Here is a 56,200-nt window from a genome sequence, read left to right on the forward strand (position 1 = left end):
ATCAGCCCGGGGTGAGCGTCGCGACGCGTCCCGACGGCTCCAGCGGCTCGACCACCGCGCCTAGCGCCGCTTACCAACTGCGCTAAAACCGGCCGCCCGGCGCGAGAGGCCGGGCGCGGAGGTCGCGGAGAAGCGGCGTCAGCGTGCGGCAGGTCGGCAGGTCGGCAGCCGTGCGGCGCACCTCGTTGGGCGCCTCGCGCGGCGGCTACCAGCCCATCACCATGTTCGACTCGATCACTTTGCGCGACTGATCGAGGTCGCAGCCGGTTTCTTGCATGTACAACCGGATCGCGTGGACCTTGTCCCCCTCGGCGCGAGACAGGCAATCGCGCGCGGTGGTGCAGGGGTCCATTTCCGACGTGATCCCGAGCGCCGCTTTAGAGATGACCCAGCTGTCGCGGGGCCGCTTGATCAGGCGAAGGATCTCTTCGCTCGGGTAGCTCTGGCTGACGGTCTGTCGGGCAGAGTCCTGATCGTCGGCCCAGAGGATCATGATGTGGCCTGGCGTCTCGACCTCATAGAGCGGCATGCGATTCGGAGCTCCGTACGCGTGTCTCGGGGAGAGGAATAGCGGGCGCCGACGCCGCCCCGGCTTGCTGGCAGCATACACTCGCCAAGCCGATCCTAAGAAAGCGCACGAGCCGGCGTCAACGCGCCGGGGCGCGCTGGCCGGGGCAGGGCGTTGACACATCTGGTTGTAGGGCCGTACTTTATGGGGCTCGCGGCGGTCGACCCGCGGCGATCGGCGCCGCGGCGGAAGCAGCCGCAGCCGGTGTGTATCGTGTCTCCCCCGCCCGAAGCGGGGTCTCTCCCCGCCTACCAGGCAGACCCGCTCCCGCCCAGCGAGCGACGATCATGGCCGTACCCAAAAGAAAGCACTCAAACCACCGCAGCGGAAAACGCCGCGCGAACGACGGCCTCAAGGCGCCCGAGCTGCAGGCGTGCCCGCGTTGCGGCACGATGAAGCGGTCGCACGTGGTCTGCTCGACCTGCGGCCACTACATGGGACGCACGGTCGTCGAGACCGAGTGATGAGCCGTTCCGCCTTCCTGTTCCCGGGCCAGGGCGCGCAGAGCGTCGGGATGGCGGCCGAGACCGCCTCGGAGGTTCCCGCGGCGAAGGCCCTCTTCGACCGCGCGAGCGAGCAGCTCGGCTACGACTTGCTGCGCCTGTGTGTCGAAGGGCCGGACGACCAGCTCGACGCGACCGTCAACAGCCAGCCCGCCCTGTACGTGGCGAGCCTAGCCGCCCTCGAGCGCCTGAAACGCGACGACCCCAACGCGGTCGACTCGTGCGTGGCGACCGCCGGGCTGAGCCTGGGCGAGTACACCGCGCTGGCGTTCGCCGGCGCGTTGTCTTTCGAGGATGGCCTGCGGGTCGTCGCCGAGCGGGGAGCGGCCATGCAGCAGGCGGCCGAGGCGTCGCCCAGCGGCATGGTCAGCGTGCTCGGCCTGGAAGTCGCCCAAGTCGAAGCCCTTTGCGAGGAGTGCCGCGGCGACGACACCCTGCGAGTGGCCAACCTGCTCTGCCCGGGCAACACGGTGGTCTCCGGCTCGACGGCCGCGTGCGAGCGGATCGCCGAGCGGGCCGAAGCGGCCGGCGCGATTAAGGTGGTCCCCCTCGCGGTGGCCGGCGCGTTCCACACGCCGCTGATGCAAGAGGCGGTCGAGCGGCTCGCCGCGGTGCTCGGCCAGGTCGAGCTCCGCGAACCGAGAGTCCCCGTCGTGTCGAACGTCGACTCGGCCCCCCACACCGACCCCGGCGTGCTCCGCGAGCTACTCGTGAAACAGGTCGTCAGCCCGGTGCGGTGGGAGGACAGCGTCCGCCTGCTGATGCGCAAAGAAGCGGAGGGCGGCCTCGGCGTGGAGAAGTTCTACGAGATCGGCCCGGGGCGAGTGCTCCGCGGTTTGCTGAAGCGGATCGACCGAAAATCGCCGTGCGAAGGAGTCGAATAGGCGCTCGTTGCGAGGCGTTAGCCCTTGCTGGACGCCTGGCCCGTTCCGACTTTCTTCCACCAACCAAGCTCCCCAGGCAATCATGGCCGACGCGCGCATCTCCGCCGACCTCACCGATCAAGTCGCCATCGTGACCGGCGCCTCGCGGGGCATCGGCAAGGCGATCGCGTTGCGCCTCGCGGAGAGCGGCGCGAAGGTCGCTTGCGTTGCCCGCAGCGCCGACAAGCTGGCGGAGACCGTGTCCGAAGTTGAGTCGGCCGGCGGGGTTGCGGCCGCGTACCCCTGCGACGTGGCCGACACCGACGCGGCGACGAAGCTCGTCGAGCAAGTCGCCGAGGAGTGGGGCCGCGTCGACGTCATGGTCAACAACGCCGGCATCACCCGCGACACGCTACTGCCGCGGATGTCCGACGAAGACTGGGACACGGTGATCGCCACCAACCTGCGGAGCGTGTTCGCTTTCAGCCGCGCGGCGGCCGGCGTGATGATGCGGGCCAAACGAGGGCGGATCATCAACATCAGCAGCACCTCCGGTCTCCGGGGAAACGAGGCCCAAGCCAACTACTCGGCCTCGAAGGCAGGCGTCATCGGGTTCACCCGGACCGTCGCCCGCGAGCTTGCCAGCAAACGGCGCGCGATCACCGTCAACGCCATCTGCCCCGGCTTCATCGCGACCGACATGACCGACGCCCTGAAGAAGGCGGCCGGTGAGGAGGCGGTGACCGAGCGGATCAAGGCCGTCGTGCCGCTGCAACGAGAGGGGCAGCCCCAAGAAATCGCCGACGCGGTGGTGTTCCTCGCCAGCGACTCGGCCGCCTACATCACGGGCCAGGTCCTCACGATCGACGGGGGGATGACTTGTTGAGGCCTCCGGTCCCAAAAGCCGGGAACAGAGCCCCCGAGGCCTGAAGCCCGAAACGCCGAGCCAACCGCGAAGCGGCCCCAACCACCTTGACCCGGTTTGCGAAACCCTTCTATTTTGTGACGCTTCTCGCCGCCGGGCGATGGCGGCGCCGGCGCCGCCAGGAACCCGCGAGTCGCGTCCCGACGGCGGAAAGCACAGCATCAACGAACCATTCGTATAGCGGTACCAAGCGGCGGCGGTGTGCCGCCAACCCGCACCAAGCGAAAACAGGCGTCTATTAAGGAGTACGGCCGTGGCCAGCACGCTGGAACGCGTTACCGAGATCGTTTCCGAACAGCTCGGCGTCGAGAAGGAAAAGATCACCCCCGAAACCTCGTTCGTGACCGACCTGGGCGCGGATTCGCTCGACACGGTCGAGCTGGTGATGGAGCTCGAGGAAGAGTTCGACATCAACATCCCGGACGACGCCGCAGAGAAGATCCAAACGGTCGGCCAGGCGGTCGAATTCATCGAGAAAGAGCAGGCGGGAGAGTAGCCGCCCTAGCCGGCGCCGCCCTGGCGTGAGGCCCCTCTAAACGCTCCGCCCGGCGTCACGCCGGTCTCTGCGAGGGGGTCGCTTCACGGAGCCTGCCGGCGCGCCCCATCCGCGACGCGGGAGAGGAGTCGCCCGAAGATGAGCCGTCGAGTCGTAGTGACCGGACTGGGAGCCGTGACGTCGCTGTCCTGCGATGTCGAGGACCTTTGGAAGCGGGTGTTGGCCGGCGAGAGCGGCGTGCACCTGTTGCGGTCGATCGACACGAGCGACCAGAAGGTGCGGATCGGGGGCGACGTCTACGACTGGACGACCGACGGCTACCTGCCCAAGAAGGAAGCCAACCGGCTGGACCGCTACGCGCAGCTCGGCGTGGTCGCCGCTGTGAACGCGGTCCGCGACAGCGGCATCGAGTTCGAGAAGGAAGACCCCTTCGCATGCGGCGTGGTCATCGGGTCGGGCGTCGGCGGCCTGTCGGAGATGGAGGCCCAGGTCGAGCGGCTGCTGCACAAGGGCCCGGACAAGGTCTCGGCGTTCACGATCCCCAAGCTGATGCTCAACGCGGCCAGCGGCCACGTGTCGATCCTGTACCGCTTGAAGGGGCCGAACTACTCGATCGCAACCGCGTGCGCCAGCGCTAGCAACTCGATCGGCAGCGCGTTCAAGCTGATCCAGCGCGGCGCGGCGGACGTGGTGATCAGCGGCGGCTGCGAGGCCGCGTGCAGCCGGATGGGCCTGTCGGCCTTCGCCAACATGAGGGCCCTCTCGGAGCGGAACGACGACCCGCCCCGCGCCAGCCGCCCGTTCGACAAAGACCGCGACGGCTTCGTGCTCTCCGAAGGGGCGGGCATCGTCGTCCTGGAAGAGTACGAGCGCGCGAAGGCCCGCGGGGCGAAGATCTACGGCGAGATGCTCGGCTACGGCGCCTCGGGCGATGGCGGCCACATCACCCAGCCCGACCCGGCCGGCAGCGGCGCGGCCCGCGCCATGAGCGAGGCCCTCAAAGACGCCGGCGCCGCCCCCGAAGACGTCGATTACATCAACGCCCACGGCACCAGCACGCCGCTTGGCGACCGCGCCGAGACCGTGGCGATCAAGTCCGTGTTCGGCCCCCACGCGTACGACCTCTGTGTGTCGAGCACCAAGAGCCACCTGGGGCACCTGCTCGGAGCCAGCGGCGGCGTCGAGGCCGTTGTCACCCTGAAGGCCCTGGGCGAGGGCGTCTGCCCCCCCACGATCAACCTCGACACGCCCGACCCCGACTGCGACCTCAACTACGCGCCGAACGAGCCGCAAGAACGCCCCGTGCGGGTGGCCCTCAGCAACAGCTTCGGCTTCGGGGGCCACAACGCCTCGCTGCTGTTCGGCCGCGTCAAGTGACGCCCACCGAAGCCGCTCGCCGGCGCGTCTGCGCGTAGGCAATCCGTACCAGGCGACCCGGGAAATCCTTTGTAACCGCCCGAGCTGGGAGGCTAGAGTGCCGCGGTCGCGGCGCCTTCGTCCCCGGTATTTGGCAGGTTCCGATGCAATTCTCCCCCCGCGTTCGTGGCCTGTTAGCGTGGCTCGCCGTGGGCTATTTGGGCCTGCCGGCCTTGGCTCAAACCCGCTCGTGGGTCGCGTCGTCCGACGGCCAATGGGACGACCCATCGCGCTGGTCCGCGGCCGATCCCCCTGACACGCTCGCCGAGTCGGCTCGGTTCGACGTGTTTGGCGCCTACGGGGTGTATTTTCCACCCGGCGCCGAGCGGCAGATCGACGACCTGACCGTGGTCCGCGGCGATCCATCGTTCCGGGCGCTCAGCCCCGGCGAAGCAACCCTACGAGTCGCGGGCGACGCCGTCCTCGGCGTCGGGCAGGGAACACCCCAGGTGAGACTCGTGCGGACGCGGTTGGAGGTGGCCGGCGAGTTGTCGCTCGCGCCGGGCTCGCGCCTGGAGGTCGATCAGAGCGGATTGGCGGCCGGCGCCACGCGGGTCGGCGGCGGCGTGCTGGCCAGCTCCACGACGCTGCGGCTGCTGGCCGCGTCGGGGGTCGCGTTGGGCGACTTGACGATCGCCGAGTCGGGCAACAACGACCGCGCGGGCGTCGTGAACCTTGAGCTCGGCACGAGCGCCGAAGTCGCCGCCCTCCGCATCGCGAGCGATGCGCCCGAGGCCGTTGGCGAGTTGTCAATCGCGGGCTCGACGCTCCGGCAGCTTGATGGCGGCGTTGCCCACATCGGCCGCGAGGGCGGCCTCGGCGTGACCGGCAACGGGTCGGTCGCGGTTTTCTCCGGCGGCGAGCTCTCGCTGTACGACGCGACGGTCTCGGCGACCGGTTCCCTGGTGAACTCGGGCGGCTCGGTCGAGGTCCGCTATCGCTTGGCGATCGTCGGCGGGCGATACGCCGAGCCGACCGCCGCCACGCTCACGCTCGGGCCCAATGCGGAGCTGGCCATCGAGGCAGGCGGCGAAGCGTCATTCGCCCAAAGCGGTCTGACGATCTCAGACAGCAGGCTCCTCACCGTGAGCGACGCCCGGTTGGCCGTCAATGGCGGGCTGGTCGGGCTGGTGGTCTCCGGCGGGGCCGTGTCGATCGCCGGCGACTCCACTCTCTCTGGGCCGGTCCATGTCCGGGGCGGGGGGCTCACGATCGCGGAATCGTCTGTCGCGCGCTTTACTGGCGACTACTCGGGCAGGCCGGCCATGGGGCCGGGCCTCGCCTTATTCGAGGCAGGCCTGACTCCCGCCGGCGTCGGCTTTGCCTTCGGGGGCGACGTCGAGCTCGCCGACGCCGCGCGGCTGGCGGTTTCCCTCCACCCCGACGGGTGGACCAACACGCTCTTGGCCGACGGCACGGTGGCGCTCGGCGGCGCCTTGGCGATCGAGCCGCTCGGCGGCGAGCACACGCCGGCCGCCGGCGACGCCTTCGAGCTGGTCCGGGCGTCGAATATCAACGGCGCTTTCGCCAGTGTCGATGCGCCTGCGCTGGCCGACGGCTTGGAGTGGCGGATCGAGCAGCGGCCCGGCTCGCTGGTGTTGCGTGTGGCCGAGGACGGCCCGCCGGGCGACTTCAACGGCGACGGCCTCGTCGACGCGGCCGACTACACGGTGTGGCGCGACACGCTCGGCAGCTCGGGGCCGCTCACGGCGGCCGACGCCGACGACGATGCGTTTGTCGGCCCCGGCGACTATTCCGCGTGGGCGGCCGCCTACGGCCAATCGCCGGTCGCCGTGCCCGAGAGCGGCGCCGGCTCACTCGCGATCGCCGCGCTCGTGCTGGCGCCCCTGGCCCGCGGTTTGCCGTTATTTGTTGCCGGCTTCCCGCTCCGCTCTTAGGCTAGGTGGCATTGAACGGCCTGGTGAGGCGCCGCCGCCGGCGGGCCGCGTTCGATCGCAGGGACAGCGAAGAAGGCAAGCGATGAAGCGATTCTTGCTCCGGGCCGCCGCGCTCGCGGTGACGGCCTCGCCCGCGGCGGCGGTGAACGTCGTTATCGACTACACGTACGACACAGGCGGCTTTTTCAGCCCGCAGTCGGCCGACGGCGCCGCGGCCCGCTCGACCGTCGAGGCGGCCGCGTCGTTCTTCTCGGAGGTGCTCGAGGACAGCCTCTCGCCCATCGAGACGCCCCCGCCGTTCCAAAGCGCTATTTTCGACGGCCAGGCCGAGTGGCGGTGGTCGGCGAGCGTCAACCATCCCAGCACCGGCGCCCTGCTCGAGCTGCCGGACCTAACGATCGCGGCCGACGAGTTTCGCATCTTTGTGGGGGCTCGTGGCATCAGCGGTTCGACGATCGGCCTCGGAGGGCCCGGCGGGTTCGGCTGGAGCTTCACGCCCAGTGGCGGCTTCACCTCCGACGAGATCGCCCTGTTGAACGCGACGAACGACGCGTTCGGCGCCGCGGTCGAGCTCCGCGGCCAACCCGTGGGCGAGTTCGCCGCTTGGGGCGGAGCGCTCACGTTCGACAACAACCCGGGCACGCCCTGGCACTTCGACCACACGACCGACCCGGGCCCGGGCAAGAACGACTTGTTCTCGGTCGCCCTGCACGAGCTGGCTCACGCGCTGGGGATAGGGCTAACCACTCCGGCGGCGCTGGTCGGGACCGAGCCCCCGACCGTCTGGGAGACGCTCACCAGCGGCTCGGCCTTCATCGGCGCCAGCGCGATAGCCGCCAACGGCGGCACGCCGCCGATGCTCAACGCGGATCGCGACCACTGGGCAGCCGGGACCGTGAGCACGGTGTACGGCGGGTTCGCTTCGCAAGAAGCGGCGCTCGATCCCGACCTGCTGGAAGGAGGCCGCAAGTTCTTCACCACGCTCGACGCGGCCGCGCTGGCGGACCTGGGCTGGGAGGTCGCCGACGGCTCGCCGTTGCCGGGCGATTACAACCTCGACCAGGTCGTCGACGCGGCCGACTACACGGTCTGGCGCGACGCACTCGGCACGCCAGCTCCGATCGGCTCCTACAGCGGCTGGGCCGCCAACTACGGCGCCAGCCGGTCCCCCGCAGCGACCACGCCCGAACCGGGATCGATCGTGTTCGGCCTTCTGGCGGCCGTCCTGCTAGGCGTGTTCCGAGGCCGCCCTGGGGTATTTTGCTGAGCCGGTCACGAAATCAAGCGGAACGCCTGCCGAGGCGGAGCCTCCGGCTCACTTGCCGCAGTAGTCGATGATCCGCGCGATCTCGCTCTTGAGGTCGGCGCGGCGGACGATGCGGTCGATGTAGCCGTGCTCGAGCAAGAACTCGCTCGTCTGGAAGCCGTCGGGCAGCTCGGTGCGGAGGGTCGCTTTGATGGTGCGTGGGCCGGCGAAGCCGATCAGGGCCTTCGGCTCGGCCAGGATCAGGTCGCCCAGCGACGCGAAGCTCGCCGCCACGCCGCCCATCGTGGGGTTCGTGAGCACCGAGATGAACAGGCCGCCGGCGTCGTCGTAGCGGGCCAGCGCGGCCGAGACCTTCGCCATCTGCATCAGCGAGAGGATCCCCTCGTGCATCCGGGCGCCGCCGCCCGACCCGCTGATGATCACCAGCGGCAGCCCCTGCTCGGTCGCACGCTCGATCAGGCGCGTGAGCTTCTCGCCTACGACCGAGCCCATCGAGCCCATGATGAACGCGGAGTCCGTCACGCCGAACGCCACGCGGCGGCCGCGGATCATCCCCGCCCCGGTCAGCGCCGCGTCGCGCAGGCCGGTCCGCTTCTGCTCCGCGACGACACGCTCCGCGTAAGGCTTCTTGTCTGCAAACCCCAGCGGGTCCGCCGGCGAGAGGTCGGCGTCCCACTCGTCGAACGTGCCGTCGTCGAGAACGTAACGCACCCGGTCGCGGGCGCTGAGGTACATGTGCCGTCCGCAGACGTTGCACACGTTCATCAGCCGCTCGACTTCCTTGCGGAAGAGCGTCTCGCCGCAGTCGTCGCAGCGCAGCCACAGGCCGCTCGGCACGCCCCGCTTCAGCCGGGGGCGGCCGGTGGGCGCAGGCGGCTCGTCGGCCCGGTCGCCGTGCGGCGTGGGGCCTGGAGTTGTGGGGCCGGTGGCTGCGGAATATTCGCCGATCGACATGTCCGGGGACGTCGGGCGGTTGGGTTAGGAGAGGGGGGGCGCGGGAACGGGCGCGTCTTGCCGCTATGGTAGCAATCCGCCGGCGTGAGAGCCATGCCGGGGTTGAAGCGAAGGGACGAGCGGTGCGGAACAAGGGGACGAGCGATGGCGAACGCCCTAGGCGGCTCGGACGGCGCCCGCGGGGGCCGCGACACGGTCTTGAAAGTCGCCGTGCCGCGTGATTTCTGGTTCCCGCGGGTGGTCTGCTCGTACGGCTACTTCCTGCTGGCGCCGAACCGGTGGTCGCCGAGCGACCAGGCGCTTTTTCGGACGTTTGACGCGGCCGAATTCGGCTTCGCAAGCGAGCCGCTCGGCGCCGTCGTCGACCAGCCCGGCGGCCGTGGCGCCCCGCTACGGGTGCGCTGCGATCGGCCGCTGTCGGCCGACGCGAAGCGGGCCGTGCGCACCGGCGTGCGACGCATGCTGCGTGTCGACAAGGACCTCGCCTCGTGGCGGCGGGCCCACCCGGCCGCTTACCGTCGGGGCTTCGGCAGGCTGTTCCGCTCGCCGACGTTGCTGGAGGACATGGTCAAGACCATCACCAGCTGCAACGTCGGCTGGCCGAGCACCGTGCGGATGAACGAGCGGCTCGTGGCGCGCGTCGGCCGCGGCGCGTTCCCGACCCCCGGCCAACTCGCCCGCCAGACGCCCGCCCGGCTGAAGCGGGACTGCCGCGTGGGCTACCGCGCCGCGCGGATCATCAAGCTCGCGCGGCGGTTCGATTCGGGCGAGCTCGACCCGGCTTGGTTCGAGTCCCCCCAACGCGCCACCGAGGAGCTCCGTGAAGCGCTGCTTTCGATCGAGGGGTTCGGCCCCTACGCGACCGCCAACGTGCTGCAGTTGTTGGGGCACGACGACGAATTGCCGATCGACACCGAGACCTACCGGCTCTATTGCCACACGCACGGCGCCCAGCGGCCCGCCAACAGCAAGCAGCTCGACGCGGCGATCCACGAGCACTACGAGCCGTACCGGCCACACCGCTTCCTCGCCTACTGGCACGAGCTGTGGCGCGACTACGAACGCCGCCGGGGCAAGGCCTGGACCTGGAACCCAGAGCGGGTTGCGACCAGCTTCACCGCGGCCCGGCTCCGCTAGCATCGGCACGGACGCTCGTGCGGACGCCCGAGACCAGAGCGGGCTATGCTTAAGGCACACGCCCGGGCCCGCCGAACCGCTAGTGACGATTATGCCGATGACGCCTCCCGCCGTGGCCGCCTGCCGCCTGAGCAGCTTTAGCGACGACCTCGCGCTGGCGACCGGCGCGTTGCTTTCGGCCGTGTGGCCGCGGCCCGACCGCGGGCCGGTCGAGCGCGCCGAGCAGCTCAAGCGGCTGGGCCGCCAGTACGACGGCCCCGACTCCACGGCGCCAATCGCTTACGTCGTTCGGCAAGACGACCGGGTGGTCGCTCACGCGCTGACCTTCCTCCGGGAGATTGAGGCCGATGGCAGAACGTGGCCGGTGATGGCCCTCGCCATGGTGGCCTCCGACCCGGCGTGCCGCGGGCGGGGCTACGGGGCGGCGGTCGTCGAGGCGGCGCTCGGGCGGGTCGTCGCCGGCGCGTTCCCGGCCAGCCTCTTCCAGACGAGCTTCGCCGTCGAGCCGTTCTACGAGCGTCTCGGCGCGGTGCGGGCCGCGAACCGGATCATCAACTCCAAGAGCGAAGAACCCGACCGCTGCCCGTTCTGGGACGACGTCGTGCTCCGCTACCCGGCCGACGCCGACTGGCCCGAGGGCGTGATCGACTTGCGCGGGAAGGGGTACTGAGGAGGGGCGGGCTGTGAGGGACGGGGGCCTCGCGAAGCGGATGGGGTGTCGCTGCGTGATTCCTCTGGTGGACGCTGTCCGAACTAGGCCTGTTAGAGGGATTGGCTGGGCGCGCCCGACGCCGTCGGCGCGATCAGCCGGCCGTTTCGAACTCGAGCCGGAAGACCTCTTGCTCGGGGTCGATCAGTGAGCGGTCCTCGCGGACGGTCACCTGCGACTCGTCGGGCAGGCCGATGACCTCGGCGTCCTTCAGCACCGCGTCGCGCTCCAGCACGTAGTGGGCGATGTTGTAAGCGGCGGCGATCAGCTGCTGAGGGTCGCCGTGGTAGGCGGGCGCCTCGAGCTCGCGGCGGCCGAGCGCCTCCATGCCGGTGGTGAAGAAGCCGAAGCTCTGCTGGTCGTCGCGTTGGTACACGCGGAAATCGACCCACAGGTGCAGCGGCAGGTCCGACCTGCTCGAGCGGAGGGCGAGGTCGGCGAACGCGGCCGGTTCGTGCACGGCGCCGGAGGCGCCCCACACGACGCCCGCGGCGGGGCTCGCCGCGGCCGCGGCGATCGCCAGCTGTGTGAGACGGAAGCTCTTGTCGAGCGCGGGGCTGTGCTCGTCGATCAGCGTGAGGAACAGGTGGTCGGTGTGCGGCTTGAGCGCGTCGGCCGCCTCCGGCCAGTACCACGCCGTGGCGCAGGGGCCTTCGAGCCGCGACCACGGGATCGGTTTGTCGACCAGTGTGACGTTGGCTGTCGCCTCGTCCGGCCAAGCGATCGTGAACGCGTTCGCTGTGCGGCTCACCAGCCTCGGCGAGGGATCCCCGGGGGCGACACGCGCCAGCTCGGCCAGAACGCTCTCCGTATCGGGCAGCACACGATCCGTCAGGGCTACCAGGGCGATCGACGGACTAGAGGGCATACGCGGCGCTCGCTCGGCGAGGGGTGGCACAGCCGGCAGCGGAAGCCGGCGGGCCCGGCAGTATGGCCCCTGCCAGCGAGCGTTTAAACCACCGGCGGGCCCACGCAGCGTGGCCCAGAGCAACCGTCAGCCCCGGCGAACAACCCCGGTGGCGCCTACGCGGCCCGCGGCGCGCGCGGCGGCTTCTTGCCCTTGAGCTGGTACACGTAGGCGAGCACCTCGGCCACCGCGGCGTAGCTCTCCGACGGCACGGGGTGGTTGATGGCGACCTCTTTGTACAGCAGCCGCGCGAGCGGCTTCCGCTCGATGATCGGCACGTGGTTCTCCAACGCCAAGCGGCGGATCCGCTGCGCGAGCACGCCCGCCCCCTTCGCGACGACGACCGGTGCGGCCATCTTGTCGGCGTCGTAACGCAGCGCGACGGCCAGCTCCGTCGGGTTGGTGACCACCACGTCGGCCTTCGGCACGGCCTGGCTCACTCGGGCGGCGGCCATCTGCCGCTGCACCTGGCGCCGTCGCGCGGCGATCTCGGGGTCGCCCTGCAGGTTCTTCATTTCCTCCTTGACCTCTTGGGCGGTCATCTTGAGGTCTTGCTCGTGTTTCCAGCGTTGGAACGCCAGGTCCGCCAGCGCGAGCACCAGCAGCGCGAGGCCCACGAAGAACACCGTGGCGAAGACCGTGTCGGTCAGCAGCACGACGAACTGCGCGGTGTCGAGGCCCGCCGCCTCGAGGACCGCGGGCACGCGCGTGGAGAGCGCCGCGCAGCTGACCGCCGCCACGACCGCCACCTTGATAAGCCCGAACCCCAGCCGCGCGGCGCCCTGCGCCGAAAAGATCCGGCCGATCCCCTTGATCGGGTTGATCCGCGCCAGGTCGGGCTGCAAGCGGCTGGGGACGAACAAGAAGCCGACCTGGCCGACGCTGCTCAGCACCGCGGCCAGTGCGAGCAGCCCGAAGATCGGCGCGAAGGCGACGCCCACTTCCGCCGACAGGCCGAGCAGCGCCGCGGTCGCGGTCGACGAGTCGGCGACCGGCTCGATCGCCTCGCCGAGCAGCCGGCGAGTCACACGGATCATCGCCTCCGAAACCCGGGCACCAAACACCCACAACAGCCCCGCGCCCACCAGCAGCAGCACGGCCGAACCGAGGTCTTGGCTGTAGGGGGTCTGGCCCTTCTCACGCGCCTGTTGCCGGCGGTGGGGTGTCGGGTCGAACGATTTTTCGCCGGACGTTTCGGCCACGCCGCGCGGATTCGGTTAGGTGGGGCGCCCCGTAGGGCGCGAGGTCACGGGACCGGCGAAAGCGAGACAATCACCTCGTCGACCCAGCCCGCCAGCGGCGCCTGGAACGCCCAAGCGGCGGCGCCGATCGACGCGGTCATCACCGCCAGCGTGAGCATCGCGTTGAGGCCAAAGCCGACGACGATCGTGTTGATTTGCGGCAGCGTGCGGCTGACGAGGCCCAACACGATCGTGGCCAGCAACAACGCCAGCAGCAGCGGCGCCGACGCACGCACGCCGACCTCGAAGCCGACGCTAACCAGGCACGCGAACGACTCCATCAGCCCCGCGAGCGGCGCCCCGCCGCCGGGCGGGGCGACCACGAACGTGTCCATCAGGCCGCCCAACACGACCTGCATCCCCCCCGCTGCGAGGAACACCGCGCTGGCGACCAGGTAGTAGACCTCGCCGAAGATGCTGGCCGTGTCGCCGAACAGCGGGTTGGCGCCCTCGGTCAAAGCCATGCCGCTCATCTGGCCGACGATCTGCCCGGTCAGCTGCACGCCCGACAGGATGACCATCAGCCCCAGGCCCAGCGCCAAGCCGATCAGCAGTTCGCCCCCGCAGGCGACTCCCAGCTCCAGCAAGTTGTCGATGTAGCGGGGCTGCTCCGGCTCGCCGGCGATCACGGTCGGCGTGACAAGCGCGGCGAGCGTGACCGCGAACAACGCCCGCACACGCAGCGGCATCGCCGGGTCGCTGAGTATCGGCGCCGTGGTGACCGCCGCGCCGACCCGCGCGAACACCAGCGCGAACACCACGCCGAGTTCCGTCAATTCGGCTTCCAGTCCGTCGATCACGCGTCCCTCCCGGCCCTAGCACGGCGTCAGAGCGTCGCCGGGATGCCTGTCCACAGCGCCTGGCAGTAGTCGATGAGCTGCCCCAGGATCCAGGGGAGCGTGACCGCCAGCGCCAGCCCCGTTGCGAACAGCTTCGGCACAAACGCCACGGTCTGTTCTTGGATCTGAGTCAGCGCCTGCACGAGCCCGATCACGAGGCCAACCACCACCCCCGCGATCAGCACCGGCGCAGAGATGATCGACGTGATGAACAGGGCGTCGCGCGACACGTCGACCGCGGTTTCGGGGCTCATGGGGAGGGGTGAGGCTTGAGGGGTGAGGGGTGAGGAGTGAGGAGTGAGGGAGTGGGGGCGTTCGGCCGGGTCGCTCGTGCTCGCGGCTCAGGCCTCGATCCTCGCGCCACTTTCACGCGAAGCTCTCTAGCAGCATGCCGATCACCAGGCGCCAGCCGTCGACTAGCACGAACAGCAGCAGCTTGAACGGGAGCGACACCAGCACCGGCGGCAGCATCAGCATGCCCATCGAGATCGTGACGCTCGCCACGACGATGTCGAGGATCACGAACGGCAGGTAGATCTGGAAGCCGATCAGGAAGGCCGTCTTGAGCTCGCTGAGCATGTACGCGGGCAGCACGGCGGCGAGCGGCACGTACTGCTCGTCGGGATTCGGCTCGTACAACGCGTAGTTGTCATGGATCGCGCCGGTGTCGGGGTCGATCGCGTCCGGGAGCCGCTCGAGGAACAGGACCACGTCCCCCTCGCTGTCGGTCCGCTTGATCTGCCGGCCCATGAAGTCGCGGAGCGGCGCGGCGGCGCGCTGGAACGCTTCCTCCAGCGTGAGCTCGCCATCGGTGTACGGCTTCACGCCCTCGGTGTAGCTCTCGTTCCAGACGGGCGTCATGATCAGGAGCGTGACGAACAGCGCGATCGAGGTCAGCACCTGGCCCGGGGGCGCCTGCTGAGTGCCGAGCGCCTGACGCAGCAGGCCGAGCACGACGATGATCCGCACGAAGCTGGTGGTCATCAGCAGCGCCGCGGGGGCGAGGCTGATCACGGTCAGCAAGAGCATGACCTGCAGCGACGAGCTCAGCCGCTCGGGCTTGGTCCACTCGTCGGGGCCGCCGAGGCCCAGCAGGGCGACCGGCTCGTTGTCTGCTTTCTGATCGACCCGCGCGACCCCGGGCGTGTCGATGAACTCCGCTTCCGGGTCGAGCACCACCGGCGGCTGCGCCGCGACCGGCGCGGCGATGAGGGTCGCCAGCAGCACAGCGAGAAGCAGCCTAACCATCGCCCCGGCCCCCCGGCGTGTTGGCGTACGCGGCCGCGAGCGACCGCGGGTCGAACGCGCCGTCGGCGAACCCGCGGGGCCCGTCGCGGTGGTCGTGGGGGTCGTGGTCCGCGTAGCCGCCGAGGAAGCCGTCGTCGGCTCTGGTGAGCGACATCTGCTGCAACAGGCTGTCGAACTCCGCTTCGGCGCCGGCGCCGCGGCTGTGCTCGCACGCGGCCACGAGCCGGGCCACCTCGGCCGGGTCGGTGATCTCAGTGAGCGTTTCTACCCCCTCCGGCGTGATAGCGACGAGAACCAACTTCGGCCCCACACGCACCAGCTGGGTCATCTGCTTGCCGCCAAGCGGCGCGCGGCCGAGGACTTCGACCACGTCGCGCGGCAGCACGCGCGCCGACTGCGGCGTGCAGCAGCGGATCAGCCACACGACCGAGATCAGCATGCCGACCGCGACCAGCCCGGCGCCCACCGTGGCGGCGAGCTGCTGGCTGGATGGCCGCCATTGGAGCAACGATTCCAGCGGGTTCGGGAAGCTGGGCGCGGGCTCGCGGCGGCGGGCGAGCAGCCGCTGGGCTGCGCTGGGCGAGACCAAACGGTTGTCGGGCTCACCGGCTGACGGCCCTGCGGCGGATCGCCCGTCGACGCCCTCGGCGGCCGCTTCGGGCCGCCCTGCGGGCGGCTCCGCGTCGAGCGACGGTGGCTGGGCCGGCGGTTCGCTTTGCTCGGCGATCTCTTCTACGGTCAGCGGGGTGAGCGGCTTCGCGGCGTGCGCGTGGAACGTCGCCGGCGCCACCTCGTGATCGACCCGTCGCGCGAGGCCGACGGGGCCGGCGGACGTCATGCCCGGCCGGCTCTGGCTGAAACGCTCCGGCGTGAGGTCGTCGCCCGCCGCCGCCGACAACGGCAGCAGCCAGAGGGCGAGCGTCGCTAGCACGGGCGTCGGGCGGTGCGTCGGCATAAGGCGGGGCGCTGCTTGAACCATTCCGCCGAGAATCGGGCGGAAGGTCGGCTTATAGGCGCCGCCGCGGGAGGGAGGAAGAGCAATGGCGGACGGACGGGGGGCGAGCGACGCTACGAAAGAAGCGTTCCCAGTCGCCCGTCACCAGAGTGAAGCCATCCGCCGCCCGCCACACCCTCAAGCGACCGCCGAGTCGCCCACGATCAGCTCGGTGACTCGCACGCAGAAGTTGTCGCTCAAGACGAGCACCTCGCCGCGGGCGATCAGCCGGCCGTTGACGTACACGTCGACCGGGTCGCCCGCCAGCTTGTCGAGCGTGACGACGGCCTCCTTGCGGAGGCGCAACACGTCTTCGATCGGCATGCGGGTGCGGCCGAGCTCGATCTTCAGATCGAGCTGCACGTCGCGCACCAGCTCGAGGGTAGCCGAGTCGGTGTTGGCCGGCGTGCCGCCGAACGACTCGAGGCGAAACGGCTGCACGCCTTCGGGCAGGTCGTCGTGCGGCTCGTCGAGCGACGCGATCGCCTGCTGGGCGCGGCTGAGCAGCAGCTCGACGTCGTTCCCCGACGCGCTGTAGGCCTCGCCAGCTAGGGGGGCCTCCTCTTGCGCGTCGTAGGGGCTGGGGCCCGCCATGAGGGCTTCGATCTCGTCCTGGCCGAGGGTTGGCTGGTCGCCATCGGCTGGCCCTTCGTCGGACCGCCCGGCGGGTCCCGAGGGACCGGGCGAAGCGCCGGCGAGCAGGGCCTCGATGTCGTCTTGGTTGAGAGACTCGTCGGCCATGGGCGCCCCTCCTTGGGCACGCTGAGTCGCCGGGGCCGTGCTAGCGTTGCACGAAGTTCAAGCGAGCGAAAACGACCTCGCGGACCATCGGCCTGCCGATGGTTCGGTTCGTCTTCTCAAGTATCTGCCGCTTGATCAAGCCCAGCCCGGCCCCGACCAGGTCGCCCGCGTCGGCGCCGATCAGCGTGAGGTTGATCTGTTCCTTGATCCGGTTGGCGTGCGCGGCGTAGTGCGTGTCGAACTCCACTTGCTCGCTCGTGAGGATGACCCCGTACACCGACACCTGCAGGTTGAGCGTGGTGTCCGATTCGGGGCTGTAGCGGCTCACGTTGTCGGTGTAGAGCTCCACCTCGACGGTCTCGTCGGCCGGGGACAGCGGCGACGGGTCCGCGTCGGCGACCGGCGCCTCCTCGCCCTTGGCCGCGTGGGCCAGTTCGCGGGCGAGCTGCTCGGTCTCCTTGGCCGAGGGCACGATCATCGCGGCGGCCACCATCTCGACGACCACCAGCGCGGCGACCACCCCTCCCGCTTTGGCTAGGCGGAGGATCGCTCCGCCCCGTTTCTGGCCTTGTTCGGTTTCGTTGCTCATCGCACGGCAGAGGTTTCTAGGGAAGCGTTCACAGGGGGGCGGCGGGCGTCTCGTCCCACATCAGGACCTCGACGCGGGCGTTCTTGCGGCGGCTCTCGACGTCGGTCCGCTCGTCGAGCGGTTCGTGGGAGCCGGCCGAGCCGAGGCGGATACGCTCGGCCTCCACGCCCTGCTCGAGGAGGAAATCCATCACGTTGCGGCCGCGTTGGTGGGCGAGGCCCCAGTGGTCCCAGCCCTCGACCGGCAGCCGCGACGCGTGGCCGCGGACCTCGATCTTCTGGGGCTTGCCGAGGATCTGCGCGGCGATCTTGCGGAGGGCCCCTTTGGACTCGTCGGTCAGCTCGACCGACTCCTCGTCGAAGTACACGACGCCCCCGACCGTCGTGTCGCGGCCCGGCCGAACGGTCCGCACGAGGCTGTCTTCGCCGGTGACGCTCTTGACCGGGTTGCCGCCGCGCATGATGTCTTGCCGCTTTGCGCGGCCCGCCGCGGAGATCGACGGCAGCGACGAGTTCGTCGGCGGCAAGCGGCCGGGGAGCAGCGTGGCGATCGACGCGTCGGGCCCGAACTGCCGGCGCATCGACTCGAGCATCATCTGGAACTTCTCTTGCTCTTTGATCTCGCTCATCGACACGAGCATGATGAAGAACGTGAGCAGCAGCGACATCATGTCGCCGAACGTCACGATCCACTCGGGGATGTCGCCGGCGCCGTCGTCGTCGTCCATTGGTGGGGCTTCGGGCTACGGGCTACTGGCTTCGGGCGGCGGGCTTCGGGCTTCGGGCAGACGCCGGCGGATTGTGTTGGTCGGTTGGCCGGAACCCCGAAGCCTGAAGCCCGAGGCCCGAAGCCCCCGCTAGGGGGCCGCTTCCTCTGCCTGCTTTGCGCGGAGCTTGGGGGGGATAAACGTGTTGAGCTTCTGCTCGATGACCCGCGGGTTCTCGCCGGCCTGGATCGCCATCACGCCCCGCACGACGATGTCCATCGCGAGCAGCTCTTGCTTGTTCGTGTAGCCCAGCTTCTCGGCGAAGGGCAGGAAAACCACGTTCGACGCGACCGCGCCGTACAGCGTCGTCAGCAAGGCGACGGCCATGCCGGCGCCGATCTTCGACGGGTCGCTCATGTCGCCGAGCATGATGATCAGGCCCATCAGCGTGCCGATCATGCCGAAGGCCGGCGCGAAGCGGCCCATGCAGTCGAGCAGCGCCTTGCCGTCGCGGTGCCGCGTGGCGACCGCGTCGATCTCCGTGCGGAGGATGTCTTCCATCACCTCGGGCCGCGTGCCGTCGACCGCCATCTGCACGCCGAGCTTGACGAAGTCGTTCTCGATCTCGCCCAGGCGGCCTTCCAGCGCGAGCAGGCCTTCCTTGCGGGCGGTCTCGGCCAGAGCGACGAGCTGCTCGATCAGCGCCGCCGGCTTCTCGACCTTCCACATCAGCACCTTCATCGACACGCCGAAGACGCTCAGGAAGTTCTGCAGCGGGAAGCTGATCAGCGTGGCGGCGATCGCGCCCCCCACGACCACCATCACCGAGGCCGGATCGAGGAACGCCATCAGGTTGCCGCCGCCCAACACGATCGAGGCGAGGATCAACACGATCGCTATGACGACGCCGGCGGCGGTGGCGATGTCCATGCTGTGATAGCGGGGGCGATTAAACCACGGGTAACTCGGACAAGCAGCACGGGGGGCGCCGCGCGGGGCGACGCGCCGACTCAGCCCGAGGTGTCCGTGTTATCCGAGGTCCGTCGGGGGGTGGGCCGGGGCAGCAGGTTCTTCGACTGGTGGTACTCGAGCGTGCGGCGGAGCACGTCGTCGGGGGGTTCGGCGACCGCGATCCGGTCGCCCGTCGTGAGGGTGATGAACGTGTCCGGCCGCGACTCCACGTACTTGATCAGCTCTGCGTTGAGCAGGAACGATTCGCCGTCGAGTCGGGTCAGCCGGATCATCGGTACAAGCGTTTCAGCCCTTGCGACGTGGCTCGCGGCGCACCGCGTGCCGCCGAACCGTAGCTCACCCGCGGGCGCCGTGCGGCGTGCGATCACCTCTGCAGCGCGAGCAGCTCGTCCAGCAGCTCCTGGGCCGTCGAGATCACCCGCGAGCCCGCTTGGTACTGGGTCTGCGCGAGGATCATCTCGATCAGGTCCTGCCCGATGTCGGTGTTCGACAGCTCGACCGCGCCGGCCGTGATCGCCCCCAGGCCGTCCTCGCCCGGCGTGCCGCGGAACGGCTCGCCAGAATTGACGCTGGGGGCGTACAGGCCGTCGCCCAGTTGGCGGAGGCCCTGCGGGTTGGCGAACCGCGCCATCAGCACCTGGCCGAGCGTGCGCTGCGTGCCGTTGGAGAACTGGCCCTGGATGAGGCCGCTCTCGGTGATGATGAAGTCCGTGAGCACGCCCGGCGGGAAGCCGTCTTGGCGGATCATGTTCAGGCTGCTGACGGCGTCGCCCGAGGAGTTGGTCTCCGCGAGCGAGGTGATCTCGCTGAGGTTCAGGTCGATCTCCAGCGGCGACTCGCTGGCGGTGATCTCCCGCGAAATGCTGATCCGCGCGCTGGGCGCGCTGACCAGGTTGCCCCGGCTGTCGAAGACCATCACGCCGTTGCCGACGGATGTCGTGAGCTCCGGCGGGGTCGGGTTGCTGTCGCCGGAGCTCGCGTACCAGCGGTAGGTCGTGCTGTTGCTGTCGGCCGCTTCCAGCACGGTCGTCATCCGCACCGTGAGCGGCGACCCGAGCGAGTCGTAGACCAGGAACTCCGTGGTCGTGCCGGGGCCGTTGGGCTCCTGGGTCTCCGAGAAGTTGATCGGCACGGTCTGCGAGACCGAAGCGCCGGTCGGCGTGAGGCGGAACGCGGTCAGGGGGATCGACACCGCGTTCTCTTCGCCGTAGTTGCTGGTGACGGTCAGCACGCCGTCGGAGATCGAGACCGACCCGCCGCCGATGGGCAGCGGCACGTCGTTGACGTTCGACTGCGTCTGCAGGCCGACGGCGTCGTGGATGAAGTCCATCAGGTCCTGAACGGTCGTCGTCGAGGTGACCTGCAGCTCTTGGGTCGCGAGCGACGACCCGCCCAGCTCGCCGGTGAACGCGAGCGTCCCCTCCTCGAACACGTTCACGTAGCTCGCCCCGTCGCGCTGCGTCACGTCGAGCAACGCGGTGCCGCTCCCCGCGCGGGCGACGCCGCGGCCGTCGAAGTCGAGCGTGGTCGCCGACAGGTCGGCGCTGCGGGTCTTGTCGATGTAGCTGTCGACGTAGCCCCCCTGGCCCCGCGCGTCGACCGTGTCGACCAGGCGGTAACTCGAGGAGTCGCCGGACGCGTTGCGGTAGATCCGGATCTTGTTGTAGCTGGGGTCGTTCGGCGCGGCCAAATCGCCGAGGTCGATGCGGATCGAGCTGAAGTTGTCGTTGACCGCGTACGTGCCGAACAGCTCGGAGGGCCGGGTCTCGTCGCCGTTGGCCGAGTTGTAGTACGTGAAGTAGTAGCTGTAGGAGCCGTTGTCCAGCGCGCCGGTGTCGAGCGCCGGGGCGGTGGCGAGCGTCGCGTCGTCGAGCGTGTCGGTGTAGGTCGACGCCGCGATCGGCTGGGTCGCCACCCGATAGAAGTCGGAGCCGCCGGCCTCGGTGCGGTAGATCCGCATCTGCGCGTACTGGCCGCTCGTGTCGGTCGGCAGCGACGACAGGTCGATCTGGTCGTTGACGCCCGCCGTCACGCTGAACTCGGTCGAAGCGGAGGTCTCGGCGCCGTTCACGTCGAGGAAGGTGACGCGGTACGTGTATTCGCCGGGGGTAAGGCCCGTCGGGCTGCCGGTGTCGGTCACGCCGGCCACGCCCGGCCCCGGCGCGGTGCGGATAGCCAGGTCGCCGCTGGTGAAGCCGGCGTCGTCGGGTCGCTCGACCGCGTCGTTGGTGAAGACCTCCGACTGGATCTCGGCCGGCACGGTGCCCGACTGGACGGTCGGGTTCAGCACGCCCTGGAAAACCGCCTCGCTGGTCGCCTGAGCGACCCGCTCGCCGCCCAGGGGGATCTCGATCGGCACGGGCCGGGCGGTCTGCAGCTCGTAGCGGTCGTTCACGCCGTAGCCGAGCAGCTTGTTGCCGGTCGACGTGACAACCTGGTTCTGCGAGTTGAGGTTGAGCTGGCCGTTGCGCGTGAACAGCTCCTCGCCCTGGCCCCCCTGCACCAGCAAGAAGCCGTCGCCCTGGATCGCCAGGTCGAGCGGGTTGGCGCTGATCTCGATGGTGCCCTGGTTGAAGTTGGGGGAGATCGAGGCCACCTTCACGCCGAGGCCGATCTGCCGCGGGTTGGTGCCGCCGTTGGTGTCGCTCGGCGCGGAGCCGATCGACTGCGTCTGGAGGAACTGCGTGGCGAACACCACCTCGGAGGCCTTGAAGCCCACGGTGTTCGAGTTGGCGATGTTGTTGCCGATCACGTCGATCGACGCCTCGGACGCCTGCATGCCCGTGAGGGCGGTCGTCATCGCGGATTGAAGTCCCATTTTCGCTCGACTCCGTTCGGGTCGTTCTCGCTAGTGTTCCTCGCCCGCGGCGCCGTCCGCGGCGCCGCGTCCCCCCGCTCTTGTCGGTGTGCTACAGCGTCTGCACGTTGCGCACGTTGTTCAGCTTGATCGTCACCGAATCCGCGAAGCGGATCACCTGCCGAGAGCCGGTGAGCAACTCTTTGCCCAGGCCGGCGTCGCCGACCGTGTCGGTGAACGCGACGCCGCCGCGGCCGGCCGGCAGCGAGCCGATCAGGTGCAGGTCGCCCGAGCCCGTGCGGTCGGTGCGGTAGACCTTCTTCGGCGTGTCGGTCTGCGGCAGGTTCTCTAGGCGGATCGAGCCGGCGAACTCGTCGCCCAGCTCGCTCGTGCTCGCCGGGACCTGCACGCTGAAGCGGGTCCCCTCGGACTCCCAAACGACCTCGTAGTTGTAATCGCCCTCGGCGACCTCGCCCTCGCGCTCGCCGGCGCTCGTTTTGGACTCGACGGCGATGTCCAGCGCCGGCTGCCCGTCGTTGATCGCAACGCGTTGCACCAGTCCGGAGACCGGTTGCCCCCCGTCGGTGACACCCTCCACCTCGGTCCCGATCAGGCTGGTGGCCGTGGCGACGTTCTGGCCGAGCAGGACCGAGTCGAGCGTCTCGCTGAGCCGGTCGTTCGCGCTGATCTCTCGGATCTGTGAGATCGTGTTGAGCAGCTCGGCGTTGTCGGTCGGGTCGAGCGGGTCTTGGTTCTGCAGCTCCGCCAGCATCAGCTCGAGGAACACGTCGAGGTCGAGCTCCTTGATCGAGTTGCCTACCGGCTGGGGGGCCGGCGTGTTCGACGCGAGTGAGCTGATGCTGGACATGACGGGGATTGCCTGTTGGCGGTGGGCGGGGGGGGGCGTCGGACCGGGCGGTCAGGCGACGAGGTTGATCTGTTCGTCGCCGAAGTAAATGGTTTCAACCGCTAGCGGTTGGCGGGCCCCGCCGGTCTCGTTCGGCTTGGGAGCGCCGCCCGCTTTGTGGGCGGTCCGGCCGTCGGGCGAGTCGTCGTGGCGGTGGTCGTGGTGTTCGCCGCCGCCGTGGCGCTCGGCTTGGTCTTGGTTCCCCGAGTCGTCGCGAACGTCGACGTCGAACTTCTCGATGCGGATCTGCTGCTGCTCCAGGCGGTCGCGTAGCTGGGGCAGGTTGTCGAGCAACGCGTTCCGCGCGGCCGGCGACTCGGTTTCGAGGGTGGCCGTGAGCACGCCGTCCTTGACTTCGATCTGCACACGCAGCGTCCCCAACTCGGGCGGGCTGAGCCGCAACTCGATCGGGCCACCGCCGCGGTCCTGCGCCAGCTCGAACGCCCGGGTCACACGCCCCACGAACCGGGCCGGGTCGACCGACACCGTCGGGCCGGGCGCCGCGCCAGGCGGCGCGGCGATGGGGCGGCCGCCCGGCCGTTCGGCGCCGTCCGCTTTGCCGGTCGCGGGCGGGGGGGCTTCTGCTTCGCTGGGTACAGGTTCCGCGTCGCCCGCTTCGCTGGGTTTCGCCGCGGGGGCGGGGGGCTGTCGCGGCGTCGATTGGAGGGGCTCTGCGTCAGCTTCGGCGGACGCCGAGTCGGGTTCGCCGACGGCGGCGACCGCCGGCTGTTCGGGCGGATCGGCTGGCGGAGAGTCTGCGGCTTCGGATCCGAAGGCTGAAGCCGCTCCAAGCGACGCCGCCGGTTGCGGCTCGACGGGCGTCGCGGTTTCGGCCGTCGGGCCGGCGCCGCCGGAGCGGGCCGCCTCGACCGGGGTCCTTGTGACCGCTGCGCCAGCCGGTCCGGCCGCGACGGCTGTCGACGCGTCTGCGGGCTGCGGCGCTGTCTCGTTGCTTGACGGATTGACCTCGGCCGTCGGCGCCGATCCGCTCGCGAGCTGAGCGGCGCCCTCGGTCGGCGGCGAGTCGAGCGGGGCTCCGGAGGTCGGCGTGGCTTGCGCCGCAGGCTCGACGGCCGGCCTGGCGGCGACCTCCGGTTTCGCCGGAGCGACCGCCCCGGATGCTTGGCCTGTCTCTTGGACCACGCCTGTCTCTTGGACCACCGTTCCCACCGGCGGCGCGCCCAGCGGTGCGGACGTCGGGCTGGCTTGGGCGCCGGCGGGCGTCGGATCAGCCGGATCGACAGCCGGGCCTTCGCCGCTCTGGGCGGCTCCGGGGGTTTCGGCTTCGGGTTGCGTCGCCTCGTCGCGTTCGGCCCTGTCGTTCTCGGCCCTGTCGGATGGCGGCGTCGTTGGTTCCTCGCTCCGCTGCTTCTTGTCGGCGTGGGCCTTCGGCGTGCCGGGCGAGGGGGCGTTTTGCCGCCGGGCGGGCCGCGCGGCGTCGGCGAGGTCGTCCGCGAACTGCCGCGCGTCGTCGGCGGCCTCTCTCGCGCGCGGCGGCGGCGCTGTGATCGACAACAGCGTTGGTGATTGCGATGTCTTTGGGATAGCCGCCATCGTGGTTTCCCTGGTTAGGCCCCGCCCCGGCCGAGCATGTCGAGCGCTTCGGTGAGCACGCGTTGCTTCGGCCCCCCCTCGAGCTGCAACAGCTCGAGTTCGTGCAGCTGGGCTAGCTCCTGCTCGCCCTCGAATTTCTTCAGGATGGCCTGCCACGTGTCGGTCGACATCCGCTCGATCACCCGCACCACGTCTTCCTTGGCGCGTTGTTTTTCTTCCGGCGTGACGCCGCGGTCGAACATCTTCAGCAGGAGCTCCTTGGCCATGTCGGGCTTGGCGAGCGTCAGGTCGCGGACGACCGCCTCGACGCCCTCGTCGACCGCCTCCTCGGCTTCTTGGTTCAGGCGCTTCTCGAGTTCGCGGGCCATCTCGTCGAAACGGTCGCGCTCGCGCATCAGCTGGCTGAGGCTGTGTTGGAATTCCTTTTGCCCGCGTTCGAGCGTGACCATCTGCACCTCGGCGCCGCGGAGGGCGATCTGGCGGACGCGTTCTTGCTCGGCGAGCGAGGGCTCTTCGGGCGGGATCTCGCGTCGCTCGGGTTCTTTCTGTTCCGCCGCTTTGTCGAGGTTCACGCCGTGCACGATCGCGACGATGCGGAACAGCCGCTCGTCGGTCAGCCGCTCGGTCTGCCACAGGTAGCCCACCCCGAGCGCGACCGACACGACGGTCGCGACGGCGGCGTAGCCGATGGCGGCGAGCAAGAATCGCATAGGGCTGGGCCGTGCGGCCTAAGCTGTTTACGGGGTTGAGAACGGGGCTTCGGCTGAGGCCCGGCGCGCGGCCGAGAACTCGTCCAGCAGGCGGCCTTCGCGCTTCGCGGCCGCGCGGCGTTCGCGCGCCACGTGGCGGTCGCGGAGCACCTCCAAGGCGCGGACCTCGCGCTCGGCGTCGGCCAACGCGCCGCGGCGCCGCTCGATCTCGGCCTCGATCGCGTCGAGGTTCTTGCGGAGCAACCGCTGGTCGCCGCGGAGCACCAGGTCGTACCGCCCCGCGTTGAGCAGCCACGACGCGTCGGCCGTTCCGGCGGCGGTCGCCTCGCGGCGCTGCTCGGCCAGCACCGCTTGCTGCCGGGTCGCCTCGGCGAGCCGCGATTCGAGCGTCTCGGCCGCGCGCAGCGCCTCGCCCAGGTGCGCGCGGGCCGCGTCGCGGCGGGCCTCGCGCAGGCGGGCGAGCGTTCGGAAGGGGAAGGGCTTGGGCATTGGGCTCGCCTGGTTGCGGCGGTTCTCAGTTGGCGGGGCGCAGCGGCTGCGCCGCCGCTACGCCGGCCGGGCGGGGGCGGCCGGCCGCGGCGGCTTTCTGGGCGATCTGTGCGAGCCGCGACGCCGCTTCGGCCGGGTCGGACGGCTCGTCGACACGCTGGCGGAGGAAGTCGTCGATCTCCGACCGCAGGTCCAGCGCCGCGTCGACCTCGGCGTTCGCCCCGCGGCGGTAGGCGCCGATCGAGATCAGGTCTTCGTTCTCGGCCAGCGCGGCGAGCATGCCGCGCAGCCGCGCGGCGGCCTGCTGCTGCTCCGGCGGCGTGATCTGCGGCGCGAGCCGGCTGATGCTTTGGGTCACGTCGATCGACGGGAAGTGCCCCTTGCCCGCCAGGCGCCGGCTCAGCCACACGTGCCCGTCGAGCAGCCCTCGCAGGCAGTCGGCGATCGGGTCGTCCGGGTCGTCCCCCTCGACGAGGACCGAGTAAAAGGCGGTGATGCTCCCCGCCCTGGTCGCGCCGGCCCGCTCGACGATCTTGGGCAACAGCGCGAAAGTCGAGGGCGGGTAGCCGCGCGTGGTCGGCGGCTCGCCGGCGGCCAACCCCGACTCCCGGCTGGCGAGCGCGGTGCGGGTGAGCGAGTCGACCAACAGCAGCACGTGCTTGCCCGTGTCGCGGAAGTGCTCGGCGATCGCGCTAGCGGTCGAGGCCGCGCGCACGCGCATCACGGCCGGCTCGTCGCTCGTGGCGACCACCACCACGCTCTTCCGCCGGCCGTCCGGCCCCAGGTCGTTCTCGAGGAACTCGTTCACTTCGCGGCCACGCTCGCCCACCAACGCGGTCACGACCACATCGGCCGACGTGTAGCGCGTCATCATGCCCAAGAGCGTGCTCTTCCCCACGCCCGACCCGGCGAACACGCCGAGTCGCTGGCCGCGTCCGCAGGTGAGCAACGCGTCGATCGCGCGCACGCCGGTGGCGAGCGGCGCGCGGATCGGCGGCCGGTCGAGCGCGCGGGTCGGCGGGGCGTCGATCGGCGTCCGGTGCGACAGCGCGGGGCGGGGGAGGCCGTCGATCGGCGCGCCGCTCGCGTCGACGACGCGTCCCAGCAGCCCATCGCCCACGGCGATCCTCCGCTTGGTGTGCTTCAGCCGCACCGGTTGGCCGCGACGCACGCCCGCCAGCGGCCCCAGCGGCGAGACCATCGTCAGCCGCCCGCGGAACCCGACCACCTCGGCCTCGACCCCCGCCCCGCCCGCCGCGCCGATCTGCACCACGGCGCCGACCGGCGCAGGCAGGTCCGCGACCGTGGCCAGCAGGCCGGTCGTTTCGACGACCGACCCGGTCAGGCCGGTTGGCTGCGCGTCGGCGAGTAGCTCGAGGATCGACAAAGGCCGGTTCGTAGTGGGTTGGACGGGCGCGGACGGTTTTCAGGCGAGCAGCTCTTCTTCCAGGCGCGCGAGCTGCGTGGCGAGCTGTTGATCGATCTGGCCGTGGCGGGTCTCGACGCGGCAACCGCCCGGCGCGACGGCCTCGTCCGCCACGAATCGCGCGTCGGCCAGACCGGCGGTCGCTTCGGCCAGCCGCTCGCCGTGGCCGCGCAGGTGATCGAAGTCGCTCGGCGCCAGCCGGACGGTGATCTCGCTCGCGCCGGCCGCGTAGCGGAGGGCCTCTTCCAGCCAGCTCTGGCTGATCGTGACGTCCGACCGCAGCTCGCGGCGCACGACACGCTCGGCGATCGCGACGGCCAGCCCGACCGCCGAGGCGCGCCAGTGTTCGAGCCATTCCCCGCGGGCGGCGCCCAGCTGCTCGACCGCCGAGTCGAGCGCCGGCCGGAGCGTCGACAGCTCGCGGGCGATCTGCTCGGTGAGCCGCTGGCCGATCTCGCTCTCGGCCTCGGCGAGGCCGTCGGCGCGGGCCTGCGCGCGGATCGCGTCGGCTTCGGCGCGGGCCTCTTCGACGACTCGCGCGGCCTGGCCCCGCACGTCGGCCACGTACCGCTCGCCCCGAGCGGCCATGTCGCTCAGGCGGAACTCGACCGGCTGGGGCGAAGGGTCGCTCGCCGCCGATTCGGCTCGGTTGCGTCGGATGATGGTCGCCATCGGTTCATGCCTCCGTTGGGCCGGCGGCCCGCGTGCGGTGGCGGCGGGCGACGACCCGTGCGGCCGCGCCGGCCAGCGCGAGCTGCGCGCGGTCGATCTCTGCTAGCGTGGTCGGGCCCACCCGGTGCACGCGGCGCCGCAGCTCGGCCGCCGCTTTGCGCGTCATGCCGTTGGTCAGTCGCGCGAACAACGCGTCGCTGGCGCCGGCCAGCGCGAGCAACGCGGTGCGGCCGTCGAGCTGACCGGCGGCTTCCGCCAAGGCGCGGGCGTCGAGGCGGTGGAGCTCGTCGAAGGCTATCGGCGGCGGGGCCGGCTGCGCGGCTCTGGGAGGGGTTGGTTTCTTCAGCGGTTGCGTCGGCGCCGGCGTGGCGGGCTCGCTGTCAGCCTCGGACAGCTCCGCGGCCGCTTCCGGGTCGGTGACCGCCAGCCCATCGAGCAGCGCCCGACGGTCCCGTTCGGGTGTGGCCGCGAGGATCCGGCGGATCGACTCGAGCCGGTCGCTCCGGCGGCGCCGTTCTGCCTCTTTGGTTTGCACCCAATCCGCCAAACCGCTGGCGATGACGCGCAGGCTGTCGGGGTCGGCTTCGCCGGCGGAGGCCAGCTGCGCGACGACCCGTCCGCGCTCGGCGGTCGGCAACTCGGCGAGCACCGCGGCGGAGAGCCCCGGCTCGAGGTAGCCGAGCACCACCGCGATCGCCCGCGGCTGCTCGCGCGACAAGAACTCGGCGATCGCGCGGGGGTCGGCGTCGCGCAACGAGCGGAGCCACTCGGCGCCGTCGGGCGGGTTGGCGGCGACCGGGATCGTGGTGGCCGGGCTCGTGGTGGCCGGGGCAGGGGGGGGAGCGGCCGCCGCGGCCGTGCTCAGGTGCAGCTCGACCCCGCCCGCGTCGGACCGATCGGCCGGCTGGGCGGCGGCGTCGAGCTGGGCGATCGCCGCACGCAGCGACGACGCCTCGCCGGGCGTGAGCCGTGCGAGCATCGCCTCGGCCGCCTGCGCGTCCAGGTTCTGGATGAACCGGGCGGCGCGGCGGATCGGCGGTTCGGATTGAGCGGGGGTCGCCATCCTGGCGGGCTCTCGGGGCGGCGTCATGCCGCGGCGTTATCGGAGTTGTTGATCCACGATCGGAGGATCGCGGCGGCCGCGTCCGGGTCGGTCGCGACCATGTCGGTCAGGTCGTCCTTCAGCGTGTCGGGCTTCTTGAGCTTGAGCTTTGGCCGGTCCGGCTCGTCGTCGTCGCCCTCGGCTCGGTCTTGCTCGTCCGCGGCCAACTGCAGCGACGGCAAGCCGGCGGGCGGCGGCGTCTTGCCGCCGGACACGACCGACCGCAGCATCACCAGGCTGAAGACAGCCAGGCCGAGCATCGCGACCCCGCCGCCGTACTCCTGCGCAATCGCCATCGCGCCGGAGGCCATCGACGGCGTCGGGATCGGCGGCTTGGGCAGGTCGCGGAGGAAGTTCACGTTGACCTGCGCGTACTCGTCCTGGCCCAAGGCGAGCTTCGGCAGGATCGGCTTGACGATGTCCTTGACCTTCTCCTTGATCGATTCGCGGGTCTGCTCGAGCACCGCGCGGTCGATCGCCGCGGGCGGGGCGCCGTTGGCGTCGGCGTTGTCTTGGCGGTAGACGAACTCGACGTACGACTCGGGGATCACCACCGTGGCCTCGGCCTCCTCGAGCTTGAAGCCCGCCATCGTGCGGACCTCGGTCGAGGAGCCGACCACGTTCTGTTGGTCGCTCACCTCGTTCGTCCGCTCCGTCCGGTCCGCGGCCGCGAGGCCCTCGCCCGGCGCGGGGGTGGGGCCGTTTTGCTCGAGGCCGACGCGTTCGGCCGGCCCCGCGTCGATGCGGGTCTCCGACTCGTCGATCGAACTCCGCGCGACGGTCACCGGGTCGGGCTCTGGCTTGACCGACCGGATCTGCATCTGGGCCACGTTGTCGATCCGCGCGTTGACCTGCACCCGCACGCCGGGGATGTCGGCCAGGGCTTGCAGGATCGAATCCTTGATCCGCCGCTCTTGGATCGCGATGTTGCGGAAGTAGGGGTGGTCGATCTCTTCGGGCGACACGCCCTCGCCGGTGTCGGCGATGCGGTCGGGCCCCAGGCTGGTGACCTCGATCTCTTCCACCGGCACGTCGAGGGCCTTGGACACGAAGTCCTTGATCGTCGCGACCCGCGTTGGCGTGAGCGACTGGCCCACGACCGGCTCGACGCTCACGGCGGCCGTCGCGTGGCGGCCCCGCTGGAGGCCTTGGGTCTGGCGCACGTGGTGCATCACGAACGCCTGATCGACGAACGACAGCTTGCTGAGGATGATCGACGCGCGGTGCTCGTTCGCCGCCCGCACGCGCTGCTCCTTCGTGCCGCGGAAGTCGAGCACGCTGCCGCCGTTGACCGCCTCCTCCATCAAGCTGTGGAAGGAGGGGGGCAGCTCGCGCGCCTCGGCTACCGCGGCGATGGCGTCGTTCCTGTCGCGGCGCGCGACTTTGATCCGCTCGCCCTCGATGGTGTAGTCGATCCCCGCCCCCGCGATCGCCGCCTCGACACGCGCCAGCCGCTCGCGGCCGATCGGCGTGCCGCCGAACAAGTACTCGTCCGGCCCGGTGGCCGCCTGCTGGAACAAGAACCCCAGGCTCACCACCACCACCGCCAACAACAGCCCCGCGGTCACCCGCGCGCCGGGCGTCATCGACGCGAACAGCTCGCGGACCTGGGCGATGAGCGGGTTGATGAAGTCCATCGGGTAGGCTGTCGGCTATCGGCTATTGGCTTTCGGCGAGTTGATTGAAGGCCGACGGCCGAGAGCCGACAGCCGACAGCCGCCTGCTAAATCCGCACTTCTTGGATCTCGCGGTACACGTCCATCAGCTTGTTGCGCACCTGCATCGTCAGGCGGAAGGCCATGTCGGCCTTCTGCACGGCGGTGAGCACCTCCGCCGGGTTGACGTCGCCGCCGGTGAACAGGGCCTCGACGGCCTGGTCCGCTTCGGTTTGCATGCCGTTCACGTGCTCGATCGATTCGAGCAACAGGTTCTTGAAAGAGCCGCCCTCGGCGGCGGCCGGGTCGCGCCCGATCGCCAGGTCGCCGCCGACGATCGGCGCGGCGCCCAGCTTCGGCGCGCCCGGCTGCGGGGCGAAAGCGGTTTGCGGGTTGATCGCGTTCATCGATCGGTTCCTTGTTCAGCCGACGCGTCAGGCGAGGATCTGCAGCGTTCGCTCGCCCAGGTCCGCGGTGATCTCCATCACGCCGATGTTGGCCTCGTACGCGCGGGTCGCCTCGAGCGCGTCGACAAACTCCGTGGTCATGTTCACGTTGGGCATCGCCACGTAGCCGCGTGAGTCGCTGTCCGGGTGGTTCGGCGCGTAGCGCATGATCGGTTCGGCGGTCGACGTCTGCACGCCCGACACCCGCACGCCGATCCCGCCGGCCGAAGTCGTCTTCGACGCGTCGGCCGCGAAGGTCACGTACCGCGGGCGGTAGGGGCCGGCGCCGTCCTCGCCGCGGGTGGTGGACACGTTCGCCAGGTTCGAAGCGATCGCGTCGAGCCGCGCGCGCTGCGCCATCAGTCCCGACGTGCTGATGTCGTAACTGCTGAACATGTCGCTCCGCTCCGCTGATCGGGTTAAACAACCGACTCGCTGATCGCCGCTTGGAGCTGGCGGAACTGCGAGGTCATGAGGGCGATCGCTAGGTTGTGCAGGCTCTTGTTCTTGTTGATCTGGGTGATCTGTTCTTCGAGGCTCACGTCGCGACCGTCGTGGTAGACCAGCCGGTGGGCGGCTTCGTCGGCCTCCGCGAAGCGGTCCACGCCCAGCGGCCGCCGGCCGCCGGCGCCGAGCGACACCAGGCCGGTCGGCTCCTCGGCGAGGGGCCCGATCACGTAACCGGGGCTCTCGACCGGCCGCTCCGCGCGGATCGCTCGGGCGAGGCTCTGCTGGAACGCCTCGACCGACAGGTCGCGGGTCTTGTAGTCGGGCGTGTTGATGTTCGCAATATTGCCCGCGAGCACGCCATGCCGTGCTTGCGTGAACGCGAGCACCCGCTCGAGGACCGGCAGCGTCGAGTTGGCGAGCGGGTCGAGTGGCATCGATTGGTTTTCCCTGAGCGCAGGACGCCGCGCCGGAGTGCACTCCGCGTGCCGCGGAGCGCACGGGGCGTGATCCCCGGTGTTCGGCCGCGTGGCGCGGCTGCCCCGCGCGGTGTGTCGGCGGGCCCTGCCGGACCGGCCGGCGGATCTTGCCGAAAGCGGCGCCGTCAGGCCGCGCGCGGCGCGACGCCCTTCTCGCCCGGCGGCACGCCGTACGCGCGGAGCTTGCCGCTGAGCGTGCGCACGCCGATGCCCAGCGCGTCGGCGGTCCTCTGCCGGTGCCCGTCGAAGCGCGACAGCGTGGCCAGGATCAACTGCCGCTCCACGTCGGCCAGGCTCGTCCCGATCGGCAGCGTGGTCGCCGGCGCGTCGGCCGCGGCCGGCTCGCTCGGCGAGCGGTCGCGCCGCAGCCACGGCCGCACGAGGTCGGCCCCGATGGTCGCGCCGTCGGCCAGCACGCAAGCGCGGGTCACCACGTTGTGCAGCTCGCGCACGTTGCCGGGCCAGCCGTGCGAGAGAAACAGCTCCCGCGCGCCGGCGTCGAGCGTCAGCCGCTCGCGGCCCAGCCGCGCGCTCGCTTGGTCGAGGAAGTGCTCGGCGAGCTCGACGACGTCCGCGTCTCGCTCGCGGAGCGGCGGCACCGCGATCGGCACGACGGCCAGGCGGTAGTAGAGGTCCTCGCGGAACCGGCCGGCCGCGATCTCGTCGGCCAGGTCGCGGTTGGTCGTGGCCAAGACCCGCACGTCGACCTGGCGCGACTGGCTCGACCCGACGCGTTCGAACGTGCGCTCCTGCAGCACGCGCAACAGCTTGGCCTGCAGCGCCAGGTTGATCTCGGTCACCTCGTCCAGCAGCAGCGAGCCGCCGTCGGCCAGCTCGAAGCGGCCCACCCGGTCCGCGTCGGCGCCGGTGAACGCGCCGCGGCAGTGGCCGAACAGCTCGCTCTCGGTGAGCTGCTCCGACAGCACCGGGCAGTTCAGGCTGACCATCGGGCCGTCGCGGCGGGAGCTCTCGGCGTGCAGCGTCTGGGCGACCAGCTCTTTGCCGACGCCGCTCTCGCCGTGGATGAGCACGGTCTCGTCGGTCGCGGCGACCCGCGCGAGCCGCTCGCGCAGCCGGCGCATGGCGTCGCTCGAGCCGATCATCGTCGGCGCCGAGGAGGGGTCGCCGCCGGCCGGCGGCGGCGACGCGGCCTGCAAGCGGCCCCGCTCCAGCGCGCGGCCGACGCTCGACTCGAGGCGGTCGATGTCGTAGGGCTTTTCGAGGTAGTCGAACGCGCCGTGCCGCATCGCCTCGACCGCCGTGTCGACGCTCGCGTGCGCCGTGACCATCAGCACCTGGACGCCGAACCGGCGGCGCTCGATCTCGCGGATCAACTCCAGCCCGCTCATGCCGGGCATCTGCAGGTCGGTCACCACCACGTCGAACTGGCCGCCCCGCAGAGCGGCGAGCGCCTCGGCGCCGCTGGAGCAGGCGGTCGCTTGGTGGCCGACGCACCGCAGCACGTCGGCGACCGACTCCCGCGCGCTCGCGTGGTCGTCGACCACGAGCACGCGGCCGCTGGCGGGCGTGGGCTGGGGGCGTTGCTTTCTCACGCGGCTGCCTCGTGGGCGATCGGTTTGGGCAAGCGGATGGTGAACGCGGCGCCCCCTTCCGGGCAGTTGTCTGCGAGCACCGAGCCGCCGTGGGCTTCGGCCATGTGGGCGACCACCGACAGGCCCAGGCCGGTGCCGGATTCCTTGGTGCTGAAGAACGGCTCGAACAAGCGGCTCCGCTGCGTGTCGTCGAAGCCGGGGCCGTTGTCGGCGACCTCCAGCTCGTACCAACCGTCGAGTTCGCAGCCGGTGACGACGATCTCCCCGCCGCCGGGCATCGCGTCCATCGCGTTGAGCAGCAGGTTCAGCACGGCCCGGCGGAGCATCTCGCGGTCGGCCCACAGCGGCGTGCCGGGCGGCACGTCGATCTCGGTGTCCACGCCCTGCGCCTCGAGCTGCGGCGCGAGCGACTGGACGACCTCTTCGATCATCGGCGCGAGCAAGAAGCCCGACGCCTGGGGCTGGCGTTTTGCGCTGAAAGCGAGCAGGTCGTTCACGGTGGCCTCCAGGGCGGTGAAGCCGGCCTCGGCCTTCGACAACGCCGACAGGGCGGTCGACCCCGGCGCGAGGCCCCTTCGGACGAGGCTCAGGTAGAGCGTGATCGGCGTGAGGCTGTTGCGCACCTCGTGGGCGACGTGCGACGCCATCTCGCCGAGGTCCGCCAGGCGGTTCTTGCGGGCCAGCTCGCGGTTCTTGACCTCCAGCTCGGCGGTGAGCCGCGCGACCTCGTCGCGGAGCTGCGCGTGCGTGCGCTCAAGCCGCGACGTGGCCGAGCGCCACGCGTCGAGCAGGTCGACCAGCTCCGGCGGAGCGTCCGACGCCGGCGGAGCGTCCGGCGCCGGCGCGGCGTCGGCCGTTTCTTCGCCGCGGTACAAAGACAGGCCGGGGGTCGGCTCCGGCTGGTCGGGTGTCGGGTTCGGGACGGGGCGTTTCATAACGGCGGGCCGTCGGGGGCTGTGGGCTGGGGTCAGTCGCTGGTCGACACGTCGAGGCACGCACTGAGCGGCTGCGCCGGCGCGGCGGCCGCAGCCGGCGGCGCCGGCCGGCGCGGGGCCAGGTGGGGCTTGTAGGCGGTCGACGCCGCGTGCGCCGATTGGGCTTGCCGCAACCGCCCGGCCAGGTCGTCGCGGCGGCGGCTGAGGAGCTCCTCGTGCCGCTTCTCCGATTCCAGCGCCTGCCGCAGCAACTCGTTGCACGCCTGGGCGTCGGCTTGGCACCGCTGGCGCTCGGCCGCCGTGGGCCACGGGCGGTCGTCGGGGTCGTCGCCGCGGAACGCGTCGAGCCCCTGCTCGACCACGCCGAGCCCGGTGATCAGGTGCTGCTTGCCCGAGAGCAACTCGAGCAACGCGCCGATCTCGCCCTCTTCAACGAGCTGCTCTTGGCGACGCGACAACGCGACCAGCTGCTCTAGCAGGCGGCGTTTCTGCTGGACCAAGCGCGCAAGGGCGGCGGTCGACCGGTTCGGTTGCGGGACGCTTTGCATAGCGGCTCCTATCGCAGGCCGCGGCGATCAGAACAAGGCGAGCTGCCCGAGCAGCCGGTCCCACTCGCGGCGGCTGCGGCTGGTCGCCTCGACGAACTCCGCGTCGGCCGGCAGCCGCTCGAGCAGCAGCCGCGCCTGCTGGATCACGCCCAGCGCCTTGGGCCGGTCGCCCAGCCGGCGCCAGCAGTGGTAGATCTGCACGAAGGCCGGGAGCATCATCGGCTCGTTCTGGTGGAGCGTCGAGACGCTCGCGAACGACTGGATGGCCTCGTCGTAGCGGCCCAGCTCGAAGAGCACGTCGCCGGCGAGCACGTAGCAGTTGCGGAGGGTCGCCCGGTCGAGCTCGTCGGAGGACTCGGCGAGCGTGAGCTTCCTTCGGACCCGATTGAACATGTCGAGCGACGCCTCGAGGTGCTCGTGGGCGAGCCCGCGGGCCCGCTCGCGTTCGCGGACGGTCTCCGCCGCGGCCAGTTCGGCCAGCGGCTCGGCGGCGGCCGCGCGGTGCGACATCGCGATGCGGTACTGCGCTTGGAGCACGCGATGGTCGTCGGGGTGGTAAAGCTCGGCCCGCTCGATCGCCTCCTCGAGCTCGCGGATCGCCTCGTCGTGGCGGCCGGCCTCGGCCAGCAGCCGCCCCAGTTCGAACTGCGAAGCCCTCCACTCCGGGCTGCGGGTCGTCAGCGCGGTCTGCGTCAGGTTGTAGCGGAGCAACCGCTCGGCCTCGTCGTACTCGCCGAGCGTGCGGTGCGCCCCCGCGCACTCCAGCCGCGCCTGGTACGACGCGGCGTCCGTCGGGTGGAACTCGAGGCAGCGGCGGAACGCCTCGATCGCTTGAGTGTCTTCCCCCCGAGCCAGGTGCGCCTGGCCGAGCCGCAGCAGGACGATCGCGTTGCCGTCCTCGGGCTCGTGCCGCACGTAGCGGTTGAGCACGCGGATCGCGTCGTCGTAGGCCTGGCCGTCGCTGTAGGCTTCGGCGGCGGTGAGCAAGTCGGCGGTGAACTGCCGCGACGCGAACCGCGACTCGGCGAGCTGCTCGTAGGCCAGCCCCGCCTCGCGGAGCCGACGGCGGCCCACACGCACGGAGGGCCGGCCCGGAGCCCCTTTGGCGAGCCCACGGGCGACGGTCGCGTCGCCCCAGCGGCGGAGGGTCTCGGCCCGCATCGCCAGGTGCTCGGTCCGTCCCAGGAGCTGGCCGAGTTGCTCGGTCAGCCGCAGCGCCGGCGAGAAGTTCTCGCTCGCCAGGTAGTCGGCGTGCGCGTTCCGCAAGCGGCGCTCGACCTCCCGCATCGGCATCAGGCCGTTGCGGTAGGGGCCGCTCGTTTGCAGGGCCTCGATCGCCCGGCGGTAGGAGTCGAGGGCTTGCTCCGGTTCGCCCTCCTCCTGCAACAGGCGTCCCTCGGCGACGGCCCCCGCGATGCCGACCGGCGAGGTTCCCTGCGTCCGCCGCAGCTCGCCGTAGCCGGCGATGGCTTGCTCTCGCAGGCCGGCCAGCTCGGCGACCTGAGCACGCAGGTAGTCGCTCTCCCGGCTGACCGACGTGGCCAGGTTGTCGGCCCGCTTGGCCCGCGTCAGAGCGGCCTGCGCCTTGCTGATGAGCAGCGGGGTAACGGGGCCCGGCGCGTGAGCGACCTGGGCCACGAGGGCCTTGGCTTCGACCAGCGCGCGGCGGGCCGGGTCGACCGTGCCGCCGGCTTGCTGGCAAGCCCGGAGCGCCTCGTCGCCGCGGCCCAGCGCCGCGAGGGCTTCGCTCTTGAGCAGCAGCGCCTGCGAGCGTTGCTCGGGGGTTGCGTTGGGCGCCTCGGCGGCGAGATCGGCCTCGTTGATGGTGCGTTGGTAATCGGGCGCCGGGGCGAAGAAGTGCGCGTCGGCCAGCAGCAGGTGGGCCGCGGCGTCGTCCTCGACGCCCGCCCGCAACGCGGCCTCGAGCACCGCGACGCCGTCCTCCAGTTGCCGGCTCTCGATCAGCGACTTGCCGAGCAGGAACAAGCCGGAGGCCTCCCGCTTGCCCGGGAAGCCGATGGCCCGCGCCTCGGAGAGGTACTTCGAAGCGACGAAGTAATCGGTGCGGCTCCGCTCCGGGGCCCACTGCCGTTGGGCGTCGCGGACCTTCAGCACCCCCAGCGCGTACATCGCGGCGCCGTACTCGAGGCCCGACAGCTGGTCCTCGTCGAGGCCCGCGATGAGGGACCTGGCGCGCTCGTCGTCGCCGTTGTCGAGGGCCGCCAGCGCGTGGGCGACCGACGGGCCGTCGTCCGCCACGGCCAGCTCGGCGACCGTCAGCCACGACACGACGGTAGCCAGCACCGCCGCCGCGAGGCCGGCGCCGACGATCCGGTTCCGCCGGCTGCTGCCGGCGGTCCATTCGCGGAGCCGCTCGACGAGCCGCTGAGGGGCTCGAGCCAGCGACTCGGTGTTGCGGTCGGGTTCGGCCACGGGGGAGTGCGTCTCGGCAAGACCGCGACGCGTCGGGGCGCCGCTTCCAGACGCCGCGGCTTGTAGCGGCCGGCCTCGCTCCGTGTCAACGGACGCCCAACGGCCGTCGTTCCTAGCGGCCGCTAGGCCCGCGTCGCGGCGCCGCAGACGATCTCCATCGCCCAGCGGTTGAGGTCCGCCAGCATGGCCGTCGTGAGGTCATCCGCTCCCGGGTACTGACGCACCCCGACGCGGCACCCGGCCGAGTGCAAGAGCGCCAGGTCGCTGCCGACGCGGCGCTCGGGGTAGGCCGGGCTGTCGCGGCACGCGGAGAGCAATAGCGGCAACCGCCGCGACTCGTTGACCCGGCACAGCAGCCGCCCGTGGCGAGGGAGCGGGCCGTCGAGCGTGGCGGCGCCGCCGAACCAGCCCGGCTGCCGCAACGCGACCCGCATCGCCATCGTGCCGCCGACGCCCACGCCGGCCAGAAAGACGCGTTTGGGGTGCAGGCAGAACCGGGAGCGGGCCGCTTCGATCGCGTCGGCGACCACTTCCTCGGCCGCGTCGATCGCCTCGTCGGTTTGCTCCCAGCAGTCGGTCTCCACGGCGCCGGCCGACAGGTTAAACCGGCCGCAGGGGGCCACCGCGATGAAGTTCCGCAGGCTCACGTGCCGCATGACCTCCGGCAGCGAGCTCTCGTCGGCGCCCGCGCCGTGCAGCCACACGATCAGCGGGTAAGCGTACTCACGCTCGAAACCCATCGGTGTGAAGGTGGCCGTTCGTTCTGGCGCCGGGGCGACCTCGCAGCCGGCCCGCCAAGCCCAGTCGGCCGGCATGCCGGAGCGCGCCTCGGCGTGCGGCACGGGGTTGCTCGGAACGAGCGACTCCAGTGCGCCGGACGCGAATTTCGGAGGAGCCGACGAGGGGTGAGGCAGGACGGACGGCACTCGTTGCATCGTGGGGGCCTGGCTCCGGCGAGTGGTGCGGGGGGCTCACATTGGCGGCCGCGCGGCCCGGTAGGGGGTCGCTCGCGGCCAAAGTGGGGCGGAATCTATGTCAGCGGTTCGAGGGGCGTCAACGCGAAGAAATTTGCGTCAGTAGCGGCGCCGCCAACGCTAGCGCCGCGCGCCGCTCGTCGGCCCGGCGGCCGACCACGCCCCGTGGCGAGTCAAACAAGACTCGCCATCGCGCCGACGAGTTCCTTGACCGCGTCGACGCTCTTCTGGAAGGCGGCTTTCTCGTCGTCGGTGAGCTCCAGCTCGACGATCTTCTCGACGCCGCCCGTGCCCAGGATGACCGGCACGCCCACGTAGTAGCCGCCCACGCCGTACTCCTTGTCGCAGTAGGCCGCGACCGGGATCAGCCGCTTCTTGTCGCGCACGACGGCCTCGACCATCTGGGCCGTCGCGCCGGCCGGCGCGTAGTACGCGCTGCCGGTCTTCAGCAGGCCGACGATCTCGGCGCCCCCCTTGCGCGTGCGGTCGATGATCTCGTCCAGGCGGTCCTGCTTGATGAGCTGCGTGACCGGGATGCCGCCGACCGACGTGCAGCTAGCAAGCGGCACCATCGTGTCGCCGTGGCCGCCCATCAGCAGCGCCGACACGTCCTCCACGCTCACGCCCAGTTCCATCGCCAAGAACGTGCGGTAGCGGGCCGTGTCGAGCACGCCCGCCTGGCCGATCACGCGCTCCGGCGGGAAGCCGGTCACCTTCTGCGCCTGCTGGACCATCGCGTCGAGCGGGTTGCTGACGACGATCACCACCGCGTCGGGGCTGGTCGACTTCACCTCGTTGCACACGCTGGTCATGATCTTGGCGTTGGTCGCCAGGAGATCGTCGCGGCTCATGCCCGGCTTGCGGGGGATGCCCGCCGTGATGACCACCACGTCCGACCCGGCGGTGTCCGCGTAGTCGTTCGTGCCCACCACGTTCGAGTCGAACCCGAAAATCGGCGACGCCTGCCGCAGGTCGAGCGCCTTGCCCCGCGGCATGTCGGCCATGTCGCCGGGGATATCCAGCAGCACGATGTCGCCGAGCTCGGCGGCTGCGCACCAATGCGCACAGGTCGCTCCGACGTTGCCGGCTCCGATGACGGTGATCTTGGCGCGTCGCACTTGGGGGGCCTCCTGGCGGGTGGGCTGGGCGGTCGTTGTTGTGTGTCGCGGTGAGTATCCCGCCGCGCGACGGCGCGAACAAGGGCCGCGACGCCCTGGCGCAATTGGCCGCTTCTGGCGGCAGACCGCCGAGGACGTTTCGCAACAAACGCGACACTCAGAAAAAACGGCGCGTAACGCTTCAACTGTCACTTAACGCCGTCAAACCGTTGGCCCGCAACGGGTTCCGTAAGCGTTACACGCCGCACGCCTTGCGGCCGGCCGCGTGCGTTAGGCGCGCCGCAGTCCCCCGCGGCCCGCCCATTCTCGCACGTGCGGCGCCAGCGGGCGGCCCGAATGGCCACCGCATGCACGCCCCGCGCGCCTCGGCACGACACGCAACGGCTAGCACGCCTTGCGTGGGGCAGGCGGCGTGCCGGACGCCCGGATTGTTCGCCCCTGCCCGGCCTTTCCCATCGCGGGGGAGGGTGTTCGCTCCGTCTCCCCGCCGTCGGGCGTCCCGCGGTCGCCCAGCCGCGGTAGGGTCGAAGAACCACAGGCCCCCGGCCCGCCGCGTATCCCGTCTTCCGGTTTCTCGGCAGTTTTCCTAACGTCCCGCCCGCTCGCGGCCGCGGCTCATCGCGGCGGCGGCTTGATGGCCCGCGCCAAGGAAGGCGCGGCCGCAGAGGTTGAGGGAACGCATGGCGCGTGGGACAGACGACATTTCGCAGAGCGGCCCGTGGGGCCGTGTGGGCGACCTGATCTTGCCGGTGGCGATGATCGCCAGCGTGCTGGTGATCATGGCGCCGCTGCCGGCCGCGTTGCTCGACGTGCTGCTGGCCGCCAACATCACCATCAGCGTGATCGTGCTGCTGACGACGATCTACGTGCGCACGCCGCTGGAGTTCAGCGTGTTCCCGTCGCTGCTGCTGGCGACCACGCTCGCGCGGCTGGTGCTCAACGTGGCCACCACCCGGCTGATCCTCACCCAAGCGCCCTCGGAGGGGATGAACGCGGCCGGCGGGGTGATCACCGCGTTCAGCGAGGTGGTCTCCGGCGACCGGATCGTCGTCGGCTTGATCCTGTTCGTGATCATCATCGTGATCCAGTTCGTCGTGATCACCAAGGGCGCGACGCGTATCAGCGAGGTCGCCGCGCGGTTCGCGCTGGACGGCATGCCCGGCAAGCAGATGGCGATCGACGCCGACCTGAACGCCGGCATCATCGACGAGCGCGAGGCCCAGGCCCGCCGCGCGGAGATCACGCAGCAGGCCGACTTCTTCGGCGCCATGGACGGCGCCAGCAAGTTCGTGCGCGGCGACGCGATCGCCGGCATCCTGATCACGGTGATCAACATCATCGGCGGGCTGATCATCGGCGTCGGCCAAGAGGGGATGAACTTCACCGACGCGGCCGCCCTGTTCACCCGCCTGACGATCGGCGACGGCCTGGTGAGCCAGGTGCCCGCGTTCCTGATCTCGCTGGCGGCCGGTTTGCTCGTCACGCGGAGCAGCCGCAGGTCGAACATGCCCGCGCAGTTCCTCGAGCAGATGTTCAGCCGGCCCCAAGCGCTGGCGGTGGCCGGCTGCTTCCTCGGCGTGCTGATCTTCACGAGCCTGCCCAGGCTGCCGCTGCTGGCGCTCGGCGCGGCGTGCTTGACGATGGCGCGCGTCGCGCAGAAGCGCCCCGAAACGCGCGACCCGGCCGACGAACAGGCCGAGGCCGAGGCGCCCCCCGAGAAGCGGATCGAGGACTACCTGGCGGTCGACCCGATGGAGGTCGAGCTCGGCGTGGGGCTGATCCGCGTGGCCGACCCCAACCGCGGTGGCGACCTGCTCGACCGCGTCCAGAAGGTGCGCCAGGGCGTGGCGAGCGAGGTCGGCCTCGTGATGCCAAAGGTCCGCATCCGCGACAACATGCGGCTAGAACAGAACCACTACCGGATCAAGATCGCCGACATGCCGGTCGCCGACGGCGCGCTCGAGCCCGGCATGCTGCTGGCGATCGACTCGGGCGTGACGAGCGGCGCGGTCGACGGCATCCCGACCAAGGACCCCGCGTTCGGCGCCGCCGCGTTGTGGATCGACCACGCCCGGCAAGACGAGGCCGAGATGCTCGGCTACACGGTCGTCGAGCCCGCCGCGGTGTTGGCCACCCACCTGACCGAGGTGTGCCGCCGCCACGCCGACGAGATCCTCACCCGCGACGCGTGCAAGCACCTGATCGAGGAGCTCAAGGCCAAGTCGCCGACGGTCGTCGGCGAGCTGATCCCCGACGTGATGAGCCTGGCCGAGGTCCAAGCCGTGCTGCAGAACCTGCTGCGCGAGCAGGTGTCGATCCGGCAGCTGGCGACCATCCTCGAGGCGCTGGGCGACAACGCGCCGAAGTCGAAGGACCCGGTCCTGCTGACCGAGTACGTGCGCCACCGCTTGGCGCGGCAGCTCTGCACCCGCTACCGCGACGCCGAAGGCCGCCTGCACGTGGTGGCGCTCGACCCGTCGCTCGAGGACAAGGTCCGCGCGGGGTTCGAGCACTCCGACCGCGGCCTGTTCGTGCGGCTGCCGCCGGCGCAGGTCGAGTCGATCAGCCGGGCGATCAACGCCGAGGTCGAGAAGCTCTCGCTCGAGGGACACAGCCCCGTGCTGCTGGTCAGCCCCCAGGTCCGCGCGGCCGTCAAACAGATGACCGAAACCACGCTGCCGCAACTGGTGGTGATGAGCTTCAACGAGGTCACCCGCGACACGACGCTCGTCACCCACGGGGTGGTGGGGGAGGGGTGAGGGATGAGGGATGAGGGATGAGGGATGAGGGATGAGGGATGAGGGGACTTGTGGCTTCGCTACGCACTGACCACTGACCACTGACCACTGACCACCAGCCCCTCACCATGCACATCAAGACTTTCCGGGCCCGATCGATGCGCGACGCGTTGGCGATGGTCCGGGCGGAGTTTGGGCCGGGGGCGTCGATCTTGCACACGCGCGAGGTTGCGCCGGGGGGGATCGCTCGGGTATGGCGGGCGCCGATGGTCGAGGTCGCGGCGACGCCGGACCGGGCGCCGCTGGCGGAGCAAGCGAGCCGGGCCGCGCGGGCGGTCGCCGCGCCGGTGGCGGCCCGTGGCGGCGCCGCCCGCAAGAGCGAAGCACCGCGCCCCGCGCGGACAGCGGACTCGGCAGCGGCGGGCGCCGCTTCGATCTACGCGAAGCTGATCGCCGCGGACTTCTCGGGCGAGTTCGCCCGTGGGGTGGTCCGTGGCCTGCCGGCAGCCGGCGCCGGCGAGGCCGCGCTGTGCGACGCGATCGGCCAGCTGCTGCCGGTCGCCGGGCCGATCGGGCTGCAGCGCGGCGGGCGCCGGGTGGCCGCGTTGATCGGGCCAACCGGAGTGGGAAAGACAACGACCCTCGCCAAACTGGCCGCGAACTTCCGCGTGCGGGAAGGCCGGCGGGTCGGCTTGGTCACGGTTGACACGTACCGAGTCGCCGCGGTCGAGCAGCTGCGGACCTACGCGCAGATCGTCGACCTGCCGATGGAGGTGGTCGCCGACGCCGCGCAGATGCGCGCGGCGCTGGAGCGCTTGTCCGGCGTCGAACTCGTGCTGATCGACACGGCCGGACGCAGCCCGCGCGACTCCGCGCAGATCGACGAGCTCCGCCGCTTGTTGGCCGCGGCCGAGCCCGACGAGACCCACCTGGTGGCGAGCGTGACCGCCGGGCCGCACGCGCTGCGCGACACGCTGGCGCGGTTCGCCGCGGTCGGGCCGACGCGGGTGCTGCTGACCAAATTCGACGAGGCGCCCACCACCGGCCACATCGCCGCGCCGCTCGCCGAGTGCGGGCTGCCGGTCAGCTACCTGACCGACGGGCAGAACGTGCCGGAGGACATCGCCGTCGCGGAGCCCACGGGCTTGGCCCGGCGCCTGCTCGGAGGCGCCCCCCGATGAGCGAACCGACCGACGCGTCGCGCGGAGCGCAAGCCGAGCACCTGCGGCGGGTGGTGACCAGCCTGTCGGCCGCGGACGGCCCGGCTGTCTTCGAACAGGTGGCCGTGGTCCTCGGCGCCAAGGGAGGCGTCGGCGCGTCGGCGGCGACGCTGGCCATCGCGCGCGAACTAGCCGCCGCCGCTCCGGCGGGCGAGGGGATCGCCGTGCTGGCGGTCGACGCGCACCCGGGGCGTAGCGACCTGGCTTACCTGACCCGCGCGTCGGGGCTCCCCTCGCCGCGGGTCGCGTTGTCGACCTCGGTCAAGCTCGGCGTGCACCCGCCCGCGGGCCAGGGCCCGGCGGCGATCGAGATCGCGAAGAAGCTGCTGCGGAGCGCGCGGCGTTGGATCGACGGCGCCGAGGCTTGGGCCGTGATCGACGCGGGCGTGGCCGACAGCCGCTGGGGGCGGGAGCTGGCGTCGCGGGCCGCGCGGCCGCTGCTGGTCACCACGCCCGACGGCTTGTCTCTTGTCAACACGCTGGCGGCCCTGAAGCGGCTCGGCGCGCCGGCGGCTTCGCGGGTCGGTTTGCTCGTCAACCACTGCCCGGACGCCCGGGCCGCCGAGGCGGCCCGCGACGCGGTCGGGCGGGCGTGCCGGGCGTCGCTGGGGTGCGAGCCGACGCTCGCCGGGTGGCTGCCGACGCTCGTGGGCGAAGCGACTGAAGCGGAAGTCCGCGCGGTGGCTTGAATGATCCGGTCGGCTGCTCGCCAATCCATGCGAATTGACAAATCGACTCAACCGGAGGCCGCCCGGGCGCCGAAACCATTTCAGTGCGACCCGTCGCGCCGCCGTGCGGCAAGATGGGTGGACTGCTCAGGTTTTGCGGCCACGCGAAAGGACTCGTCATGGGCAGAGCGTACGCCGGCGTGCTCGGCTCGCTCGGGATGGGGGTCGCCTTCGCACGGGGAGCGATCCTGGGCGGCGGGATCGAGGCGACCGCCACGACGGCGGTTGTCGCGATGCTTGCTCTTGCGTTGGTGGGACTCGTCGTGGGACAGATCGCCGAGGCGACCGTCGACGAAGCGGTCCGACAACGGCTGCAGAACAAGATCGAAGAACACGAGGCGAGGGAGGCTTGAGGTTTCAGGCGTGAGGCTCGAGGGAAGGTTCCTCCACGCCTGCTGATGCTTACGACCTCGACCCTTCCGGTGCGGGACGGACCCCGCTTCCGCGGCGGCGCCTCGGCGGCGACGCCCTAGCGATTCACGGAGGAATGCATGCCAGCGACGACGATCGCTACCCGCGTTTTGCGTCCCCAGATCGGCGCGGCCGAGAAGGACCCCAAAAAGGAAGCCGCCAAAGAGGCCCGCGCCAAGGAAATGGCCGAGGTCTGGCGCAAATATAAAGCGGACCCGACCAACAAGGCGCTGCGCAACCGCCTGGTCGAGGAGTACCTGCCGCTGGTGAAGTACAACGGCGAGCGGATCTGGAGCCGCCTGCCGGACGGCGTCGAGCTGGACGACCTGATCTCGGCCGGCGTGTTCGGCCTGATGGACGCGATCAACGCGTACGACATGGACCGGGGCGTGAAGTTCGAGACCTACTGCGTGCCGCGTATCCGCGGCGCGATGCTCGACGAGCTCCGCAGCATGGACTGGGTGCCGCGGCTGGTCCGTTCGAAGGCCTCGAAGCTCAACGAGGGGATCAAGCAGCTCGAGACCAAGCACGGCCGCTCGCCGAGCGAGATCGAGCTCGCCGAGCACATGGGCATGAGCGTGCCGGAGCTCGAAAAGATGATGCAAGAGGCCAACGCGGTGGGCCTCATCAGCCTCAACAAGAAGTGGTACGAGACCGACAGCTACAAAGACGTCCGCGAGATCGACATCCTCGAGGACAAGAAGTCGGACGACCCCACCCGCCGGGTCCAGAAGTCGGACCTGATGCGGCTCGTGACCAAGGGCCTGAACCGCAACGAGCGCCTGATCATCATCCTCTACTACTACGAGGAGCTGACGATGAAGGAGATCGGCGCGACGCTCGACCTGTCCGAGAGCCGCGTGAGCCAGATGCACTCGGCCATCGTCAACCGCTTGCAGGGCCAACTCGGACGGCGGCGGCCGGAGTTCGGCGTGGCCTGAGGTGAGCGGGCAGAGGGCAGTATGCAGTGAGACAATAAGCCGCCGGCGGGAGCCGGCGGCTTTTTTTGCGCGCGTGGCTTCCGGGGCTAGAGGACACGTCCCCCAGCGGCTGGCCGCATGGGAAATGGCGTAGTCCGGCGACTGCGGTTATGGCTATTCTCCGCGGCGCAACGCGCGGCGTGGGCCGCGCGACGGCCCCGCCTCGAGCCGCGACCCACCTGTGAAGATTTCGCCACGAGTCATCGCCTGGCCGATCGCGGCCGTCGTGATGCTGATGCGTTGGACCTGCCGGCTGCGTGTGCACGGCGACCCGAGGCCCGCGCTGCGAGCGGCGGGGCGGCCGTACGTGTACTCGATCTTGCACGCGAACCAGATCGCGGCGGCGATCAACACCGAGCCGAACACCGCGGCGATGGTCTCGCAGTCCGGCGACGGCGAGCTGCTCGTGCAAGCGTTCCGCGCCTTGGGGGTGACGGCGATACGGGGGTCGAGCCAGCACGCCGGAACCTCCCGCGGGGGCGCCGCCGCGGTCGACACGCTGGTCGAGCACGTGCGGAACGTGGGGCCGGCCATCATCGCGGTCGACGGCCCCCGGGGCCCCCGGGGGCACGTCAGGAAAGGGATCGCTTCGTTGGCGATACGATCCGACGCCGCGGTGTTGAACGTGGTGCTGGTCCCTCGTTGGAAACTCACGATCGCCGGCGCCTGGGATCGATTCCAGGTCCCGCTGCCGCTGAGCCGCGTCGACGCCTACTTCGCCGAGCCGATCTTGCCCAACGGGGGCGAGGGCGTCGAGGAGCTCCGCAAGCGGATCGAGGCCTCGCTGCTCGAGCTGGAGCAACGCTGCGACCCGCGCCAAGCGTCGCCGCCGCAACTCAGAACGCCGGCGCCCGCCAATCCGGAAGGCCCCCCTCTCGTTGCTGCCGGCGATACGCCTCGTGGAAAGGCCGCGTGGGCGACATCGGCGCCCGCTCATTGACCATCAGCGGGCGCGTGCCGCGCCACCACCGGTCGTACGCGGCGAGCATCGACCGAACGACCTCGGGGCGCTGGTCGGCCAGGTTGGTCGTCTGGCCCGGGTCGGTGGTCATGTCGTAGAGCTCGTCGCGGCCGACGAGGCGGTGCTGCTGGTCGCGCACGGCGAAGTGCTCCCACTGGTGATCGTTCGGCTCGGCGCCGACGGGCCAGCGGCCCCGGTGGGTGAACAGGTATCGCGGCGGCCAGTGGCCCGCGTCGCCGGCGACGAGCGGCAGCAGGCTGCGGCCCTCGACCTGCTGGGGTGGCAGCTCGGCGCCGGCGAGCGCGGCGATCGTCGGCGCGAAGTCGACGTGGGCGGCGAGCGTGTCGACGTCGCGCCCGGCCTCGACCCGGCCGTCCCACCGAACGAACAACGGAACCCGCACCCCGCCCTCGTCGACCGAGCCCTTCATCCCCGCCATCCCGGCGTTGTACGCGCGGAGGGGCTGGCCCTCGGGCGTGCGGCCGATTTGCTCGCCCTCTTCGCCCGCGCCGGCGGCGACCGTGCCGTTGTCGGACATAAAGACCACGACGGTCGACTCCGTCAGGTCCCACTCGGCGAGGCGGTCGAGCAGCCGGCCGACGTTCTCGTCGATGTTCTCGACCATGCCGTAGAAGCCGGCCTTGTTCTCGTCGAAGCCGAGCCGCTCGAACTTCTGTCGATTCGCTTCGGGCGCGTGGAACGGGTCGTGCGGCGCGTTGGTCGCGATGTAAGCGAAGAACGGCTGGTCGCCGGCGCGTTGCGCGTCGATCCACCCCAGCGCCGCTGAGAAGAACACGTCGGTGCAGAAGCCCTTGGTCTGCACGAAACGGCCGTTGTGGCGGATGACGGGGTCGAAGTACGAGTTGCCCGGCGCGTCGGCGCAGCTGCAGTTGTACGCCTGGCCGATGCCGCCGGCGCCGTGGACGAAGGCCTCGTCGAAGCCGCGGTTCTGCGGCTGGTACGGGTCCTCATCGCCCAGGTGCCACTTGCCGAAGATGGCCGTCGTGTAGCCCACGCGGCCCAGCGCCTGGGGCAGGGTGACCGCGTCGAGCGTCAGGCGTTCGCGTTCGAAGATCGTGTGGGTCACCCCGTTGCGCATCGGGTGGCGACCGGTCATCAGGGCCGAGCGGGTCGGCGCGCAGGTGGGGCTGACGAGGAAGCGGGTGAAGCGCGTGCTGGCGTCGTACAGCCGGTCGAGGTTCGGGGTCTCGATCCACGGGTGGCCGTGCCGCCCGAGCACCCCGTAGCCCTGGTCGTCGGTGATCACGACCACCACATTGGGGCGCGAGCCGGCCAGCGGCTCGGTCGCGAGCGCGGCGGGCGCCAGCAGGAGAACGGCGAAGAGAGAGGGTCTGCCGAAGAGCATCGATCGCCCCGGGGTTCTTGCGAAGAGTCGGCGGACAGCGCCGCGGCCTAGTACAACAGCTCGCGGCGGCGATTTCTAGTTTTCTTGAACCCCCGCGCGGGGCCCGCGGCACTGTGGGGGCATGACCGTCGTGAGCAAGCCCACGCCAGCCGCCGACGCCGACCCGCCCGCGCCCCCCGGGCCGTGCGAACGCAGGCCGACCCACGAGCAACACGACCCCGCCCACGGCGCCGCCCCGCCCGGCGAAGTGCTCGCTCGGTTGGTGCGGGACCACCAGGCCGAGGTCTGGCGCTACCTGCGGTTCCTCGGCGCCGAGCCGCACGAGGCGGACGACCTCACCCAAGAGACGTTCCTCGCCGTCGCGCGGGCGGCGTTCGCAGAGACGTCGGACGCGCAAACACGCGCCTACCTGCGGACCGTCGCGCGGCGAGGGCTGTTGATGCTCCGGCGGAAAGAGAGCCGTCGGGTGCGCGAGGTCGACCTCGAAGCGGCCGAGGCCGTCTGGGGCGAGGCGCTCGGCCGTTCCGCCGGCGATTGGGGCGACCACCTCGACGCGGCCCGCGGCTGTGTGGAGCGGCTCGAAGGCCGCGCGGCCCAGGCGATCGACCTCCAATACAAGCAGTCCGAATCGCGCGACGCGATCGCCGCGCGGCTCGGCATGACCACCGACGGCGTGAAGACCCTGCTGCGGCGGACCCGCGCGAAGCTGCGCGTGTGTATCGAGCAAACGCTGGCGCGGCAAAGCGTCGTCGAGTGAACCGGCGCAGGCCGGCGGCCGCGGGTAGCGATACGCACGGCCGCGAGCCGGCCACGTCAGTGGTCGGTGGAATCACCAGACAAGACACCCTAATCGGCGTTCCCACCGACGACTAACGTCGCCGGCTCGCCTACGAGCGAACCGTTATGAATGACTCCCAAACCAGTAACCAAGACCCGCGCGACGACGCACGCGACCGCTTCGTCGACCGCGTGCTAGCCGAGGCAATCGGCGGCGAGCGGCCGCCGGACCTCTCGGCGCGGATCGCCGACCGTAGGGAGGAACAGAAAGTGGCTGCCCACCCATCGGAACCCGCCGCCGGTCGCGGCGCGAGGGGCCGCGGGCCGCTCGTCCGCTTCGCTATCGCGGCGACGGTACTCGTCGGCGTTTCGTTGCTGCTGGTCAACTCGGCGCCGACCGTGCGGGACACGGCACGGCGGATGAACTCCGGCGCTGAATCGCATGTCGAACTACGCCCGAAATCAGCACTGCCGGAACAGCGCGAAGCCAACGAACCGCGGCCGCAAGCGGCGTCGGATTCGCCGGCAGGGATTGAGTTGTCGCAACCATCGCCGGCGACGCGACCGGCGCGCCCGTCGTCGGTCGACCGCGGCGCCGCGGTGGTCACAGACGGACCCGAGCCGCCCGAGCCGTCATCGAATGACGCCGAATCGGCTGGTGTGCTGCTGGCGAAGAGCGACCGGAGCGCGTCGCAGGGCGTGTCGCCCGCGGCATTGCAGCGGCGGCTCGGCGACGAGCCGTTATTTGAAGCGGCGCCGAGCTCTGCGCTGCCGGCGGCGGGCGGATACGGCGGCGAGTTCGGCATCGCGGCGGGCGGCAGGGCAGCGCCGGCGACGCCCGGCGACGATATCCAGTTGCGCTTCGCCCAACCCGACACATCGTCCGCGGCCGCTAGAGCGAGGCACGAAGAGTCTTACAGCAGGCTCAGGAGCCAAAGTCTGTTCACCAGTCCTCAGTCGCCGACATCGCTTCCGCCTGCCTTTCGGCAAGCTGATTCGGAGCACCGCGGCTGGCAATTCCGGGAGCCCCCGTCGCGCGACCGCTACGCCGACATCCAAGAGAACCACTTCGTCAAGCCCGACGGGCAGGACGCGCTGAGCACGTTCAGCGTCGACGTCGATACGGCTAGCTACACCAACGTGCGGCAGTACCTGCTCGACGCTCACAAGATGCCGCCGGCCGCGGCCGTGCGGATCGAGGAGCTGGTCAACTACTTCGACTACGACTACCCGGCCCCGGCCGCCGACAGCGAAGACCCGTTCGCCGCGTCGATGGAGGTCGGCCGGGCCCCGTGGAAGCCGGAGCACCTGCTGGTGCGGATCGGCATCCAAGGGAAGAAGATCGATGTCGACAAGCGGCCGCTCACGAACCTGGTGTTCCTGGTCGACGTGTCCGGGTCGATGAACCAGCCGAACAAGCTCCCCTTGGTGGTCGCCGGCCTCCAAGCGCTGGTCGACCGGCTCGGGGAGAACGACCGCGTGGCGATCGTCGTGTACGCGGGCAACGAGGGGGTGGTGCTGCCGAGCACGTCGGGCATGGAGAAAGACGAGATCCGCTCGGCCCTCGGCCGGCTCACAGCGGTGGGCTCGACCGCCGGCGGCGCCGGGCTGCGGCTGGCTTACGAGATCGCCGAGCGGAACAAGATCACGGGCGGTGTGAACCGGGTCGTTCTCTGCACCGACGGCGACTTCAACGTGGGGGTCACCGGCACGGAGGAGCTGGCCACGATGGCCCAGACCCGCGCGAAGGAGACCGGCGTGTTCCTCACGGTGCTCGGCTTCGGCCGCGGCAACCTCAACGACGAGATGCTCGAGGCGATCTCCGGCCGCGGCGACGGGCACTACGCGTACATCGACTCCGAGCGCGAGGCGCGCCGAGTGCTGTCGACCGACCTGGCCGGAACGCTCGTGACCATCGCGAAGGACGTGAAGCTACAGGTCGAATTCAACCCGCAGAAGGTGGCTGCTTACCGCTTGATCGGCTACGAGAACCGCTTGCTAGCCGCCGAGGACTTCAACGACGACACGAAGGACGCCGGCGAGATCGGCGCGGGCCACACCGTGACCGCGCTGTACGAAGTGGTCCCCGTGGGCGCCGAGCCCCCGGAGGGGGCGGTCGACGACCTGAAGTACCAGCAGGCAGAGGGCAGAGGGCAGCAGGCAGACAGCAGTAGGCAGAGGGCAGACAGCAGCAGGCAGAGGGCAGAGGGCGGTAGGCAGACGGCAGACGGCAGCGGTCGGACCGCGGAGGACGACGCCGCGACCAGCGGCGCCGAACCGGAGCCGAGGGCATCAGCCCTCGGAGCCGAGCCGATAACCGACAGCCGACAGCCGACAGCCAACGAGCTGCTTACCCTCAAGATCCGCTACAAGCAGCCCGAAGGGGGCGCGAGCAAGAAGCTCGAGTTCCCGCTCGAGGACCCGGGCGACGAGCCGCGGCAGCCGACGATCGACCACGCGTTCGCGTCGGCGGTCGCACAGTTCGGCATGCTGCTGCGAGACTCCAAGCACGCGGGCGACGGGTCGTACGATCAGGTGCTCGACCTCGCCCGCGACGCGCTGGGCGACGACCCGCACGGCCGCCGCGCGGAGTTCTTGGACCTGGTGCGCCGCGCGCGGGAGTTGGCGGACTAGTGGCTGGTGGCCCGTGGCTGGTGGCCCGTGGCCAGTGGCCAGTGGCCAGTGGCAGAGCGCGGCCTGCGAAGGAAGCGAAGGGTGGCCTTTCATTCGCGACCCTTCGCGCTATTCGTGGGCGGGTCTGCCGATCGGACGGGCGCCGGGCCGCTCGTTACGACGCGACGCGGAGCGCCTCGGCCAGGTCGATCGAGCCCTCGTAGAGCGCGCGGCCGATGATCGCGGCGGCGAGGCCGGCTTCTTTCAGGTGGCGGATGTCGTCGAGCGTGGTGACGCCGCCGGAGGCCACGACCGGCAGGTCGCCCATGGCGTGTTGCATCTGGGCCATCGCGTCGACGTTCGGGCCCTGCATCATGCCGTCGGTCGCGATGTCGGTGTACACGATCGCCGAGAGCGGCTTGTCGGCGAAGCGGCTGGCCAGCTCGACCGCGTCGGTCTGGCTGGTTTCGAGCCAGCCGTCGGTCGCTACGAGGCCGTCGCGCGCGTCGATGCCGAGCACGAGCTTGTTGGGGAAGCGGTCGACGATCCCCTCGAACCAGTCGGTGTGCTTGATCGCCGACGTGCCAACGACCAGTCGAGTCAGCCCGAAGTCGAGCAGCTCGGCGATCGATTGCTCGTCGCGGATGCCCCCGCCCAGCTCGATGTGGAACGGCCCCGCGTACGCGCCGAGGGCCTCGAGGATCTCCTCGACCGCCGGCAGGTTGACCGGCGCTCCCTCGCGTGCGCCGTCCAGGTCGACCACGTGCAAGCGCGTCGCGCCGGCCTCGGCGAATTGCCGGGCCACGTCGGCCGGCTCGTCGTTGAAGACGGTCTCTTGGGCGTAATCGCCCTGGCGTAGCCGGACGCACTTGCCGCCGCGGAGGTCGATGGCGGGCCAGATTTCCATAGGGGCGCGGAGAGGGATCGGTCGCTGTGGGGCCGCCGTAGCGGGTATGCTCCCTGAGTTTCGCAGACCCAGCCCGGAGCGGCTACCCACGCCGCTTCCCGAGCGCCGACGCCCCACGGGCCGATGCCGACCGAAGCCTTGCCGATCGAGCTGCTCGCACAGATCGATTCGGCGTGCGACCGCTTCGAGCAGGCGTGGGTCGCTGCCGGCCCGCACGGAGTGGGGCCGCGGTGCGAGCAAGCGGCCGAGGGTCTGCCCGAGCCGGCCCGCCATCGTGGGCTGCTGGAGCTGTTCGCGATCGAGCGGCAGTACCGCGCGGACCGGGGCGAGTCGGAGGCCGACTGGTTCGCCGGCCGGCCGGAGCTGGCGGCGCTCGCGGCGGCCAGCCGCGACGACCTGGCGACCCTGCCGGCGCCGTCGGGCATGGCCTCGGGCTCGTTCAGCGGCGGCCTCCGCTTGCGGTGCCCGCAGTGCCACGGGGGGGTCGACCTGTCGGCCGACGCGCCGCTGGAAGACATTACCTGCACCAGCTGCGGGAGCACGTTCGGCCTCCTGGGCGGCGGCGACCGGCCGCTGGCCGAGCCGGTGCGGGTCGGGCGGTTCTTGCTGCGCGAGCGGCTCGGTGTGGGGGGCTTCGGCGCGGTGTGGCGCGCGCGGGACCCGGAGCTCGACCGCGACGTGGCCCTCAAGCTGCCCCGCCGCGGCGGCCTCACGCCGCGCGAGGCAGAGATGTTCTTCCGGGAGGCCCGCGCCGCGGCCCAACTCGCGCACCCGGGGATCGTGGGCGTTTACGAGGTCGGCCGCGACCTGGAGGGCGCCGGCTCGATCTATATCGTCAGCGAGCTGGTCGACGGCGAGCCGCTCTCCGACCGGCTCAAGCACTGGCGCCCCACGCCGCGGCAGGCGGCGGCGATCGTGGCCGACTTGGCCGACGCGCTGGAGTACGCGCACCTGCGGGGCGTGATCCATCGGGACCTGAAGCCCTCGAACGTGATGCTCGACGCGGCCTCGGCGGCTAGCGACGCGTCGCTCGCCGAGGCCGGCGTGGGGCGCCCGCGGCTGATGGACTTCGGCCTGGCGAAGCGCGAAGCCGGCGAGGCGACGATGACCGTCGAGGGCCAGGTGCTCGGCACGCCGGCCTACATGTCGCCCGAGCAGGCGAGCGGGCAGGTGCGGTGGGTCGACAAGCGGACCGACATCTACGCGCTGGGCGTGGTGCTCTTCCGCTTGTTGACCGGCGAGCTCCCCTTCCGCGGCACGGCGACCAGCCAGATCCAGCAACGCCTGACCGACGACCCGCCCAGCCCGCGCCGGCTGGACGACAGCGTGCCGCAAGACCTGGCGACCGTGTGCCTGAAGTGCCTGGAGCGCGACCCGGGCCGGCGCTACGACTCGGCCGCCGACCTGCGCGACGAGATGCGGCGGTACCTGCGCGGCGAGCCGGTGCACGCGCGGCCGCTCTCGCCGTGGGGCAGGGCGGGGCGGTGGGCGCGGCGGCGGCCGGCTTCGGCGACCGCGCTAGGGCTGACCGCGTTGCTCGCGGTGGCGGGCCCGGTCGCCGCGTGGGTGATGTGGCGGCAGAACCAAGAGATCGTCCGTCGTATCGGCTCGGAACGCTTCCAGAACCAGCAGCTCAACGCCGAGATCGACCGCCTCAAACGCCCCGGCTACAACGCGACCCGCGCCCCCGGCGATCGCGGCGCCGGTGCCGGGGGCGACAGGATGGCGGGATGGCGCCGCCAATGGGCCAGCGACCTTGTCACAGCGCGCGGTGAAGGACTGCTCGAAGCGATCCAGGCCGAGTCCGATCCGCTCCGCGCGGCCCGCAGCCGGGTCGGCCTTGCAAAGCTGCTCGCGGCCGCCGACCGGCCCGACGAAGCGATTACGCAACTCCGCGCCGCCGAGCCGACGCTCCGCACGGCGTCGGCCGTACCCGACGCAACCGTCGAGACACGCGCCCTCTACGCCGAGGCCTCCGAGTGGCTCGCGAAGCTGCTGGCCGCGGCAGGCGAACCCGAGCAAGCCGCGCAGGCGTTGGAGCAGGCCTACGCGGAATGGGACGCGCTCGCAGAGCAAGAGGGCGCCGACCTGCGGACCGCCGTCCGGCGCCGCGCTTTGCTCGCCGAGCGTGGGAGGATCGGCGTCGCGGGCGAGCGGCCGCGCGTCGGCGTGGCGGCCCTCTCGGACCTAGAGCGGTTGGTCGACCCGGTCGACCTGACGGTAGAGCGGCTGTACGAACAAGCGACCGCAATCGTTGGCGATTCGCCGTGACCCGAACGCGGGGGACGGCGTCAAGCCGCGCGTTGTCGCCGCACGTACGCATCGCGACTCGAACCGGTCCTTCTGGCCGAACTCAGACCTTGCCGACGACGACGCTTTATTTGGAGCGAACGTACGGCCGATCACCGGCCGGGCCGGCGCCGAGCCGCGCTCGACCGAAAGAGATCATACCGCCGGCCCGGTCCGGTGCATTGGCGGGTTAGTTCGCTTGCCGTTCGAGGCTCGATAGCTCCGACTCATCGTAAAGGGCGTCCCACGTCTTCCGGTAGAAGCGGCGCAACTCAACGCCACACCACGGGCAGTACTTGATCGGAGCCCACGTCTGAAGCGTTTGCGCGACGTACTCACCCGCTAGTGGCGACTGGACCTTGCGGACCACCTCATCGTCGATCGAGCGGAGCGACAGTTGGAAGCGTGGTTCGGGGTGCAGCTCATTTGGCGGCACCGCGACAACGGCGATGCCGCGCTTCTTGCGGGCCTCGAACTGCTGTTGAATAGCGTTGCAGCACCAGCGCATGGGCGTCTTCGAGCGAACGGCCGCCGTAACCGAGCGGCGACGAAAGACTTTCCACTTCAAAACCGCCCAACTTCGCCGCTTCGGTCCACGGCTTTGTTCGTCGGCATTTTCCGTTTCGACATCGCGTCAAGCTTCAACTTGATTGTACCAATGTCAGTCGCGAATTGTGTCGCAGTTTTCGTTGTTGCAGTTCAGAATTTCACGAAGTGCTTTCAAGTATGCAAGTCGAGCATCGCAGTTAGGACAGTATTTATCGCGCGTGACTCGCGGCGAAAAATCTTGCCGTACCAACGCGAGATCAGTAGTTTTAATACGATGTCCGCGACCGAGTCCCCAATGTTCGCCGTCGATTGATTCCATGTCCAGGAAGCAAATCTCGCACAGTTCCATCTCCGTTCCGTTCGGGAAACGGTAAACACCGTATGTATGACGTTTCTGATCCAAGTGCTCCAGTTCACTGGGCAGGCCGCCGCACATGTAGCATGGTGCGACATCGCGCGTCTCCAAGTCGGCGTAGCAAATGGGGCATTGTTGCATGTGGTTTCCGCCGACGGTTTTGCCGACGAACTTGCTATTGGACAGGGTTTCCCGACGTAAGCAGCACTTATTCAGCAAAGCCCTGTTTAAGCCCCTGGGGTTGGGCGGTCTAGTGAAGCCCGTAGGGTGCGATCCAGCGAACGTAGAGGTTCCACGCCACGATGGCGGTGCGATCCCGCTTTGCGGGACAGCATCCTACCGGTTTCTAAGCCGGCAGCCGAGCCAAGCCGTCAGGAAGCGACCGAACAGCTCGCAAGCGTAGTTGGTCGCTTCCTGACGGGCGCGGCTCGGTGATGTATCGCATGAGTGACTTTTGGGCGCCTCGTGTCGCATGCACTACAATCGCTCCTCGAGCGTTTCTTCGCCCGCGCGGGTCGCGAGCGCAAAGAACAGGCCGATCTCGAGGTCGTCCGGCAGAAAATGCACGCTGCCGTCGGCCATTGCGAAGTGGGCGCCGCCGGGGTGGTGGCTGCCGAAGTAGAAGTCGTTCATCAGCAGCGTGGCGGGGGCGCCGGCGGGGCGGTTTTCGTCGAGCAGGTGGTAGCCGAACTGGGCGGGGTCGGCGTTGATGGGCGAGCGCACGTTTTTAGTGCTGATGGTGCGGATGCGCTTGAAGTACGGGCTGCCGTTCCAGCGCCCGCCGAGCACCCACTGGCCGAGGCTCAGCATGTAGGCCCGCTCGCCGATTGCGAGCGTGTGCGAGGCGCCGTCGGTGATGTGGCCGAAGCGGGTTTGGCTGTCGGCGTAGTAGACGCCGTCGACGAACACGCCGCCGAAGGGGGTCTCGGAAACGGTGAGCAGCCGCCCCTCGTCGGTCGTGCCAGAGCCGGCCACGCCGTCGTAGTTGGACCAGTGCTCCGCCGGTGACTGCAGCGGCAGGTCGGGGTCGCTCGGGCAAGCCATCACGTCGGGCACGCCGGACGCGGGGTTCTTGTCGGCCATCGAGC

The 56,200-nt window shown here is 70.5% G+C and carries 54 protein-coding genes (2 of these 54 cut by a window edge); 19 read left to right on the forward strand and 35 right to left on the reverse strand.

Annotated features, from left to right (window positions below):
• On the forward strand, nt 1-86 hold the end of the coding sequence (locus RIC11_RS09075) for a hypothetical protein (protein WP_350210475.1). 1,015 nt of this gene lie to the left of the window's left edge; only the last 86 of its 1,101 coding nucleotides appear in the window; the start codon falls outside the window, past its left edge; it ends in the stop codon at nt 84-86.
• Between the two features lie 119 nt (nt 87-205).
• Here the strand turns inward: RIC11_RS09075 and RIC11_RS09080 are convergent, their stop codons facing one another.
• Nucleotides 206-529: a DUF6793 family protein gene (locus tag RIC11_RS09080; protein ID WP_350210477.1), complete on the reverse strand. Its 324-nt coding sequence runs from the start codon at nt 527-529 to the stop codon at nt 206-208.
• 326 nt (nt 530-855) lie between these two features.
• Between RIC11_RS09080 and rpmF the strand changes: the two genes are divergently transcribed.
• The 7 genes from rpmF (at nt 856) to RIC11_RS09115 (ending at nt 7,936) form a co-directional block, all read left to right on the forward strand.
• The gene (rpmF, locus tag RIC11_RS09085) at nt 856-1,032 is read left to right on the forward strand and encodes a 50S ribosomal protein L32 (protein ID WP_350210479.1); all 177 of its coding nucleotides are present in this window, start codon (nt 856-858) and stop codon (nt 1,030-1,032) included.
• Nucleotides 1,032-1,955: an ACP S-malonyltransferase gene (gene fabD, locus RIC11_RS09090; RefSeq protein ID WP_350210481.1), complete on the forward strand. Its 924-nt coding sequence runs from the start codon at nt 1,032-1,034 to the stop codon at nt 1,953-1,955. Before rpmF ends, fabD begins: the two co-directional genes overlap by 1 nt.
• An 82-nt stretch (nt 1,956-2,037) precedes the next feature.
• Nucleotides 2,038-2,820, forward strand: coding sequence for a 3-oxoacyl-[acyl-carrier-protein] reductase (fabG, locus tag RIC11_RS09095; RefSeq protein ID WP_350210483.1), 783 nt, complete (start codon nt 2,038-2,040; stop codon nt 2,818-2,820).
• 292 nt (nt 2,821-3,112) lie between these two features.
• Complete coding sequence (locus RIC11_RS09100) at nt 3,113-3,355, forward strand: acyl carrier protein (RefSeq protein WP_350210485.1); 243 nt, start codon at nt 3,113-3,115, stop codon at nt 3,353-3,355.
• A 138-nt stretch (nt 3,356-3,493) separates the two neighbouring features.
• Nucleotides 3,494-4,732, forward strand: a complete 1,239-nt coding sequence (gene fabF / locus RIC11_RS09105; protein WP_350210487.1) for a beta-ketoacyl-ACP synthase II — start codon at nt 3,494-3,496, stop codon at nt 4,730-4,732.
• Between the two features lie 143 nt (nt 4,733-4,875).
• On the forward strand, nt 4,876-6,669 hold the full coding sequence (locus tag RIC11_RS09110) for a hypothetical protein (protein WP_350210489.1): 1,794 nt from the start codon (nt 4,876-4,878) through the stop codon (nt 6,667-6,669).
• An 82-nt stretch (nt 6,670-6,751) separates the two neighbouring features.
• Nucleotides 6,752-7,936: a hypothetical protein gene (locus tag RIC11_RS09115; protein WP_350210490.1), complete on the forward strand. Its 1,185-nt coding sequence runs from the start codon at nt 6,752-6,754 to the stop codon at nt 7,934-7,936.
• A 48-nt stretch (nt 7,937-7,984) separates the two neighbouring features.
• Here the strand turns inward: RIC11_RS09115 and accD are convergent, their stop codons facing one another.
• Nucleotides 7,985-8,890: an acetyl-CoA carboxylase, carboxyltransferase subunit beta gene (gene accD / locus RIC11_RS09120; RefSeq protein WP_350210492.1), complete on the reverse strand. Its 906-nt coding sequence runs from the start codon at nt 8,888-8,890 to the stop codon at nt 7,985-7,987.
• A gap of 144 nt (nt 8,891-9,034) precedes the next feature.
• On the opposite strand from accD, the gene RIC11_RS09125 reads away from it, so the two are divergent.
• Together RIC11_RS09125 and RIC11_RS09130 are read left to right on the forward strand one after the other, a co-directional pair.
• A complete protein-coding gene (locus RIC11_RS09125) occupies nt 9,035-10,027 on the forward strand; it encodes a DNA-3-methyladenine glycosylase family protein (protein WP_350210494.1) in 993 nt (330 codons plus the stop codon).
• Nucleotides 10,028-10,124: 97 nt separating this feature from the next.
• Complete coding sequence (locus RIC11_RS09130; RefSeq protein WP_350210495.1) at nt 10,125-10,697, forward strand: GNAT family N-acetyltransferase; 573 nt, start codon at nt 10,125-10,127, stop codon at nt 10,695-10,697.
• 133 nt (nt 10,698-10,830) lie between these two features.
• Here the strand turns inward: RIC11_RS09130 and RIC11_RS09135 are convergent, their stop codons facing one another.
• The 29 genes from RIC11_RS09135 to mdh form a co-directional block, all read right to left on the reverse strand.
• A complete protein-coding gene (locus tag RIC11_RS09135) occupies nt 10,831-11,604 on the reverse strand; it encodes a DUF4261 domain-containing protein (RefSeq protein ID WP_350210497.1) in 774 nt (257 codons plus the stop codon).
• Between the two features lie 155 nt (nt 11,605-11,759).
• Complete coding sequence (gene flhB, locus RIC11_RS09140) at nt 11,760-12,845, reverse strand: flagellar biosynthesis protein FlhB (protein WP_350210499.1); 1,086 nt, start codon at nt 12,843-12,845, stop codon at nt 11,760-11,762.
• 44 nt (nt 12,846-12,889) lie between these two features.
• Nucleotides 12,890-13,684, reverse strand: a complete 795-nt coding sequence (locus RIC11_RS09145; RefSeq protein WP_350210501.1) for a flagellar biosynthetic protein FliR — start codon at nt 13,682-13,684, stop codon at nt 12,890-12,892.
• Between the two features lie 26 nt (nt 13,685-13,710).
• Nucleotides 13,711-13,977 (reverse strand): flagellar biosynthesis protein FliQ, encoded by a 267-nt coding sequence (fliQ, locus tag RIC11_RS09150; protein WP_350210503.1) that lies wholly within the window; start codon nt 13,975-13,977, stop codon nt 13,711-13,713.
• A gap of 112 nt (nt 13,978-14,089) precedes the next feature.
• The gene (gene fliP / locus RIC11_RS09155; protein WP_350210505.1) at nt 14,090-14,971 is read right to left on the reverse strand and encodes a flagellar type III secretion system pore protein FliP; all 882 of its coding nucleotides are present in this window, start codon (nt 14,969-14,971) and stop codon (nt 14,090-14,092) included.
• Nucleotides 14,964-15,926, reverse strand: coding sequence for a FliO/MopB family protein (locus RIC11_RS09160; RefSeq protein WP_350210506.1), 963 nt, complete (start codon nt 15,924-15,926; stop codon nt 14,964-14,966). Before RIC11_RS09160 ends, fliP begins: the two co-directional genes overlap by 8 nt.
• A 177-nt stretch (nt 15,927-16,103) precedes the next feature.
• Nucleotides 16,104-16,706: a flagellar motor switch protein FliN gene (gene fliN, locus RIC11_RS09165; protein WP_350210508.1), complete on the reverse strand. Its 603-nt coding sequence runs from the start codon at nt 16,704-16,706 to the stop codon at nt 16,104-16,106.
• A 40-nt stretch (nt 16,707-16,746) separates the two neighbouring features.
• Nucleotides 16,747-17,295, reverse strand: a complete 549-nt coding sequence (locus RIC11_RS09170) for a hypothetical protein (RefSeq protein WP_350210510.1) — start codon at nt 17,293-17,295, stop codon at nt 16,747-16,749.
• Nucleotides 17,296-17,323: 28 nt separating this feature from the next.
• Entirely contained in the window at nt 17,324-18,022 is a 699-nt protein-coding gene (locus tag RIC11_RS09175) for an OmpA/MotB family protein (RefSeq protein ID WP_350210511.1), read from the reverse strand.
• Nucleotides 18,023-18,151: 129 nt separating this feature from the next.
• A complete protein-coding gene (locus RIC11_RS09180; protein WP_350210513.1) occupies nt 18,152-18,931 on the reverse strand; it encodes a motility protein A in 780 nt (259 codons plus the stop codon).
• Nucleotides 18,932-19,011: 80 nt separating this feature from the next.
• Nucleotides 19,012-19,245, reverse strand: coding sequence for a flagellar FlbD family protein (locus RIC11_RS09185; RefSeq protein ID WP_350210514.1), 234 nt, complete (start codon nt 19,243-19,245; stop codon nt 19,012-19,014).
• A 92-nt stretch (nt 19,246-19,337) separates the two neighbouring features.
• Nucleotides 19,338-21,791, reverse strand: coding sequence for a flagellar hook-basal body complex protein (locus RIC11_RS09190; protein ID WP_350210516.1), 2,454 nt, complete (start codon nt 21,789-21,791; stop codon nt 19,338-19,340).
• A gap of 91 nt (nt 21,792-21,882) precedes the next feature.
• Nucleotides 21,883-22,638 carry a flagellar hook assembly protein FlgD gene (locus tag RIC11_RS09195; RefSeq protein ID WP_350210518.1) on the reverse strand — a complete coding sequence of 252 codons (756 nt, stop codon included), beginning with the start codon at nt 22,636-22,638 and terminating at the stop codon, nt 21,883-21,885.
• A gap of 51 nt (nt 22,639-22,689) precedes the next feature.
• A complete protein-coding gene (locus RIC11_RS09200; RefSeq protein WP_350210520.1) occupies nt 22,690-24,231 on the reverse strand; it encodes a flagellar hook-length control protein FliK in 1,542 nt (513 codons plus the stop codon).
• 14 nt (nt 24,232-24,245) lie between these two features.
• Nucleotides 24,246-24,941 (reverse strand): hypothetical protein, encoded by a 696-nt coding sequence (locus RIC11_RS09205; protein WP_350210521.1) that lies wholly within the window; start codon nt 24,939-24,941, stop codon nt 24,246-24,248.
• A gap of 27 nt (nt 24,942-24,968) precedes the next feature.
• On the reverse strand, nt 24,969-25,430 hold the full coding sequence (gene fliJ, locus RIC11_RS09210; RefSeq protein ID WP_350210523.1) for a flagellar export protein FliJ: 462 nt from the start codon (nt 25,428-25,430) through the stop codon (nt 24,969-24,971).
• Nucleotides 25,431-25,455: 25 nt separating this feature from the next.
• The gene (locus RIC11_RS09215) at nt 25,456-26,817 is read right to left on the reverse strand and encodes a FliI/YscN family ATPase (protein ID WP_350210525.1); all 1,362 of its coding nucleotides are present in this window, start codon (nt 26,815-26,817) and stop codon (nt 25,456-25,458) included.
• Nucleotides 26,818-26,856: 39 nt separating this feature from the next.
• A complete protein-coding gene (locus tag RIC11_RS09220; RefSeq protein ID WP_350210526.1) occupies nt 26,857-27,528 on the reverse strand; it encodes a FliH/SctL family protein in 672 nt (223 codons plus the stop codon).
• A gap of 4 nt (nt 27,529-27,532) precedes the next feature.
• Nucleotides 27,533-28,591, reverse strand: coding sequence for a FliG C-terminal domain-containing protein (locus RIC11_RS09225; RefSeq protein ID WP_350210528.1), 1,059 nt, complete (start codon nt 28,589-28,591; stop codon nt 27,533-27,535).
• A 23-nt stretch (nt 28,592-28,614) separates the two neighbouring features.
• Nucleotides 28,615-30,267, reverse strand: coding sequence for a hypothetical protein (locus RIC11_RS09230; protein ID WP_350210529.1), 1,653 nt, complete (start codon nt 30,265-30,267; stop codon nt 28,615-28,617).
• Nucleotides 30,268-30,353: 86 nt separating this feature from the next.
• Entirely contained in the window at nt 30,354-30,692 is a 339-nt protein-coding gene (fliE, locus tag RIC11_RS09235; RefSeq protein WP_350210531.1) for a flagellar hook-basal body complex protein FliE, read from the reverse strand.
• Between the two features lie 27 nt (nt 30,693-30,719).
• A complete protein-coding gene (gene flgC / locus RIC11_RS09240; protein WP_350210533.1) occupies nt 30,720-31,127 on the reverse strand; it encodes a flagellar basal body rod protein FlgC in 408 nt (135 codons plus the stop codon).
• Between the two features lie 23 nt (nt 31,128-31,150).
• Nucleotides 31,151-31,615, reverse strand: a complete 465-nt coding sequence (locus RIC11_RS09245) for a flagellar basal body rod protein FlgB (RefSeq protein ID WP_350210535.1) — start codon at nt 31,613-31,615, stop codon at nt 31,151-31,153.
• A 167-nt stretch (nt 31,616-31,782) separates the two neighbouring features.
• Nucleotides 31,783-33,210: a sigma-54-dependent transcriptional regulator gene (locus RIC11_RS09250; protein WP_350210536.1), complete on the reverse strand. Its 1,428-nt coding sequence runs from the start codon at nt 33,208-33,210 to the stop codon at nt 31,783-31,785.
• Nucleotides 33,207-34,145, reverse strand: coding sequence for a sensor histidine kinase (locus RIC11_RS09255; RefSeq protein WP_350210538.1), 939 nt, complete (start codon nt 34,143-34,145; stop codon nt 33,207-33,209). Before RIC11_RS09255 ends, RIC11_RS09250 begins: the two co-directional genes overlap by 4 nt.
• A gap of 32 nt (nt 34,146-34,177) precedes the next feature.
• Nucleotides 34,178-34,693: a flagellar protein FliT gene (gene fliT, locus RIC11_RS09260; protein WP_350210540.1), complete on the reverse strand. Its 516-nt coding sequence runs from the start codon at nt 34,691-34,693 to the stop codon at nt 34,178-34,180.
• A gap of 27 nt (nt 34,694-34,720) precedes the next feature.
• Nucleotides 34,721-37,126: a tetratricopeptide repeat protein gene (locus RIC11_RS09265; protein ID WP_350210541.1), complete on the reverse strand. Its 2,406-nt coding sequence runs from the start codon at nt 37,124-37,126 to the stop codon at nt 34,721-34,723.
• Between the two features lie 122 nt (nt 37,127-37,248).
• Nucleotides 37,249-37,968: an alpha/beta hydrolase gene (locus tag RIC11_RS09270; RefSeq protein WP_350210542.1), complete on the reverse strand. Its 720-nt coding sequence runs from the start codon at nt 37,966-37,968 to the stop codon at nt 37,249-37,251.
• Nucleotides 37,969-38,273: 305 nt separating this feature from the next.
• A complete protein-coding gene (gene mdh / locus RIC11_RS09275; protein WP_350210544.1) occupies nt 38,274-39,218 on the reverse strand; it encodes a malate dehydrogenase in 945 nt (314 codons plus the stop codon).
• 680 nt (nt 39,219-39,898) lie between these two features.
• Here mdh and flhA point away from each other — a divergent pair.
• From flhA to RIC11_RS09305, 6 genes are all read left to right on the forward strand, one after another.
• On the forward strand, nt 39,899-41,977 hold the full coding sequence (flhA, locus tag RIC11_RS09280) for a flagellar biosynthesis protein FlhA (RefSeq protein ID WP_350210546.1): 2,079 nt from the start codon (nt 39,899-39,901) through the stop codon (nt 41,975-41,977).
• Nucleotides 41,978-42,084: 107 nt separating this feature from the next.
• On the forward strand, nt 42,085-43,137 hold the full coding sequence (locus RIC11_RS09285) for a flagellar biosynthesis protein FlhF (RefSeq protein WP_350210548.1): 1,053 nt from the start codon (nt 42,085-42,087) through the stop codon (nt 43,135-43,137).
• On the forward strand, nt 43,134-43,865 hold the full coding sequence (locus RIC11_RS09290) for a hypothetical protein (protein WP_350210549.1): 732 nt from the start codon (nt 43,134-43,136) through the stop codon (nt 43,863-43,865). Before RIC11_RS09285 ends, RIC11_RS09290 begins: the two co-directional genes overlap by 4 nt.
• A gap of 158 nt (nt 43,866-44,023) precedes the next feature.
• The gene (locus RIC11_RS09295) at nt 44,024-44,257 is read left to right on the forward strand and encodes a hypothetical protein (RefSeq protein ID WP_350210551.1); all 234 of its coding nucleotides are present in this window, start codon (nt 44,024-44,026) and stop codon (nt 44,255-44,257) included.
• A 240-nt stretch (nt 44,258-44,497) separates the two neighbouring features.
• Nucleotides 44,498-45,256 carry a FliA/WhiG family RNA polymerase sigma factor gene (locus RIC11_RS09300; RefSeq protein WP_350210717.1) on the forward strand — a complete coding sequence of 253 codons (759 nt, stop codon included), beginning with the start codon at nt 44,498-44,500 and terminating at the stop codon, nt 45,254-45,256.
• Between the two features lie 220 nt (nt 45,257-45,476).
• On the forward strand, nt 45,477-46,235 hold the full coding sequence (locus RIC11_RS09305; protein ID WP_350210553.1) for a DUF374 domain-containing protein: 759 nt from the start codon (nt 45,477-45,479) through the stop codon (nt 46,233-46,235).
• Here the strand turns inward: RIC11_RS09305 and RIC11_RS09310 are convergent.
• A complete protein-coding gene (locus RIC11_RS09310; RefSeq protein WP_350210555.1) occupies nt 46,132-47,622 on the reverse strand; it encodes an arylsulfatase in 1,491 nt (496 codons plus the stop codon). The genes RIC11_RS09305 and RIC11_RS09310 overlap by 104 nt on opposite strands.
• Before the next feature lie 130 nt (nt 47,623-47,752).
• On the opposite strand from RIC11_RS09310, the gene RIC11_RS09315 reads away from it, so the two are divergent.
• Entirely contained in the window at nt 47,753-48,379 is a 627-nt protein-coding gene (locus RIC11_RS09315) for an RNA polymerase sigma factor (RefSeq protein WP_350210556.1), read from the forward strand.
• Between the two features lie 146 nt (nt 48,380-48,525).
• Nucleotides 48,526-51,033 carry a vWA domain-containing protein gene (locus RIC11_RS09320; RefSeq protein ID WP_350210558.1) on the forward strand — a complete coding sequence of 836 codons (2,508 nt, stop codon included), beginning with the start codon at nt 48,526-48,528 and terminating at the stop codon, nt 51,031-51,033.
• A 154-nt stretch (nt 51,034-51,187) separates the two neighbouring features.
• Here RIC11_RS09320 and hisA read toward each other — a convergent pair whose 3' ends face one another.
• Complete coding sequence (gene hisA / locus RIC11_RS09325; protein WP_350210560.1) at nt 51,188-51,919, reverse strand: 1-(5-phosphoribosyl)-5-[(5-phosphoribosylamino)methylideneamino]imidazole-4-carboxamide isomerase; 732 nt, start codon at nt 51,917-51,919, stop codon at nt 51,188-51,190.
• Between the two features lie 123 nt (nt 51,920-52,042).
• On the opposite strand from hisA, the gene RIC11_RS09330 reads away from it, so the two are divergent.
• Entirely contained in the window at nt 52,043-54,190 is a 2,148-nt protein-coding gene (locus tag RIC11_RS09330) for a protein kinase domain-containing protein (RefSeq protein ID WP_350210561.1), read from the forward strand.
• Nucleotides 54,191-54,398: 208 nt separating this feature from the next.
• On the opposite strand, the gene RIC11_RS09335 is transcribed toward RIC11_RS09330, so the two are convergent.
• Both RIC11_RS09335 and RIC11_RS09340 read right to left on the reverse strand, forming a co-directional pair.
• On the reverse strand, nt 54,399-54,716 hold the full coding sequence (locus RIC11_RS09335; protein ID WP_350210563.1) for a hypothetical protein: 318 nt from the start codon (nt 54,714-54,716) through the stop codon (nt 54,399-54,401).
• Between the two features lie 873 nt (nt 54,717-55,589).
• A protein-coding gene (locus RIC11_RS09340; RefSeq protein WP_350210565.1) for a DUF1559 family PulG-like putative transporter crosses the window boundary here: on the reverse strand, nt 55,590-56,200 show its 3' portion. It continues 322 nt past the right edge of the window; only the last 611 of its 933 coding nucleotides appear in the window; its start codon lies off the right edge, out of view — the gene reads right to left on this strand; it ends in the stop codon at nt 55,590-55,592.

Origin of the sequence: Botrimarina sp., from assembly GCF_040219535.1 — a bacterium.
Taxonomy (GTDB): domain Bacteria; phylum Planctomycetota; class Planctomycetia; order Pirellulales; family Lacipirellulaceae; genus Botrimarina.

What these genes read in the sequence shown, in the direction of transcription:
- flgC (WP_350210533.1), bottom strand. Translation starts at nt 31,127, where the DNA reads ATGTTCAGCAGTTACGACATCAGCACGTCGGGACTGATGGCGCAGCGC.
- RIC11_RS09115 (WP_350210490.1), top strand. Translation starts at nt 6,752, where the DNA reads ATGAAGCGATTCTTGCTCCGGGCCGCCGCGCTCGCGGTGACGGCCTCG.
- RIC11_RS09320 (WP_350210558.1), top strand. Translation starts at nt 48,526, where the DNA reads ATGAATGACTCCCAAACCAGTAACCAAGACCCGCGCGACGACGCACGC.
- RIC11_RS09185 (WP_350210514.1), bottom strand. Translation starts at nt 19,245, where the DNA reads ATGATCCGGCTGACCCGACTCGACGGCGAATCGTTCCTGCTCAACGCA.
- RIC11_RS09200 (WP_350210520.1), bottom strand. Translation starts at nt 24,231, where the DNA reads ATGGCGGCTATCCCAAAGACATCGCAATCACCAACGCTGTTGTCGATC.
- RIC11_RS09110 (WP_350210489.1), top strand. Translation starts at nt 4,876, where the DNA reads ATGCAATTCTCCCCCCGCGTTCGTGGCCTGTTAGCGTGGCTCGCCGTG.
- fliE (WP_350210531.1), bottom strand. Translation starts at nt 30,692, where the DNA reads ATGAACGCGATCAACCCGCAAACCGCTTTCGCCCCGCAGCCGGGCGCG.
- RIC11_RS09230 (WP_350210529.1), bottom strand. Translation starts at nt 30,267, where the DNA reads ATGGACTTCATCAACCCGCTCATCGCCCAGGTCCGCGAGCTGTTCGCG.
- RIC11_RS09180 (WP_350210513.1), bottom strand. Translation starts at nt 18,931, where the DNA reads ATGGACATCGCCACCGCCGCCGGCGTCGTCATAGCGATCGTGTTGATC.
- hisA (WP_350210560.1), bottom strand. Translation starts at nt 51,919, where the DNA reads ATGGAAATCTGGCCCGCCATCGACCTCCGCGGCGGCAAGTGCGTCCGG.
- RIC11_RS09255 (WP_350210538.1), bottom strand. Translation starts at nt 34,145, where the DNA reads ATGAAACGCCCCGTCCCGAACCCGACACCCGACCAGCCGGAGCCGACC.
- RIC11_RS09130 (WP_350210495.1), top strand. Translation starts at nt 10,125, where the DNA reads ATGACGCCTCCCGCCGTGGCCGCCTGCCGCCTGAGCAGCTTTAGCGAC.
- RIC11_RS09330 (WP_350210561.1), top strand. Translation starts at nt 52,043, where the DNA reads ATGCCGACCGAAGCCTTGCCGATCGAGCTGCTCGCACAGATCGATTCG.
- RIC11_RS09310 (WP_350210555.1), bottom strand. Translation starts at nt 47,622, where the DNA reads ATGCTCTTCGGCAGACCCTCTCTCTTCGCCGTTCTCCTGCTGGCGCCC.
- fliP (WP_350210505.1), bottom strand. Translation starts at nt 14,971, where the DNA reads ATGGTTAGGCTGCTTCTCGCTGTGCTGCTGGCGACCCTCATCGCCGCG.
- fabD (WP_350210481.1), top strand. Translation starts at nt 1,032, where the DNA reads ATGAGCCGTTCCGCCTTCCTGTTCCCGGGCCAGGGCGCGCAGAGCGTC.
- RIC11_RS09335 (WP_350210563.1), bottom strand. Translation starts at nt 54,716, where the DNA reads ATGCGCTGGTGCTGCAACGCTATTCAACAGCAGTTCGAGGCCCGCAAG.
- RIC11_RS09195 (WP_350210518.1), bottom strand. Translation starts at nt 22,638, where the DNA reads ATGTCCAGCATCAGCTCACTCGCGTCGAACACGCCGGCCCCCCAGCCG.
- fliN (WP_350210508.1), bottom strand. Translation starts at nt 16,706, where the DNA reads ATGGCCGACGAGTCTCTCAACCAAGACGACATCGAGGCCCTGCTCGCC.
- fabF (WP_350210487.1), top strand. Translation starts at nt 3,494, where the DNA reads ATGAGCCGTCGAGTCGTAGTGACCGGACTGGGAGCCGTGACGTCGCTG.
- RIC11_RS09290 (WP_350210549.1), top strand. Translation starts at nt 43,134, where the DNA reads ATGAGCGAACCGACCGACGCGTCGCGCGGAGCGCAAGCCGAGCACCTG.
- fabG (WP_350210483.1), top strand. Translation starts at nt 2,038, where the DNA reads ATGGCCGACGCGCGCATCTCCGCCGACCTCACCGATCAAGTCGCCATC.
- RIC11_RS09170 (WP_350210510.1), bottom strand. Translation starts at nt 17,295, where the DNA reads ATGAGCAACGAAACCGAACAAGGCCAGAAACGGGGCGGAGCGATCCTC.
- RIC11_RS09300 (WP_350210717.1), top strand. Translation starts at nt 44,498, where the DNA reads ATGGCCGAGGTCTGGCGCAAATATAAAGCGGACCCGACCAACAAGGCG.
- RIC11_RS09160 (WP_350210506.1), bottom strand. Translation starts at nt 15,926, where the DNA reads ATGCCGACGCACCGCCCGACGCCCGTGCTAGCGACGCTCGCCCTCTGG.
- RIC11_RS09175 (WP_350210511.1), bottom strand. Translation starts at nt 18,022, where the DNA reads ATGGACGACGACGACGGCGCCGGCGACATCCCCGAGTGGATCGTGACG.
- RIC11_RS09285 (WP_350210548.1), top strand. Translation starts at nt 42,085, where the DNA reads ATGCACATCAAGACTTTCCGGGCCCGATCGATGCGCGACGCGTTGGCG.
- RIC11_RS09205 (WP_350210521.1), bottom strand. Translation starts at nt 24,941, where the DNA reads ATGCGATTCTTGCTCGCCGCCATCGGCTACGCCGCCGTCGCGACCGTC.
- RIC11_RS09080 (WP_350210477.1), bottom strand. Translation starts at nt 529, where the DNA reads ATGCCGCTCTATGAGGTCGAGACGCCAGGCCACATCATGATCCTCTGG.
- RIC11_RS09225 (WP_350210528.1), bottom strand. Translation starts at nt 28,591, where the DNA reads ATGGCGACCCCCGCTCAATCCGAACCGCCGATCCGCCGCGCCGCCCGG.
- fliJ (WP_350210523.1), bottom strand. Translation starts at nt 25,430, where the DNA reads ATGCCCAAGCCCTTCCCCTTCCGAACGCTCGCCCGCCTGCGCGAGGCC.
- RIC11_RS09125 (WP_350210494.1), top strand. Translation starts at nt 9,035, where the DNA reads ATGGCGAACGCCCTAGGCGGCTCGGACGGCGCCCGCGGGGGCCGCGAC.
- RIC11_RS09220 (WP_350210526.1), bottom strand. Translation starts at nt 27,528, where the DNA reads ATGGCGACCATCATCCGACGCAACCGAGCCGAATCGGCGGCGAGCGAC.
- fliT (WP_350210540.1), bottom strand. Translation starts at nt 34,693, where the DNA reads ATGCAAAGCGTCCCGCAACCGAACCGGTCGACCGCCGCCCTTGCGCGC.
- RIC11_RS09295 (WP_350210551.1), top strand. Translation starts at nt 44,024, where the DNA reads ATGGGCAGAGCGTACGCCGGCGTGCTCGGCTCGCTCGGGATGGGGGTC.
- RIC11_RS09190 (WP_350210516.1), bottom strand. Translation starts at nt 21,791, where the DNA reads ATGGGACTTCAATCCGCGATGACGACCGCCCTCACGGGCATGCAGGCG.
- accD (WP_350210492.1), bottom strand. Translation starts at nt 8,890, where the DNA reads ATGTCGATCGGCGAATATTCCGCAGCCACCGGCCCCACAACTCCAGGC.
- RIC11_RS09135 (WP_350210497.1), bottom strand. Translation starts at nt 11,604, where the DNA reads ATGCCCTCTAGTCCGTCGATCGCCCTGGTAGCCCTGACGGATCGTGTG.
- flhA (WP_350210546.1), top strand. Translation starts at nt 39,899, where the DNA reads ATGGCGCGTGGGACAGACGACATTTCGCAGAGCGGCCCGTGGGGCCGT.
- fliQ (WP_350210503.1), bottom strand. Translation starts at nt 13,977, where the DNA reads ATGAGCCCCGAAACCGCGGTCGACGTGTCGCGCGACGCCCTGTTCATC.
- RIC11_RS09245 (WP_350210535.1), bottom strand. Translation starts at nt 31,615, where the DNA reads ATGCCACTCGACCCGCTCGCCAACTCGACGCTGCCGGTCCTCGAGCGG.
- rpmF (WP_350210479.1), top strand. Translation starts at nt 856, where the DNA reads ATGGCCGTACCCAAAAGAAAGCACTCAAACCACCGCAGCGGAAAACGC.